54 protein-coding genes and 1 pseudogene (1 of these 55 running past the window's edge) are annotated in these 56501 nt (G+C 62.2%); 37 read left to right on the top strand and 18 right to left on the bottom strand.

Going from position 1 to position 56501, the window contains the following annotated elements:
• Positions 1–237, top strand: the end of a protein-coding gene (locus VGH41_RS05845; protein ID WP_331596400.1) for a tetratricopeptide repeat protein. 528 nt of this gene lie to the left of the window's left edge; the window shows 237 of its 765 coding nt (coding positions 529–765); its start codon lies beyond the left edge, outside the window; it ends in the stop codon at positions 235–237.
• 392 nt (positions 238–629) lie between these two features.
• Here VGH41_RS05845 and VGH41_RS05840 read toward each other — a convergent pair whose 3' ends face one another.
• Positions 630–1124 (bottom strand): DNA starvation/stationary phase protection protein, encoded by a 495-nt coding sequence (locus VGH41_RS05840; protein WP_331596399.1) that lies wholly within the window; start codon positions 1122–1124, stop codon positions 630–632.
• A 292-nt stretch (positions 1125–1416) separates the two neighbouring features.
• Between VGH41_RS05840 and VGH41_RS05835 the strand changes: the two genes are divergently transcribed.
• The 8 genes from VGH41_RS05835 to VGH41_RS05800 all read left to right on the top strand — a co-directional run bounded on the left by VGH41_RS05835 (position 1417) and on the right by VGH41_RS05800 (position 10153).
• Positions 1417–2040 carry an ABC transporter substrate-binding protein gene (locus tag VGH41_RS05835; RefSeq protein ID WP_331596410.1) on the top strand — a complete coding sequence of 208 codons (624 nt, stop codon included), beginning with the start codon at positions 1417–1419 and terminating at the stop codon, positions 2038–2040.
• Positions 2041–2370: 330 nt separating this feature from the next.
• Positions 2371–2838 carry a FecR family protein gene (locus VGH41_RS05830; RefSeq protein ID WP_331596398.1) on the top strand — a complete coding sequence of 156 codons (468 nt, stop codon included), beginning with the start codon at positions 2371–2373 and terminating at the stop codon, positions 2836–2838.
• Complete coding sequence (locus tag VGH41_RS05825; RefSeq protein ID WP_331596397.1) at positions 2835–3452, top strand: OmpA family protein; 618 nt, start codon at positions 2835–2837, stop codon at positions 3450–3452. The genes VGH41_RS05830 and VGH41_RS05825 overlap by 4 nt, the downstream gene beginning before the upstream one ends.
• 22 nt (positions 3453–3474) lie before the next feature.
• Positions 3475–4974: a CHASE2 domain-containing protein gene (locus VGH41_RS05820; protein ID WP_331596396.1), complete on the top strand. Its 1500-nt coding sequence runs from the start codon at positions 3475–3477 to the stop codon at positions 4972–4974.
• A gap of 106 nt (positions 4975–5080) precedes the next feature.
• Positions 5081–5971 (top strand): PTS sugar transporter subunit IIA, encoded by an 891-nt coding sequence (locus VGH41_RS05815; RefSeq protein WP_331596395.1) that lies wholly within the window; start codon positions 5081–5083, stop codon positions 5969–5971.
• A 258-nt stretch (positions 5972–6229) separates the two neighbouring features.
• The gene (locus tag VGH41_RS05810) at positions 6230–8689 is read left to right on the top strand and encodes a putative bifunctional diguanylate cyclase/phosphodiesterase (protein WP_331596394.1); all 2460 of its coding nucleotides are present in this window, start codon (positions 6230–6232) and stop codon (positions 8687–8689) included.
• Positions 8690–8896: 207 nt separating this feature from the next.
• The gene (locus tag VGH41_RS05805) at positions 8897–9700 is read left to right on the top strand and encodes an anti-sigma factor (RefSeq protein WP_331596393.1); all 804 of its coding nucleotides are present in this window, start codon (positions 8897–8899) and stop codon (positions 9698–9700) included.
• A 147-nt stretch (positions 9701–9847) separates the two neighbouring features.
• The gene (locus tag VGH41_RS05800) at positions 9848–10153 is read left to right on the top strand and encodes a hypothetical protein (protein ID WP_331596391.1); all 306 of its coding nucleotides are present in this window, start codon (positions 9848–9850) and stop codon (positions 10151–10153) included.
• Positions 10154–10221: 68 nt separating this feature from the next.
• On the opposite strand, the gene VGH41_RS05795 is transcribed toward VGH41_RS05800, so the two are convergent.
• Entirely contained in the window at positions 10222–11631 is a 1410-nt protein-coding gene (locus VGH41_RS05795; RefSeq protein WP_331596390.1) for a dihydrolipoyl dehydrogenase, read from the bottom strand.
• Positions 11632–11799: 168 nt separating this feature from the next.
• Between VGH41_RS05795 and VGH41_RS05790 the strand changes: the two genes are divergently transcribed.
• The 6 genes from VGH41_RS05790 (at position 11800) to VGH41_RS05765 (ending at position 14808) form a co-directional block, all read left to right on the top strand.
• On the top strand, positions 11800–12771 hold the full coding sequence (locus VGH41_RS05790) for an AraC family transcriptional regulator (protein ID WP_331596389.1): 972 nt from the start codon (positions 11800–11802) through the stop codon (positions 12769–12771).
• Positions 12772–12967: 196 nt separating this feature from the next.
• The gene (grxC, locus tag VGH41_RS05785; RefSeq protein ID WP_331596388.1) at positions 12968–13237 is read left to right on the top strand and encodes a glutaredoxin 3; all 270 of its coding nucleotides are present in this window, start codon (positions 12968–12970) and stop codon (positions 13235–13237) included.
• A 343-nt stretch (positions 13238–13580) separates the two neighbouring features.
• A complete protein-coding gene (locus tag VGH41_RS05780) occupies positions 13581–13814 on the top strand; it encodes a hypothetical protein (protein WP_331596387.1) in 234 nt (77 codons plus the stop codon).
• 96 nt (positions 13815–13910) lie between these two features.
• Positions 13911–14144 (top strand): hypothetical protein, encoded by a 234-nt coding sequence (locus VGH41_RS05775; protein ID WP_331596386.1) that lies wholly within the window; start codon positions 13911–13913, stop codon positions 14142–14144.
• 96 nt (positions 14145–14240) lie between these two features.
• The gene (locus VGH41_RS05770) at positions 14241–14474 is read left to right on the top strand and encodes a hypothetical protein (protein ID WP_331596385.1); all 234 of its coding nucleotides are present in this window, start codon (positions 14241–14243) and stop codon (positions 14472–14474) included.
• Positions 14475–14574: 100 nt separating this feature from the next.
• Positions 14575–14808 (top strand): hypothetical protein, encoded by a 234-nt coding sequence (locus VGH41_RS05765; protein ID WP_331596384.1) that lies wholly within the window; start codon positions 14575–14577, stop codon positions 14806–14808.
• Positions 14809–15054: 246 nt separating this feature from the next.
• On the opposite strand, the gene VGH41_RS05760 is transcribed toward VGH41_RS05765, so the two are convergent.
• The gene (locus VGH41_RS05760) at positions 15055–15258 is read right to left on the bottom strand and encodes a hypothetical protein (protein WP_331596383.1); all 204 of its coding nucleotides are present in this window, start codon (positions 15256–15258) and stop codon (positions 15055–15057) included.
• Between the two features lie 488 nt (positions 15259–15746).
• Between VGH41_RS05760 and VGH41_RS05755 the strand changes: the two genes are divergently transcribed.
• Positions 15747–17870, top strand: a complete 2124-nt coding sequence (locus tag VGH41_RS05755) for a serine/threonine protein kinase (protein WP_331596382.1) — start codon at positions 15747–15749, stop codon at positions 17868–17870.
• 51 nt (positions 17871–17921) lie between these two features.
• On the opposite strand, the gene VGH41_RS05750 is transcribed toward VGH41_RS05755, so the two are convergent.
• Positions 17922–19856 carry an SUMF1/EgtB/PvdO family nonheme iron enzyme gene (locus VGH41_RS05750; protein WP_331596381.1) on the bottom strand — a complete coding sequence of 645 codons (1935 nt, stop codon included), beginning with the start codon at positions 19854–19856 and terminating at the stop codon, positions 17922–17924.
• Between the two features lie 337 nt (positions 19857–20193).
• Between VGH41_RS05750 and VGH41_RS05745 the strand changes: the two genes are divergently transcribed.
• The 9 genes from VGH41_RS05745 (at position 20194) to VGH41_RS05705 (ending at position 32616) form a co-directional block, all read left to right on the top strand.
• Positions 20194–20619: a DUF4399 domain-containing protein gene (locus tag VGH41_RS05745; protein WP_331596380.1), complete on the top strand. Its 426-nt coding sequence runs from the start codon at positions 20194–20196 to the stop codon at positions 20617–20619.
• A 74-nt stretch (positions 20620–20693) separates the two neighbouring features.
• Positions 20694–21119: a DUF4399 domain-containing protein gene (locus tag VGH41_RS05740; RefSeq protein WP_331596379.1), complete on the top strand. Its 426-nt coding sequence runs from the start codon at positions 20694–20696 to the stop codon at positions 21117–21119.
• Positions 21120–21397: 278 nt separating this feature from the next.
• Positions 21398–21664, top strand: coding sequence for a hypothetical protein (locus tag VGH41_RS05735; protein ID WP_331596378.1), 267 nt, complete (start codon positions 21398–21400; stop codon positions 21662–21664).
• 319 nt (positions 21665–21983) lie between these two features.
• On the top strand, positions 21984–23384 hold the full coding sequence (locus tag VGH41_RS05730) for an efflux transporter outer membrane subunit (protein ID WP_331596409.1): 1401 nt from the start codon (positions 21984–21986) through the stop codon (positions 23382–23384).
• 198 nt (positions 23385–23582) lie between these two features.
• Positions 23583–26093, top strand: coding sequence for an FHA domain-containing protein (locus VGH41_RS05725; protein WP_331596377.1), 2511 nt, complete (start codon positions 23583–23585; stop codon positions 26091–26093).
• Positions 26071–27444 (top strand): HlyD family efflux transporter periplasmic adaptor subunit, encoded by a 1374-nt coding sequence (locus VGH41_RS05720; RefSeq protein ID WP_331596376.1) that lies wholly within the window; start codon positions 26071–26073, stop codon positions 27442–27444. The genes VGH41_RS05725 and VGH41_RS05720 overlap by 23 nt, the downstream gene beginning before the upstream one ends.
• Before the next feature lie 55 nt (positions 27445–27499).
• On the top strand, positions 27500–28252 hold the full coding sequence (locus tag VGH41_RS05715; protein WP_331596375.1) for a peptidylprolyl isomerase: 753 nt from the start codon (positions 27500–27502) through the stop codon (positions 28250–28252).
• Positions 28253–28255: 3 nt separating this feature from the next.
• Entirely contained in the window at positions 28256–31315 is a 3060-nt protein-coding gene (locus tag VGH41_RS05710) for a peptidase domain-containing ABC transporter (RefSeq protein WP_331596374.1), read from the top strand.
• On the top strand, positions 31312–32616 hold the full coding sequence (locus VGH41_RS05705; protein ID WP_331596373.1) for a sigma-54 dependent transcriptional regulator: 1305 nt from the start codon (positions 31312–31314) through the stop codon (positions 32614–32616). The genes VGH41_RS05710 and VGH41_RS05705 overlap by 4 nt, the downstream gene beginning before the upstream one ends.
• A 22-nt stretch (positions 32617–32638) precedes the next feature.
• On the opposite strand, the gene VGH41_RS05700 is transcribed toward VGH41_RS05705, so the two are convergent.
• Both VGH41_RS05700 and VGH41_RS05695 read right to left on the bottom strand, forming a co-directional pair.
• Complete coding sequence (locus VGH41_RS05700; protein WP_331596372.1) at positions 32639–33409, bottom strand: PP2C family protein-serine/threonine phosphatase; 771 nt, start codon at positions 33407–33409, stop codon at positions 32639–32641.
• A 5-nt stretch (positions 33410–33414) separates the two neighbouring features.
• Entirely contained in the window at positions 33415–33702 is a 288-nt protein-coding gene (locus VGH41_RS05695) for a hypothetical protein (RefSeq protein ID WP_331596371.1), read from the bottom strand.
• A 515-nt stretch (positions 33703–34217) separates the two neighbouring features.
• On the opposite strand from VGH41_RS05695, the gene VGH41_RS05690 reads away from it, so the two are divergent.
• The 3 genes from VGH41_RS05690 to VGH41_RS05680 all read left to right on the top strand — a co-directional run bounded on the left by VGH41_RS05690 (position 34218) and on the right by VGH41_RS05680 (position 35598).
• Positions 34218–34697, top strand: coding sequence for a lecithin retinol acyltransferase family protein (locus tag VGH41_RS05690; RefSeq protein ID WP_331596408.1), 480 nt, complete (start codon positions 34218–34220; stop codon positions 34695–34697).
• A 37-nt stretch (positions 34698–34734) separates the two neighbouring features.
• Positions 34735–34989 carry a hypothetical protein gene (locus tag VGH41_RS05685; protein ID WP_331596370.1) on the top strand — a complete coding sequence of 85 codons (255 nt, stop codon included), beginning with the start codon at positions 34735–34737 and terminating at the stop codon, positions 34987–34989.
• 144 nt (positions 34990–35133) lie between these two features.
• Positions 35134–35598, top strand: coding sequence for a hypothetical protein (locus VGH41_RS05680; RefSeq protein ID WP_331596369.1), 465 nt, complete (start codon positions 35134–35136; stop codon positions 35596–35598).
• 24 nt (positions 35599–35622) lie between these two features.
• On the opposite strand, the gene VGH41_RS05675 is transcribed toward VGH41_RS05680, so the two are convergent.
• The 4 genes and pseudogenes from VGH41_RS05675 to VGH41_RS05660 all read right to left on the bottom strand — a co-directional run bounded on the left by VGH41_RS05675 (position 35623) and on the right by VGH41_RS05660 (position 38296).
• On the bottom strand, positions 35623–36099 hold the full coding sequence (locus VGH41_RS05675; protein WP_331596368.1) for an OsmC family protein: 477 nt from the start codon (positions 36097–36099) through the stop codon (positions 35623–35625).
• A gap of 147 nt (positions 36100–36246) precedes the next feature.
• Positions 36247–36378, bottom strand: a pseudogene (locus tag VGH41_RS05670) (epoxide hydrolase); the annotation flags it as partial.
• Between the two features lie 93 nt (positions 36379–36471).
• A complete protein-coding gene (locus tag VGH41_RS05665; RefSeq protein ID WP_331596367.1) occupies positions 36472–36759 on the bottom strand; it encodes a DUF1488 domain-containing protein in 288 nt (95 codons plus the stop codon).
• A gap of 223 nt (positions 36760–36982) precedes the next feature.
• Positions 36983–38296: a replication-associated recombination protein A gene (locus VGH41_RS05660; RefSeq protein WP_331596366.1), complete on the bottom strand. Its 1314-nt coding sequence runs from the start codon at positions 38294–38296 to the stop codon at positions 36983–36985.
• A gap of 391 nt (positions 38297–38687) precedes the next feature.
• Here VGH41_RS05660 and VGH41_RS05655 point away from each other — a divergent pair, with 391 nt between their 5' ends.
• The gene (locus tag VGH41_RS05655) at positions 38688–39722 is read left to right on the top strand and encodes a LuxR C-terminal-related transcriptional regulator (RefSeq protein ID WP_331596365.1); all 1035 of its coding nucleotides are present in this window, start codon (positions 38688–38690) and stop codon (positions 39720–39722) included.
• Between the two features lie 33 nt (positions 39723–39755).
• Here the strand turns inward: VGH41_RS05655 and VGH41_RS05650 are convergent, their stop codons facing one another.
• Together VGH41_RS05650 and VGH41_RS05645 are read right to left on the bottom strand one after the other, a co-directional pair.
• Entirely contained in the window at positions 39756–40025 is a 270-nt protein-coding gene (locus VGH41_RS05650; RefSeq protein WP_331596364.1) for a hypothetical protein, read from the bottom strand.
• Between the two features lie 338 nt (positions 40026–40363).
• Positions 40364–41188, bottom strand: a complete 825-nt coding sequence (locus tag VGH41_RS05645) for an isocitrate lyase/phosphoenolpyruvate mutase family protein (RefSeq protein WP_331596363.1) — start codon at positions 41186–41188, stop codon at positions 40364–40366.
• Positions 41189–41450: 262 nt separating this feature from the next.
• Here VGH41_RS05645 and VGH41_RS05640 point away from each other — a divergent pair, with 262 nt between their 5' ends.
• Together VGH41_RS05640 and VGH41_RS05635 are read left to right on the top strand one after the other, a co-directional pair.
• Positions 41451–42158, top strand: coding sequence for an HD domain-containing protein (locus tag VGH41_RS05640; RefSeq protein WP_331596362.1), 708 nt, complete (start codon positions 41451–41453; stop codon positions 42156–42158).
• Between the two features lie 40 nt (positions 42159–42198).
• On the top strand, positions 42199–43644 hold the full coding sequence (locus VGH41_RS05635) for a catalase (RefSeq protein WP_331596361.1): 1446 nt from the start codon (positions 42199–42201) through the stop codon (positions 43642–43644).
• Between the two features lie 148 nt (positions 43645–43792).
• Here the strand turns inward: VGH41_RS05635 and VGH41_RS05630 are convergent, their stop codons facing one another.
• Positions 43793–44866 (bottom strand): alpha/beta hydrolase, encoded by a 1074-nt coding sequence (locus tag VGH41_RS05630; RefSeq protein ID WP_331596360.1) that lies wholly within the window; start codon positions 44864–44866, stop codon positions 43793–43795.
• Between the two features lie 359 nt (positions 44867–45225).
• Between VGH41_RS05630 and VGH41_RS05625 the strand changes: the two genes are divergently transcribed.
• The 4 genes from VGH41_RS05625 to VGH41_RS05610 are packed head-to-tail and all read left to right on the top strand — an operon-like array spanning position 45226 to position 47780.
• Positions 45226–45597, top strand: coding sequence for a GFA family protein (locus VGH41_RS05625; protein ID WP_331596359.1), 372 nt, complete (start codon positions 45226–45228; stop codon positions 45595–45597).
• Positions 45594–45716, top strand: a complete 123-nt coding sequence (locus tag VGH41_RS05620) for a hypothetical protein (protein ID WP_331596358.1) — start codon at positions 45594–45596, stop codon at positions 45714–45716. The genes VGH41_RS05625 and VGH41_RS05620 overlap by 4 nt, the downstream gene beginning before the upstream one ends.
• Before the next feature lie 7 nt (positions 45717–45723).
• Positions 45724–46464 (top strand): response regulator, encoded by a 741-nt coding sequence (locus VGH41_RS05615; protein WP_331596357.1) that lies wholly within the window; start codon positions 45724–45726, stop codon positions 46462–46464.
• The gene (locus VGH41_RS05610) at positions 46461–47780 is read left to right on the top strand and encodes a HAMP domain-containing sensor histidine kinase (protein WP_331596356.1); all 1320 of its coding nucleotides are present in this window, start codon (positions 46461–46463) and stop codon (positions 47778–47780) included. The genes VGH41_RS05615 and VGH41_RS05610 overlap by 4 nt, the downstream gene beginning before the upstream one ends.
• Positions 47781–47833: 53 nt before the next feature.
• Here VGH41_RS05610 and tatB read toward each other — a convergent pair whose 3' ends face one another.
• Positions 47834–48439: a Sec-independent protein translocase protein TatB gene (gene tatB / locus VGH41_RS05605; RefSeq protein WP_331596355.1), complete on the bottom strand. Its 606-nt coding sequence runs from the start codon at positions 48437–48439 to the stop codon at positions 47834–47836.
• Positions 48440–48485: 46 nt separating this feature from the next.
• Entirely contained in the window at positions 48486–48713 is a 228-nt protein-coding gene (gene tatA, locus VGH41_RS05600) for a Sec-independent protein translocase subunit TatA (RefSeq protein ID WP_414696609.1), read from the bottom strand.
• A gap of 336 nt (positions 48714–49049) precedes the next feature.
• Here tatA and VGH41_RS05595 point away from each other — a divergent pair, with 336 nt between their 5' ends.
• A complete protein-coding gene (locus tag VGH41_RS05595) occupies positions 49050–50306 on the top strand; it encodes a cupin domain-containing protein (RefSeq protein ID WP_331596354.1) in 1257 nt (418 codons plus the stop codon).
• 162 nt (positions 50307–50468) lie between these two features.
• The gene (locus tag VGH41_RS05590; protein WP_331596353.1) at positions 50469–51773 is read left to right on the top strand and encodes an Nramp family divalent metal transporter; all 1305 of its coding nucleotides are present in this window, start codon (positions 50469–50471) and stop codon (positions 51771–51773) included.
• Here VGH41_RS05590 and VGH41_RS05585 read toward each other — a convergent pair.
• The 3 genes from VGH41_RS05585 to VGH41_RS05575 form a co-directional block, all read right to left on the bottom strand.
• Positions 51660–52991 carry a LysR substrate-binding domain-containing protein gene (locus tag VGH41_RS05585; RefSeq protein WP_331596352.1) on the bottom strand — a complete coding sequence of 444 codons (1332 nt, stop codon included), beginning with the start codon at positions 52989–52991 and terminating at the stop codon, positions 51660–51662. The genes VGH41_RS05590 and VGH41_RS05585 overlap by 114 nt on opposite strands.
• A 44-nt stretch (positions 52992–53035) precedes the next feature.
• Complete coding sequence (locus VGH41_RS05580) at positions 53036–54103, bottom strand: SDR family oxidoreductase (RefSeq protein ID WP_331596351.1); 1068 nt, start codon at positions 54101–54103, stop codon at positions 53036–53038.
• A 269-nt stretch (positions 54104–54372) separates the two neighbouring features.
• On the bottom strand, positions 54373–56501 hold a 2129-nt coding region (locus VGH41_RS05575), incomplete at its 5' end, for a S46 family peptidase (RefSeq protein WP_331596350.1).

Raw genomic sequence — 56501 nt, 5'->3', positions numbered from 1 at the left:
TCCGACACGCGCGCGGCGTTCGAGCAGGCGCTTGCCTGCGCAAGCGACGCGGCTCCCCGTTGCCTCTACGCCGACTGGCTGGCCGGGCAATCAGACGCGGCGGATCGCGAGCGGGCTCGCAGCCTGTATGGAGAGATCGTCCAGGACGCGAGGCACTGGCCGCGCCACGCGAGGGAGCACAACCGCGAATGGCTGCAGCGTGCGCAGGCAGCGCTGACTACGACATCGTCGCAATGACGGGAGGTCGTGCCGCCCGCGTGCAGGTTGTCGACGCGCACGGGCGGCGTCAGGCCGGATCATGTGCTCCTTGTGCCGGGTCGGGCCGCAGCAGAGCCGGCGGGACGACCGTCTCGACAATGCGTCAATGACGAGTTCCTGTGGCGTCATGCGCGGTTCGGGCAGCTTCGCGCCCATACCCATCTCTCGACTAACGACACCGCGGGCGCGCTTGCTGCCCGACTGGAAAATGGCCGAGCATGCCCGTGCATGCTTATTTCCCGATGGGGCGCACCACCCGGATGGCCGGTCGCGCATTTGTCGATTTTATTGCGGCCGAACTGAAGAAAGAGCCGTTCGACGCTGTTGCCGGACCCTGGTCGAGGCGATCGCCGCTTGCACCCGGCACCCGTTCAGGCGGCACGTGCAGTTTCGGTCAGGAACCAGACGCGTTCGTCGGCTTCATCGATCCAGTCTTCCAGCAGGCTCGCCGTGGCGATATCGCCGTTCTCATCGCACACGTCGTGAAGCTCGTGCATATGTCCGATCAGCGCCAGATTATCGTCACGTAACTCGTCTAGCATGTTCACCGGGCGCACGAAATCCTGCTCGTTTTCGGCGATCCGCTTAAGCGATGCAAGTTGTCCGATTGAGCGCAGCGTGGTCGCGCCGAGCTTGCGTGCCCGCTCGGCAATCGGGTCGGTGATCGCAAACAGCGCTGCGGCCTGTTCGTCGAGGAGCAGGTGATAGTCGCGAAAGTGCGCGCCGCTCACGTGCCAATGGAAGTTTTTGGTTTTGATAAAAACGGTGAACACATCAGCGAGAAGTGTCGTGAGTCCGACCGCGATCTCTTCGCGAGCCTGGTCCGTCAGTCTCGCAGGGGTCTTCAATTTTGAGCTATCGCTCATATAGGTTCTCCAAATGGGCTGGGTTTAAAACACGGTAGCGCCGCTCGTGCGAAGCCCCAGTATAAAAATTATGGGCGCGCGGGATGGCAAATTCTTTCTATGGGGGTCTTAGTGTTTTCGCAAATCTTTGATGGCTTTTACGGTTTTGTGGCACCTGATGGCCTGTTTTGTAAGCCGAAGTAGAGGTTCCAGGCACGGCAAGGCTACGCCCGTCTGCGTACGCGACACGTTCGGGCCAGATGGAGGATACTTGCCGGGCGTCACGCCCATGCAATCAGCCAGGATTCTGCAGATGAAAACCTTTTTTCTAGTGACTCTTTGCGCAGCATTGTTCTCGTTCGGTGCGCCCGCGTCTGCGGCAGTGGACCAATCGGACCCGCAGGTTCTGATCAAGACTGCGACGCAGCAGATACTCGACGAGGTGCGCGCCAAGGCGATCGAGCCGGACGATATTCCCCGCATCATGGATATCGTGGACCGGGACATTCTTCCTTACACCGATTTCCACCGCACCACGTCGCTCGCGATGGGGCGCTACTGGCGCACGGCAACGCCGGCGCAGCAACAGCAACTGGTCGAACAGTTCAAGATGCTGCTGATCCATACCTATTCGGGCGCGATCGGTCAGCTCCGTCCGGACCAGCAGATCGAATACCCGCCGATCCACGTTGCGCCGTCCGATACCGACGTGGTGGTGCGCACCATTGCCATGAGGAACGGCGAGCCGGCCGAGATCGACTACCGGTTGTACAGCACGCCACAGGGCTGGCGCCTGTATGACCTGAATGTGCTTGGGGTCTGGCTGATCCAGACCTATCGGCAACAGTTCAGCGACAAGATCCAGCAAAGCGGCGTGGACGGGCTGATCCAGTTCCTCTCCGAGCGCAACCAGCAACTCGCGGCGGGCAAGCAGTAGGCGAGCCTTTCTCCACGATTGCATCGCCCCTCCTGCAAGGCACGCGGAGTCATATGAGGCCGCCGCCCGACAGGATCGGGCGCTGGGGAAGTCGACCGACTGCCGGCGAAATGCGGGGAAACGCACAGAGTCATCTGCGGCGCGGCAATATTCTGCTGAATACCGCAGAAGCGCCTCCAGCGTGCTTCTGAGAGTAATATTCCTGCAGATCCTTCGCACGCCCCAGCTCCCCGAGCAGTCGGGGAATGACCACGTGTAACAACACCAGGCCGGCCTCGCCGAGCCGCGCTACCCGGCGCAACGCAGCGTTTACGCAAGCAGGTGCCACCGATGCGTCTTCAAGCCATCAGCTATGCCTTGATTCTTGCGTGCGGGAGCACGGCTGTCGCCGACGAGCGAGCCACCGACGCCGCCGGTGTCGTCAAGACCGTCAAGGGTTCGGTGCAGATCGAGCGGGCTGCGGGAAATTCGGGCGCGGCCATCGGCAGCGAGGTGTACGGCAACGATCGTATCGTGACCGGTCCGCAGTCTTCCGTGGGAATCACGCTGCGTGACAGCACGCAACTCTCGGCCGGCGCCAATACGATCCTCGAGCTGAACAAATTCGCGTTCAATACCACGACCCATGACGGCGTGCTCGACGCCAGTGTCAAACGCGGTTCGCTGGCGGTGATTTCCGGCAAGCTGGCGAAGGCGAATCCGGATGCCGTCCGTTTCAGCACACCGACCACGACGCTGGGCGTGCGCGGTACCGAGTTCATCATCGAGGTCGGCGATAAAGAAGGGGGCGCACGTTGAAGTCTGCACTCGGAAGCCGCGGGCTGGCACCGGCAGCGGCCTTCGTCATGCTGGCTTTGCTGTGCGGGTGCAGCACACCCCCGGACAGAGTGATCCTGTTGCCGGACCCGGAGGGCAAGGTCGGCGCGGTCATCGTCCACAGCGCCACGAGCGAGCAGACCATCGACAAGGCTTACGCCGGCGTCGACGTCAGCCAAAGTGGCGCCATCGAAACAACCATGGATAGCCAGACCGCCGTACAGGCCCGCTATGGCGAGCTACTCGCGGCACGGCCACCGCGCCCCGTGACATTCACGATTTTCTTTCTGTTCGACTCCGCAACCGACCTGGCCCCGGGGTCGGCCGACACGGTCAAAAAGCTCAAAGCCGTGCTGGCAAGCTGGCCTGCGCCCGAGGTGGTGGTGGTCGGTCACACCGATCTGGCCGGCTCGCAGGAGTTCGACGACCGGCTGTCGATGCAGCGGGCGCAGACGGTCGCCTCGTTCCTGATCAAACAGGGCGTTCCGGCGCGCCAGATAGAGACCGCTGGCCGGGGCAAGCGCGAGCCCCTGGTGCCGACGGCAGACGGCGTTCCCAATCGCATGAACCGGCGCGCAGTCATCACCATCCAATGACGGCGCGGTCCAGCGATGCGGCATGGCCTTTCCCTTGATGAAACGCTATTACGACCTGTGGGTTGCCCGGATCAGGAATCTGCTGAGGACAGCCCAGGGGCGTCCGGTGGCGCTGGCGGTGCTGCTCGGCCTGAGCCTGCTCAACCTGTCCAGCGAATGGCCGAGCGACATTCCCCGGCCGGCCTTCGTGGACGCGCTGAACGAGGCGCTCCCCGACTCCTTTAGAAGCGCCCGGCAACTTCTGTTCGACCAGTATCAGCGGCGCTTTCCACGCAAGCCGACGGCTCAGCCCGTCACCATTGTCGAGATTGATGAGGAGACGCTGGCGACGGTCGGTCAATGGCCCTGGCCGCGCAACCGGCTCGCGGGCCTGATCGATGCCATTGCAGCACTGAAGCCACTGGCAATCGGTCTCGACATCTACATGCCGGAACCGGATCAGACCTCGCCCGACAAGGTCGCCGCCAATCTGCCGAAAACGGCGGCGGATCTCGCCGCCGGCTTACGCGAGCTGCCTAGTCACGAAGCCATTCTCGCCAGATCGCTGCGCGCCGCGCCGACGATCCTGGGTGCCGCGGCGCTCGATCATGACACCTTCGCCGCCAGTACCGATCTGCGCAGCGCGCCAATCCTCGTGCATGGCACCGACCCGCTGGACCACGTGCAACGCTTCGAGTTCGTGCTCGCGAGCCTGCCGGAATTGCAGGCGGCGGCGCACGGACAGGCCATGCTGAGCGTCTCTCTGGAACAGGGCGTGGTCCGGCACATTCCCCTCATCCTGGGCTTGCGGGACAAACTGGTGCCCAGTCTGCCAATGGAAATGCTGCGCCTCGCCACGGAATCATCGGCGATCGACGTCTATGCGGACACAGCGGGCGTAGAAGCGGTGGGGGTCGCCGATGTGCAGGTGCCGACGCAACCCGGCGGCGACATCTGGTTGCACTTCGCGTCCATACGTTCGACGCTGAACCGCTACGTGTCGGCACGCGACATCCTGCAAGGCACGGTCGATCCGGAACGGATCCGGGGCAAGCTGGTGCTGGTCGGCCTGACCGGCACGGGCGTGACCGACATGCGCACGACCGCGCTGGGGGAACTGGTGCCGGGTATCGAGATTCAGGCGCAAGTCATCGAGACGATTGTCGAGGGACGCTTTCTGCGCCGACCCACGTGGCTGAAATGGGCGGAAAGCGCCTTCATCATGACGTTCGGATTGCTGATCATCTGGTATGTACCCCGTACCCGATCGCGCTTTGCGACATTCATCCGGGCTGTCCCCAAGGCTTCCACGGTGCTCGGCGTGTTCCTGCATCTGCTCAATGTCGTGTGCTGCTTCTTCATTTTTGTGCGCCTCGGCCTGCTGGTTGACGCGGCCGCGATTTTCATCATCCTGTCCGCGGTCATGGGTTGCTTCTTTACGCGTACGTTGCTCCTCGTTGCCGAACAATCCAGAACGGAGGCCGCGCAGGCGCGGGCGCGTGAAGAGGACAAGGGCCACGCTGGCAACGCGCCGGGACCTTGAGGTCGCGCTTGCACGGGTGCTGTTGCACACAATTGCCCGTGATTTTTACCCCGCTTTAACGCGGGATTGTGTAGCCTGACGGTAAGAAATTTAATCCGGTGGTGATATGACACACCCGATGGCGAGCGTACGAGCGCTCTTCGCCGCACGCAAAGCCCCGCTTCAACGCGCATCGCGTCCCACGGCGGGGCGCAACGTGATCATGCACGTCACGCTCGACGAGCAACATGCCACGCCATTGCGCCAGGCACTGATCCGCGACTGTGGCGATCAACCGTGGACGATCCGCATCGCGCCGCTGCCCGGCACCGGCCGGGTGCGGCTCTCGCTCTATCTGCCGAAAGCGGCGCTGAACGGCGCGCTGCAGCGCGTCGCGCATCTGGCTCCGGCGGCTGAAGTGGGGCAATTGTTCGAAGTCCCCGAAGCACCGACGGACGTCTGGCGCGGACTGATGCATGCCGAGCCGGCGCCGCGTGCCGACCTTTCCGGTCAGCCGGAGGAAACCCCTGCGGAAGCCGGCGACGCTCTCGCACAGCTGATTTCCCCGGAGCATGTGCTGCTCGGCGTGCACGCCGGGAACCGGCAGGCGCTGTTCGACGAACTGGGCCGCTTCTTCGAGCAACACCACGGGTTGTCGGCGGCGACCGTGACGGCGGGTCTCGCGGCGCGCGAAGCGCTGGGCTCGACTGGGCTGGGCCAAGGCGTGGCGGTTCCGCACGGGCAAATCAAGGGGTTGCGCCAGGCATTGGCGTTATATGTGCGGCCGGCCGCGCCGATTCCCTTCGACGCGCCGGATGGCAGGCCGGTAAGTGACCTGGTCGTGCTGCTGGTGCCGCAATGGGCCAACAGTACGCACCTGCGCCTGCTGGCCGACGTCGCGCAGCGCTTCTGCGATCATCATTTCCGTGAGCAGCTGCACGCCTGTGCCGATGCGCAGGCCGTGCGCCAGCTGTTCGTCGGCTATGACGTGATGGGCGCCGCCGCGCATATCGGCTAGGCCCTTTCCGCCGCACGGCGGCCGGTGGCCGCCACTCACACACCTGCCTTCACAAACTCCCCCGTCTTGACGCCTGGGCATGGGTATGGCTTACCCGTAGGCTCTTGCGGGGCGACGCACCACCCACTGCAATCCACTCACGCGAGCTCTTTAGAAAAACCAGAGCGTGCCGTTAACTAGCGATGATCCGGCAAAGCGTGGTCCGGGCCTGCCCGGACCGATCACGCCGTCGACGTGCCGTTCCAAATCGGAGCAATCGTGACCAGTCAGACAGGTACTCCAACGCGTCGTTATTCGTGGCGAAGCCGCACGGGCGCGGACCAGCCTGGGCAAACCTCGTTGAACGTGCTTCCCGCGCGGCGCACGGCCGTATTGGGACTCGTGGTGGTGCTGCTGAGCGTGCCGCTTCTGGCCTTCTGGGGCGCCTATGAAAGCCTGAGCGCCGGCTTTGCCGCGCAGGCGGCCAACGAGGCGGATAAAGCTTTCGAGGAAGCCCGCTACGACGTTGCATGGGAGGAATCGGCCGAACGCAAGTACTTCCTGGACCCGCGCCCGGAAGTCCTGCGGGAGCACAGCGAGGCCGGCGCGTCACTGGATGCTGCGCTGAAGCAGGCGCTGGCGCTTGAACCCGGCAGCAGCACGATGCTGCTCGGCCTGCTGCAGAAGCACGCGAAGTATCGATCGTTCGCCAGGCCGATGTTCGGCGCCGTCGATGCGCACGACATCGCGAGAGCCAACGCAATCGACGAGGACTCGGCCGATCCGCTCTTCGACGCGATCGAGCACCAGGTGCTCGCCGCGGCTGCGCGGCATCGCGACGACGCGACGCGGCAACTCGACCGGCTCGTCGCCGTGCAGCGGATCGTGCTGATATCGACCCCCGTGGTGCTGGCGATCGGCGTGGGACTCACGCTGCTGTTTCTGCAGATGCTGCGGCGGATTCGCAAGAACGTCGACGCGGCGGCCCAGGACGCCCTGCGCACGAGCGAACAGCGGCTGCAGGCGCTGGTCGCCAATACCTCGGATGCGATCCTCGTCTCCGATGTCAACGGCATCGTGACTTACGAGGCGCCGACCCAAAGACCCGATCCGTTGAACAACATGGGCCGGCTGATCGGCACCAGTCTGTTCGACCCGATCCATCCTTCTGACCGCCCCACGCTGCAGGGCTTGCTGGAAACCGTGTCGGCGACGGCTCGATCCACCCGCTCCATCGAGATCCGTACGCGCGGCGAGAAGGACGCCTGGCGCTATATCCAGCTGACCTTGACGAATCTGCTGGACGAACCGGCGGTCGGCGCGATCGTGGCAACGGCGAGCGACACCACCGAACGAAAGAACTTCGAAGAGCAACTCGCGCGAAGAGCCTTCTACGACACGCTCACCTCGTTACCGAACCGCGCCCTGCTGCTGGATCGGATTAGCCAGGCCGAGGCGCGCGCGCGGCGCCGCAATGCGATGATCGGCGTCGTGTTCATCGACCTGGACAATTTCAAACGCGTGAACGACAGTCTCGGACATCACGCGGGAGACCGGTTGCTGATCGCGGCGGCGAGGCGCCTCGAAGGATGTGTTCGCCCGGCCGACACGGTTGCGCGGCTAGGCGGCGACGAGTTCGTCGTCCTGCTGGAACACCTGGGAAGCGAAGCGACGAGCGAAGGGACCCTGGTGGCGGACAACATCCTCGCGCAGTTCAGCCAGCCGTTCGATCTCGACGACAAACAGTACATCGTCGGCGCGAGTGTCGGACTGGCATTTGCGCACGCCGGCCGTGGCCGCGGCGACGTCGACACGTTATTGCGCGACGCCGACGTTGCCATGTACCGGGCCAAGAATGGCGGCAAGGGCCGTTATGTGGTGTTCGAAGAGAACATGCACGCTGAGGCTGTCAAAAAGCTGGAGATCGAAACGGACCTGCGCTTTGCAATCGAGCATGATGAACTGCGCGTGCACTTCCAGCCGATCATGCAGCTGCAGGCCGAAGGGTTCCGCGAAATGGAAGCCCTGGTGAGATGGCAGCATCCGACTCGTGGCTTGTTGCCGCCCTCCGAGTTCATTGCAATTGCTGAAGAAAGCGGCCTGATCGTTTCGCTGGGGCGCTACGTACTCGAACAGGCTTGCCAGCAGGTGGCCCGCTGGCAGCGGGAGTTTCCGACAGAGCCTCCATTGCAGATCAGCGTCAATCTCTCGCCCGGGCAGTTCGACGACCCCCACCTGGTTGACGACGTGGCGGCGGCATTGCGCAAAGCGCATATCGACGCGGCCTCGCTGAAACTGGAGGTCACGGAAGGTCTCATCATGCGGGATACGGAAAAGAGCATCGAGACGCTGCGCAAACTGAAGGATTTTGGCGTAACGATTGCAATCGATGACTTCGGGACCGGTTACTCATCGCTCAGTTACCTGCGCAAGCTGCCGCTGGATGTGCTGAAGATCGATCGATCCTTCGTGCAGGGCATTGGTACGAGTGCCGAAGACGACGCCATTGTTCGAGCCGTCATCTCCATGGCACAGTCGCTTGGACTGTCCGTGACGGCGGAGGGGATTGAAACGAGTGAGCAGGCACGGCTTCTGCGGGAATGGTCCTGCCAGACCGGACAGGGCTATCTTTTCTCGCGCCCTCTCCCCGCGGAACAGTTCACCGCGCTGTTTCGCGCCCGTTCTCCCGCCTCCAGCCACAGCCATTCCGCTGGGGACGTCGCGATGGAACCGCTCTGACCCACGCGCCAATGCCGCGCTTTCGAACGTTGTGCCGTGGTCGAATTTGGCCCGGCTGGAATAGAGCGGGCCGGCCATACGTTTATTCACGGTGTTGCTACTGCATGCCGTCGCCTGTCGCGTCGGGCGCTGCCGCATGGGGGTGATGGCCGGCGCGCGGCATTGCGCCGTCATGCGGCGGCAGGTCGGGGTAGTCTCAAACAAGCTATGAATGACGATAGTGACCGGAGCAAGCGAGGCCTGGACGGCCCGGATTTGTTGCCGTTATCGGCGTATGCCGACAATGAACTGTCCGCCACGGAGCGTGCGGCCACGCTGATCCGGCTGACCGTCGAGCCCGGCGCGGCCACACGCGTGGCCGATTACCGCGCGCAAAAAGCAGCGCTGACGATATTGTTTGCAGACCAGCGAGACGCGGCGCGCTGTATTGTGGTGCGCCGTCGCCCGTGGCGCTGGCGGCCGGTAGGCGTGGCGGCCTTTTGCATGGCGATGGGCGTGGCGCTCGGCTCGTCTGCCGGTTGGGTGCCGGCGATTTTTGCGGCCGATCCCACCGTATTCGCGGAGCGCGCCGACATCGCATTTGCGGTATATGCGCCGGACCCAAGCCATCCTGTGGAGGTCACGGCGGCGCAACGCGATCAACTGGTCGCCTGGTTGTCGCGGCGCCTCGACCGGCACTTGTCGGTGCCTTCGCTTCGGGAATACGGCTACGTGCTGATCGGCGGACGGCTGTTGCCCGGCGAGTCCGGGCCGGCCGCGCAATTCATGTATCAGGACAGCGCGGGCGCCCGGCTGACGATGTACGTCGCGGCGGTTCCACGGGACGCGACGGCATTCCGGCTGTTCCGTGACGGCAATCGCAGCACGTTTTACTGGGGGAGTCGCGGAATGGGATGCGCGCTGACGGGCCAGGTCGCCGAGGCGCAATTACGATCCATGGCGATCGACGCATGCAGCATGCTCGGCTTGGGCTTTAGAACCCACGAAACGAGCCGCGGCCCGGAACCATGACACGTGGGTGATTTTGCATTGACGATCTTCGGGTTCCACGCCGGTTCAATCTCCACTATGATTGACGCCGAACTTGTAAACGGCTGATGGCGCGTTTTCAGATTGCCATTGTTGATTAAATAAAAACGTCGTCATAGACGCAACGGTATGGACGTATTTGTCCCAAACTACGTGATCCGGGAACAAGAGGCGGTTGGCGCCCTCGTGGTATTCGGTGCGCTACGCGTCATCGCCGGTGCGGTTGCCGTAGAAAAAGACTGGCGCATTTCGCTCGTGGAGAAATGCTTCATTGCGCTAGCGGCGTTGTATTGCGTACCGCCGCTGCTCGAGATGCTCACTCCATTCTTCGGTACGTATAGCGACGGCGTGGCAAAGTTCGAGGGCAGGGCGGGCGGCTGTATCGTCGCGCTGTTCTGTGCGCCCATTCTCAGTCACCGGCTGGGCTTCGAATAGTCAAACCGGCCCGGCGGTAAAAAAGGCGCCCATGCGTAGCCGCATCGGCGCCTTTTGTGCACGTTCTATCAGGCGGCTTGTAGCTCTGCGGCTTGCAAAGCTGCCACCGCATTGCGCAGTGCGGTGCGCAACCCTTCCTCGACCACCGGATGGTAGAACGGCATCTCCAGCATCGTGTCGACCGTCAGCTTCATTTGCAGTGCCCATGCGAGCAGGTGAGCAATATGCTCGGCGTCCGGTCCGATCCACTCCGCGCCTAGAAATTGCCTGCTTTGCCGGTCCACATACACGTGCATCAGGCCGGTGTTCTTCAACATCACACGACTGCGTCCCTGGTCTTCGAAGCTCACTTCGCCAGTTGCAAATGTACCCGGCTTGAGATCGCCATGGCGGGCGCCCACCATCGCGATGCCCGGGTCGGAGAACAGGACGGAGATCGGCGCGCGCCGGATCAACGGTGTGACATGGGGAAAGCGCGCGGCATTCGCGCCTGCCGCACGGCCTTCATCCGCGGCTTCGTGCAGCAGCGGCAGGACGCCGTTTGCATCGCCCGCGATGAAGACGGGATGCTTGCCGGCTTGCAGCGTCAACGGATCGTAGACAGGCACCCCTTGATCATCGAGTACCAGCGAGGTGTTTTCCAGTGCCAGCCGATCGAAATTCGGCTTGCGCCCCGCAGTGACGAGCACATAGTCGAACGTGTCATGAATGAGCGCCCCCGCCTCGTTGCGGAAGCCGATATGCACTTCGTCTCCTTCACGGACCACGCTTTCGACGGTTGCCCGCGCCTCAAAGCGAAACGACTTCCTGAAAGTCTGCTCGGCATACGCCTTGATGACGGGATCTGTGAGCGGACCGACCCGGCCGCGCGCGCCGATCACCGTCACGTCCACCCCGAGATGCGCGAGCGCCTGTCCCAGTTCGATGCCAATCACGCCGGCGCCCACTACGGCGATCTTGCGCGGCAGGTCGGACCATTCGAACACATCGTCGTTCACGATTGCACGGTCGCCCAAAGCGCGATACTGCGGCGGGATCACGGGCGACGATCCGGTCGCGATCACAATGCTGCGCGCCCGCACAAGGGTATGGCCACCCACCTCCAGCAAGCCATTGTCGATAAAGCGCGCATATCCGCTCAGCTTGTCACCAGAGGGGATGGAATTCACGCTATCGATGACGAAGCCGACAAGGCGATCCCGCTCACTCTTGACGCGCTGCATGACTTCGCGCCCGTCGATCCGGATCACACCGTCCACATGCACGCCGAACGGTGCCGTATGCGCTGCGGCGTGTGCCGCTTCGGCGGCTGCGATCAGCAACTTGGAAGGCATACAGCCCACCCGCGCACAGGTCGTGCCGTGCGGTCCACCTTCGATCAGCAGGGCGGACACGCCCGCTGCCTTGGCCGCGCGATACGCGGGTAACCCGGCACTGCCGGCACCGATAATAGCGACATCAGTTTGAATGGTCTGCATGGCTTCCTCGAAAGGACATGTGCTGTAAAGGATCGCGGCCCGGGCATCGACGCCCGGTGCCCGCCGGAGCTCAGGTAGAATCCCGTTGCTCGCGTTACAGCCACTTTAAGTCGCGGCGCGCGGCGCGCGAATCCTCAATCGACGCAAGAATCTGCTCAAACGGCTCAAATGGATCTGCTCAGTCGAGTCCTTGCCCTTATCCCCGTCAGCGGACGTCTGGACGTGCGCTGCCACTTCGGCGCACCGTGGGCGATTGCTCAAGAGAATGCCGCCGTGCGTGAGATTCCCTACCACGTGCTGCTTTCCGGTCAGGCCGTGCTTGAATACGGAAGCGGTGCGCCGGAAAAACTCGTACCGGGCGACATCATCCTGTTTCCCGCCGGTGGCGCGCACCGTATCCACGATGGCAGCGGCGAGTCGGCCTCGCCGATGATCGAACGGCGCAATGTGTCGCTACTCGTGGCGGAAAACGAAGGGACCGGGGCGCAGGCCGACATACTGTGCGGCCGGTTCCTGGTTGGCGCAGTCCCCGACCGTTTGCTGCGCGATCACTTGCCCGGGCGCCTCGTGGTGCGTGGTGCATTCCATCAGCCAGGGCGGGGTGAGATCGACGGCGGCGCATCGCCCGCTGCGTTAGCCGACACCCGGCTTGCGCGGCTGATCGAGCTGATGCGGGAAGAGGCCACGGATGAAGGACCAGGCAGTGCAACGCTGGTCAGCCATCTGTCCGCCGCACTGTTTGCCTTGACGCTGCGCTTTGCGAGTACAGGGCCCGAGGCGCCCCACGGATTGCTGGCGCTCGCCGGCCGGCCGCGCCTGCAACCGGCGGTTTCGGCCATGTTCGAGTCGCCTGCGACGCCGTGGACGCTCGATCAGTTTGCGTCGCTCTGCAATATGTCGCGGGCCACTTTTGTCCGCCAGTTTCAGGAAGCGATTGGCCGCTCCGCGACCGACGTCCTGACGGAGGTGCGTATGACCCTGGCGGGTCGGAAACTCCTTGAGTCGGGTCTTGCCGTAGCGGAGATCGGCGAGATGGTCGGCTACCAGTCCGACGCGGCGTTTCAACGCATCTTCAAGCGTCTCATCGGCGTGACGCCGGCGCGCTACCGGGCCTCGGGCGGCAACGTCGACGCCGCGTAAGCCGGTTCGCTGGCGGCACCTACCGTCGCAATTCCCTTCTTGCCGACCTGCAGGCGGCGTGCACAGGCATGCCGCGTTTGCATCGTCGCTCGCACATTGAGACGAATGAGCATCTTGATGAGCCGCTGCGCCATTCCCGCGAAAAGGGGTGACTTTTATAGTTCGGTCACGCAATTCCCATTGGATGGTGACAATCATGAACACTGTAACGATCTATACCAAGCCCACTTGCCCCTATTGCATGGCTGCAAAAGTCCTGCTGAATGACAAAGGCGTCAAGTTCAACGAGATCAGCATCGAGGGCGACCGTGCCGCGGCGTTGGCGCTTGCTGAGCGAACAGGTCGCCGCACGGTGCCGCAGATCTATATCGGCCTGACCCATGTGGGTGGCTTCGACGATCTGGTGGCGGCTGAGGAATCCGGGCGTCTCGACAGGCTGCTTGGTCAACTGTCACAGAGCGTGTAATAGAAACAGGCGACATGAGCGGGCGAGGCAGGTCCGCTCACACTAGCGTTTATGCGGCTCGGGCGACAGTTCGGGCGGCCAGCATCAATCCAGCGCAGTCCTGTTTGGCCTGAGCAGACACCGGCCGAAAAACTGTTTGCTGCGCTCAGACATCGTTGTTCTCCAGACTTTCTGCCGGCACGTATGAGACGCCGGCGGGAAACTAAAATTCCCTCTAATTTTCAAATACTTAGATCGCTCATTCGACGCGTCGGCAACGCCTGGCACGCCCCGTGCATATGTAGCTGCGAGCGCAACAAAAAGTGCTCCTTCCCAAACAGCCTTTCATGTACGGAGATTTATCATGGCCTCACTGACGATCAAAGACCTTTCGCATACCGAAGAACTTTCTGCAGAAGCACTCTGCGCTGTGCGCGGCGGCAGTAACTACAACGTCGGCAACCTCAACGCGGCGTATGGCGGCGGCTTCGCCAGCCCGTCCATCGTGGTGGCGCCGGTTACGCAGACAGACACGGAAACGAAGGTCGTCATCCCCACCATCCAGAATTTCGGTGGCCTGCAGTTTGCCAAGGCCTGAGCAATCCACGGCATGGAAGAGCTGCGCCTGCTGAGACCTTAAATCCTTCGGCGCGCTCCTCTAGCGAGTAATTCATCTAACTTACGGAGATTTATCATGTCCTCACTGACCATCAAAGACCTTTCGCATACCGAAGAACTTTCCGCAGAAGCGCTCTGCGCTGTGCGCGGCGGCAGCAACTACAACGTGGGTAACGCGAATCTGGCCTACGGCGGCGGCTTCGCCAGCCCGTCCATCGTAGTAGCGCCGGTTACGCAGACCGACACGAACACGAAGGTCGAAATCCCTACCATCCAGAATTTCGGTGGCCTGCAGTTTGCCAAGGCCTGAGCAGTCCGCGGCATGGAAGAGCGGCGCCTGCTGAGACCTTGAATCCTTCGGCGCGCTCTTCGAGCAAGGCATTCATCTAATTTACGGAGATTTATCATGTCCTCAATGATCATCAAAGACATTTCGCATACCGAAGAACTGTCGGAAGAAGAACTCGCTGCTGTACGCGGCGGCAGCAACTACAATGTGGGTAACGCAAATGTTGCCTACGGTGGCGGCTTCGCCAGCCCGTCCATCGTGGTGGCGCCGGTTACGCAGACCGACACGAACACGAAAGTCGAAATCCCCACCATCCAGAATTTCGGTGGCCTGCAGTTCGCCAAGGCCTGAGCAATCCACGGCATGAAAGAGCTGCACCTGCTGAGACCTTGAATCCTTCGGTGCGCTCTTCAAGAAAGCGAGCATTTCATCTAATTTACGGAGCTTTACCATGTCCTCACTGACCATCAAAGACCTTTCGCATACCGAAGAACTTTCCGCAGAAGCGCTCTGTGCTGTGCGCGGCGGCAGCAACTACAACGTCGCCAACCTCAACGCCGGATACGGTGGCGGTTTCGCTAGCCCGGCCATCGTGGTGGCACCGGTCACGCAGACCGACACGAACACGAAGGTCGAACTTCCCACCATTCAGAATTTCGGCGGTCTGCAGTTTGCCAAGGCTTAACAGGGCTGCGGCAACGCAGAGCGGCACCTGCGGGGACGTTCGGTCCCCACTGGTGCCCTCTTCAAGAGAGTTCCACGCCTGGATCTAACCCGCTAGTTCAAGAACCGAACCACGGGACCGGGAAGGGGCGAAGGCATCAACCAACAAAGGGGCTTGCACGTCGTCGGGTCTTGTCCCCGCGACGGGTTTAAGGTCCGCCAGGCTGTTCTTCCCTGGCGGATTTTTTTGGTAGTAGCCAGGCTGGATTCACCGCCGTGCGAGCGCTTCCGCAATCGGTTGCCGCGCGCCAGGAAAACCCGGCGGATAGTCGACCACGCGCACCTGCTTTACCACGGGCTGCGCGACAACGCTAAAGCGAGCGCCGATCCGCGCACCGCCTATGATCGCGGCCATGGCCTGCCTGTCGAGTTCGACGCTGTCCGGTAAATCCTTGATTGAGAGGGTTGCCATGGTTGCTCCAGAAAATGAAGTATCGGCGAGGGCCAGCTTGAACCCGACCGAATGCCGCTGACTTTGCGAGCGGCTCGTGCTATCCCGCGCTTACTGTTCAGTATAGGCAAACCGCTTTCGGTCGCCGCGAGCAGCGCGCGCTGGAAGTCCTGAGCATCGAATCTGCTCGATGCTCACTATGCATAGGTTGTGCCAGTTCGTGGCGCCGGCAGCGGGAAAACGAACAGGGCTTGTCCAGCAAGGAGCATTGAGCGGCGACGCAATTTCTGTTTCGGTGCAACAGGCAAAGCGGGCACTGCAAGTGGTGGTCTGTACCCAACTGTTTGCACCCGATTGTTGGTGCCGATACGACACCGCCGATGCACGAGCGTCACTGGGCAATCGAGAATTGCGCAACACCCGGGCGCGGTCTAGTATCGAATTCGGGCATGTAACTTGTTACGAAAAGGTCCTCTATCAGACCACCGGGAGCTGCTCGCTTTGCACACATGGCTAGCCTTGCGCACGTAATTCGAGAATTCCGGAACGGCGATCTGTCGCACGACGAGTTCTTCGCGTTGCTCGATACCACCTTGACCACGGACAGCGTCAGCTCGGCCCAGTTGCTCGCCATACTGGTAGAGGAACACGCCAGGGCGCCGCTGCCCGCTGATCTGTATGAGGAAGCGCGCCGCAGGATTCAGCGCGTCGCGTCTTCGAACCTCACGGTTGGCGGGGAAGACACCCGTGTGCAGACAATCGCGGAGCAACGCCCGGTGCCGCCCGCAGCACTGGCCGCAGGACCGGCCGGAGTGACGTTGCCTGGAGCCGACCAGGTCAAGGGAACGGGCGACACGCTGAACAACCGCTTTGTACTCGAGGAATGTCTGGGCGTAGGCGGCATGGGTACCGTGTACAAGGCGCTGGACCTGCGCAAGCTGGAGGCGTCGGATCGCAAGCCTTACCTCGCGATCAAGGTTCTCAACGTGCAGTTTCGCGGCAATCCACAGTCGCTGATTGCGTTGCAACGCGAGGCCAAGAAGGCCCAGGTTCTCGCGCACCGAAACATCGTCACGGTGTACGACTTCGATCGCGACGGTCCGGTCGTATACCTGACCATGGAGTATCTGTCCGGTAAGCCGCTCAGCCAGCTACTACGAAGTCCGAACTTTAAAGGCATGCCGTATCGCGAGGCGCTGCCGATTGTCAAAGGCATGTCCAATGCGCTCGCCTATGCGCACGAACATGGTTTCGTGCATTGCGACTTCAAGCCGGGCAATGTTTTCCTGACCGACAAAGGCGAAGTCAAGGTGATCGACTTCGGCATTGCACGTGTTTTCCAGCGTCCCGAAGAAGAAAGCGATGCCACCGTGTTCGATCCGGGTAGCCTCGGCGCGCTGACGCCGGCTTACGCGAGCCCGGAGATGCTGGAACATCGCGAGCCCGACCCACGCGACGATATATACGCACTTGGGTGCATCACGTATGAGCTATTGACGGGACATCACCCGTTCAACCGGCTCTCGGCAACGCAAGCGCGCAGTGCCGACTTCAAGCCGAAACGCCCCGACGATCTGGGCGCGCGGCAGTGGCGCGCGCTACGCGCAGCGCTTTCATTCGACCGTGATACCCGAACGCCGACGGTCACCCGCTTCGTCAATCAGTTCGACACGGCAGCGCGCACCGGCAGCTCCGGAATGCTGGTCAAAGCGGGGTTGGTGCTCGCCGCCGCATGCGTGGCGGCTTTTGGCGTCTACCGGTATCGGGCGTCGTCAGTACCGCCCGACGAGGTTTCGCATACGGCGTCCGCGCCTGTCATTGCTGAGGGATCCCAGGCGGCTTCTTCCGCAGCACTACCTGTCTCTACGCCGACTTCCGCGCCCGTGTCTACAACTGAAACCGTGCCGGTACAAGCCTCCGCTACACCCGCATCCGCTGCGCCGGTCACGCAGCCGCCACTGACGCTTGCCGCCGTCGCGCCGTTGCTCTCTCAGGTGCCTTGTTCCGCGCTGGCTGCCTCGACGCAAGATCATGGTTTGCGCGTGCAAGGCTACGTCTCGCAGCGCTACGATGTCGCGCGGCTTAAGGATCGTCTCAGCGCGCTGCCGGGCGTCAATACGCTAAGCCTGGACGTCACGCCGCTTGCGGACGACAAGTGCGACATCGTCAAGGCGCTCGGACCGTATTGGACCCGCAACTGGCAGACGGGGCACGCTGCCGGGCTACGTGTGGAAGGATCCAGCGGACAGCTAACCGAAGGTGATCCGCTCGTCGTCGACGTGACGACGCCAGGCTACGACTCGTACGTCAATATCGACTATTACGTGCTGGATGGCAGCGTGGTGCACATGGTGCCCAGTCCGCATGTGAAGGACAATCAGGCGCCCCCGCACTATACGGCGAGGGTCGGCGGCGGGGGCGACTGGGTGATTTCCAGACCGTTCGGAACCGAGCTTGTGGTGCTGCTGATTACGCCGACACCCCTGTTCGGCACCTTACGGCCCGAGAGCGAGCCGCGCGCCGATTATTTGCGCGCGCTCGACGCGAGTCTCGTGAAGATGGCAGCCAGATATGGCGAGGACCACATCATCGCCGACCTCGCGCAGATCACGTCGAAACCCGGCAAGCACTGATCATGGGCCGCGGTGTCGCTGCCACACGGTTACGGCCACGCGCGAGCTTCGTCATTTCAGGTCTTTGGCCACGCGCATGCCGTCCTGCGACTGCCGTACGCTGCCGCTGTACTTGAAGCGCGTCGAGGTGAGCATATAGTCCGCGCCTTCGCGCCATGAACCGCCGCGGATCACGCGCATGTCGCAATTCGGTTCGTCCCACGCACGACCGTCGGCCGGCGCGCCTTTGTACGAGCTGTGCCAGCAATCGCTCACCCATTCCCACACGCTGCCGTTCATGTCGTAAAGCCCGTAGGGATTCGCCGCGAACGAGCCGACGTTCTCAGGGCCATCCTGATGCCAGGGTTCGCCGCAGCCCTTGCAATTGGCGTTGCCTTTGCGCATCTGATCACCCCACCAGTATTGCGTGGTGGTGCCGGCCCGATCCGCATATTCCCACTCCGCCTCGGTAGGCAGACGGTACGCCTTGCCGGTGAGCTTGCTGAGCCATTTGACGTACGACTGGGCGTCGTCCCAACTGATATCGCGGGCCGGCGCGCTTTTGCCCGAGTTGTTCTCGCTCGACAAATGCGGACAGGCGTTGGCGGCCACACAGGCATTCCATTGCTCGATGGTGACTTCGTATTTTCCGATTGCGAAGGGCGTGTTGATCGAGACGCGATGCGGTGGACGTTCCGACGGATCGTCGGTACTGCTGCCCATGGTGAACGAGCCGGCGGGTATTGTGATCATCACCGGGCAGCCTGCACAGTCCTTATTCTCGGCCGCTGTGGAGGTGTGCGCGACGGTTTTTTCCGCTGCAGCAGGGGCTGAAGCGACGGGCGCGGGTGCGGCGGCAGGGGTGGGAGCAGGCGTAGGGGCAGGCCGGGACGGTGCAGCGGATGCGGCTGCCGGCGGTCGCTGCGCAGGCGTCGATCTGGCCGGCGCTGCATGCGTGGGCGCGGCGCTCGCCTCGCCTTTGGGCGCAGCGGCCTGCAAGCGTTCGATGCGGGCGCGCGCGAGCGTCGCGAAGCGGCCATTCGGATACGCCTTCAGATAGGCCTCATAGTCGCTCGCATAGTTACTGTCCTTGATCGAATCCCAGAACGTCAGCTCGTATTGTTCGTTGCTGTCCTTTGGCATGATGCCGCGGCTGTGCATCGACAGTATCTCGTTGCTGTCGGGGCCGCTCAACGCGAGACGCGCGACATCGGCGGACGAAAGCGCGGCGAAGCTGAACCCGCCTGCGAGCGACGATTCGACCCACGGCTGTTGTTCACCGCGCGTGTCGCGGCTGACCATGTGGGCGACGCGCCGGAAGATCGCGCTGATGTCACGCTCATGCGCGCTCGCGAGCGTATCCAGCAGCGCCCGCGTGAAAATCCCATGACCGACACTGTCCGCTGCAAATTCCCCCGGCCTCGTTGCGTACGCAATGAAGGTCTGAGCGGGCAGCGCGAATCTCGCGGTATCGGCGACCTCGCCTGGATTGCTCAGACAGGTGTCGAGAATCATCAGATTCAGCCCGTGCGGGCGCGCTGCGGGCATGGCGTCCAGCACGGTGGCAAGATCGATGCCGCTGGCGACGCTTGGCGCGGGAGCGCGCGTGTCCACTGCTGCAGGTACGAGGAGGGTCCGCTCGCCCAACCGCAAGCCGTGGCCCGCAAAATAGAACAGGCCGATGCCGCCGTCACGCAGCCGTTGGCGAAAATCGGCGATTGCCTGGCGCATTTGCAACGGGTTTGCGTCGGTCCGTACGATGACATCGAAGCCCATCGCGGTTAAAGCGGCGCTCATGCCTTGCGCGTCGTTGAGTGGGTTGCCCCTGGTGCTTCGGCCGTCGAGGCTATTACCAATGACGAGCGCGACGCGCCGCTCCTGCATGTGGTTCGCGAGTGGTGCTGACGGGATGGGAACAGCGAGCGGCTCTTGAACTGCCGCGTGGGCGTCGATCCGCAGCGCAACGATCGCCCCGGCGATGCACATGAGCAGGAATTTTCGCCACATATTCAAACCTGAGTGTTCGGAATCGAGAGGCTGTTGCGCCGGCTTATGTCCCGGCGTCGACGTTGCGGTGCGCTATCAGATGAACTCTCGTGCGCGCGCACTCACTGCATCGGGACTGCAATTGTGTAAACAACGATAGCACGCTGCGCACGCGTCACAACGTTAACGAGCCAGGCGTATCTTTTTGACAAGTTACGTCCTAAGCTAAAAGACGAATGACGGGCCAAGGCTTTACATCAATTGCTTGAGTTCGTGCGCCGATGCCGGCAGCAGATGCGCATCAATGTCTGTTGTGCAGCAGCAGCGCCGCGGACCATTGCTCGGGAGGCTTCGCGAAATGCTAAGAGCGATCGTACTGGGCGCCGTGACCGCGACGCTGCTCGCGGCGGCGCCGACATTCGCAGCGCAGACACCGTCTCCACCCAACGCGGAGGAGTACATCATCTGGCCGCCCGACGGCGCGGTGATTCATGGCGGCAAGCTGTGGGTACGCATGGGACTGCGCAACATGGGTGTGTGTCCGAAGGGCTTCAACATTCCAAACACCGGGCATCACCATCTGCTGATCGATACCGATCTTCCACCGCTGGATCAGGGAATACCCTCTGACCGCAATCACCTGCATTTCGGCGCCGGCGAGACGGATGCGCGCATCGAGTTGCCACCGGGCAAGCACACGCTGCAGCTTCTGCTAGGGGACTATAACCACGTGCCTCACGTGCCGCCGGTCTATTCGAAGAAGATCACCATTTACGTGAAATGAGACCGCTGTTGCGGCGCGCACTGCCTGCTGGCGCGCGTCGCCGCACCGATCCAACAGCACGGAGAGCAGTAGCCATGAACAAGATCATCGTGAGCGCGGCGCTTGCAGTTCTACTTGCTTCAGGTTCCGCTTTTGCGCAGCGTACGCCGTCGCCGCCCAATGCGCTGGCGTATATTGGCTATCCGAATGATGGCCAGGTGGTCCCTGCCGGCAAGCCGTTTCGCGTATGGTTCGGACTTCGCAACATGGGCGTGGCGCCGAAGGGCGTCAAGTTTCCCAATACTGGCCACCATCATCTGCTGATCGACACCGACCTGCCGCCGATGGATCAGGGCATTCCAAACGACCGCCAGCATCTGCATTTCGGCGCAGGCGAAACCGAGACGACGCTCGAGTTGCCACCGGGAAAACATACGCTACAGTTGCTGATGGGTGACGACATGCACGTGCCACACGATCCACCGGTTTACTCGAAGAAGATCACGGTCATTGCGAAGTGACATAACGATGGTGAGGCCGTGCGCGCTGCCATGTCGGTGCCGGGCAAACAGATCGCGCGCAGACTGTTGGCGGCGACCCATCAGCGAATTCTGCCGCGGCACCTGCGAGCCCAGGCAAACGCTATAGCGCACCCGAGGTATCGGCGCTGTATCAAGGCGTTACGCACCGTCTTCGATTCGCGCGCTCCATATGGCATGGCCTATGCATTAGTGAGGTTCGAGCAGACAAGATGCTCGATCAGCCGCCAGGCTATTCCGCTTCCCTTTGGAGAACCGCCATGAACACCCTGACCATCAAAGACCTGGTCGTCACCGAAGAACTCGACAGGCGCGCCATGAGCGCCGTGCGTGGCGGGGAGCTGCCGTACTTCCCTGGGTCGAACATGTTCTTGTTCGACAACAGCAAGCCCGTCAACGCGACACAACTGATCAACCAGTACCTGGGCATCTCCAGCGTCAACGGCAACAACGTGGCGTTCGCCAACGACATCCATACGAACATCGCGCCGCATCAAAGCGCGGCCAACAACATCAATATGTTCTAGACGGCGCGGGAGGTCCGCATGGGCGTGATCCGCCTGCGGGCCGCGCTCAAAAACAGTTCGCAGCGAATCGTCCTGTCCTTACAGCCCGCCGCATCACTACCCCGACTTCGCGCCGCATGCCTGCCGCCAGGCTCCGTCCTGGCGCGGCGCAGGCGGTGCTTCGCCTGAATGGCGTTTTGCCCGGGTGCGCTGCAGCCGGCTTTCATCGGAGAAAATCGTGTCGACCTTGTGGAGTCTGTCCCGTCAACGCCATTCGTACGCTTTAACGTCGACCTGGCGCCTGACGGACGCAAGCGCGCGCACCTGCCGTCTTGCTGCCGTGACGCGCGCATTCGCAACGGCGACACTCTGCGCGCTGCTGGTGTGCGGATGCGTCGACGTCAGCATGCCCGCCTACCAGCGCCCTGACACGCCCGCCAAGGATTCGTGGTCGCGTCAAGGTCCGGCGGTGTCGGCTGCCGCGACGATCGAACCCGACTGGTGGAAGGGCTTTCAGGATCCGTATCTGGACCGCCTGATCACGACCGCAATTGCCGGAAATTTCGACATCAAGGTGCTGGCCGCACGAATCCAGGTGGCGGGCACGCAGATCGACGAAGCGAAGGCGGCCGCATTGCCCACCGCCGACGCTGGCGCCGGCGCCAACTTCCAGAAGACCACCGGCGTCGGGTTTTCGCAGCAGTACAACCTGGGTGCCCAGGTCAATTGGGACATCGATATCTGGGGCAAGGTGGAGAAGGGCGTGCAGGCGCAAAAGGCCGAGTTCCACGCCACCGAGGCAGACTGGCGCGCCGGATACCTGGAACTGGTGTCCAACGTATCGAGCACCTATTTTCAGATCCTTCAATTCGACGATCAGATCAGCCAGCAGGAAAAGACGCTGGTGACCAACAAACAGATTCTCGCCATCTACGAAGGCCAAAGCCGCAGCGGCCTGATACCGCAAACGCAGGTGTTGCGCCAGCAAGCGGAGATCAATCGCCTGACGAACGAACTGCTGGAACTGCACCGCTCGCGCGATCTTGCCAACAACGCGCTCTCTACGCTGGTCGGTGTGCCGGCGGGCGAGTTTCAACTGCCGCCCGGACATCTGCAGGAGCGCGTGCAATTGCCACCGGTACCGGCCGGCCTGCCCTCGCAACTACTGGCGCGGCGCCCCGATATCGTCGCGGCGGAATTTCGGGTGCTGGAAGCCTACGACCTCGTGGGTCAGGCGAAACTCGCACAGTTGCCGACCGTCAGTCTCACGGGCCATGGCGGCACCGCCAGTTTTGCGCTCAACACGCTGTTGAAATCGTTCACGTTCGGGCTCATGCCGAGCATCGACTTCCCGCTTTTCGATCCCGGCGTCCGCGCGCATGTGCGGACAACCAAGGCGCAGAGCGAGGTGGCCGAGCAGGAGTACCGGCGCACCGTGATGGGCGCGTTCGAAGAAGTGGAAAACGCACTCGTCAATCTCAATTCGCACAAACAGCAGCGAGTCGAGTTGCAGCAGGAAGTCGAGCGTCTGCGCATCGTGGCGGCTCAGATCGAGGCACAGCTCAGGGAAGGGGTGGTGTCGCAGCTCGAAGTGTTCGAGACCGAGCGAACCTTGCTCGAAGCACAACTCACGCTGCTGGCCAATCATCAGCTGATTCTGTCCGATACTGTGCGGCTTTATAAGGCGCTCGGCGGCGGCTGGACTGCGGTTGACGTGCAGGCGGAAGTAACGGAGCACTGATGTGAAATGCCCTGCGGAAAACGTGACGGTCCCCTCTGATAAAAACGTGTGCAATTGACTACCGCGATGTGTGACTTACAATTCTTGTGTCTCCGCGGTTCAGGCGGCTCGCTGTGCCAGGCGGTATCCGCTGCACCGTCCCCCCGCATTCCTCTGACGCTTGAGCGTCAGCAGACAAATATTTCGTGATGCAGATCAATGACCCCCGGTGAAGCTCCGATCGCAGAGAGACAGGCAACCCAGGAGCGGGAGTTCGATATCGTGCTCTCGCCGGTTTCGCATCCTGAACTCGGTGTGATCCGCATTAGCGACAGCCTGTTTGCGATCGGGCGCAGCGAAGCGCCTTTCGAGAGTTATCCTGGCGAGCGGCTCACGCGGCTGTCGCGCCGGCATGCCCGGATATTCGTCGAACACGACGCGGTGTATGTCGCCGACCTGGATAGCAAGAACGGTACGACGCTAAACGGTGCAAGCGTGCGCCATACGCCGAGCCGTATGCGTGCTGGCGACGAACTGTGCTTCGGCGGCGAACTGACTTACCGCGTGGGTTTGCAGCCTCGCTCGCGCTCCACAACGGCGGACCGGGCGGCGCTGGTGGTCGGCCTGATCTTGCTGCCCGAGCGCGACGACCTGGGACTTCAGCAGATCGAGGTGCACAGCTTCCCGTTCCTGATCAGCAAGGCCGACGAGCTCTTTGCGCGCTACAAGGAGCTTTACCCGCATCAGGTCAACTACATTTCGCGGCGTCACGCGCATGTATTCCTGAAGGGCGACGAGTTGTGGGTCGAAGACCTCGGCAGTACGAATGGCACCTTCGTCGATGGCAAGCGGCTCGCGGAGTCCGCAGTCGCGCTGCACGACGGCGACCGGCTTGCATTCGGCGGAGACCATTTCGTCTACAAGGTGCAACTGCGCAAAGCACTCGAAGTCGAGCCCACAGTGACCCAGTTATTTTCCGCCAATGCTCCTCCCGATCTGGCCGATCCAGACAAGACGACGTTTGTCGGCGCCGCGAATTCGTTCCTCGATATTTTCTGCGTCGACCAGGCGCTCAAGCGCGAGGACGAAGTCAACGAAGCCTTGCCGTCCAGCGCGGACGACGCGAAAGACGCGAAAGACGAGGCCAGTCGTCGGCATGGGCAAGCCCGGTGGCGCATATTCGCAGCCGAATTGCTGGGCGCTTTTGCCGGTGCCGAGGGGCCCGCCATGCGGCGCAAGCTGTGCTGGGGACTTGCGGTACTCGCAGTGTTGTTGATGGCCGGCTCGGCACTCTATATGCGGGGCGCGTCGCAGCGCGAGCTGAAAACGCTGCTCGCCACCGGCCAATATGAACGTGCGATCGGTATGGCGAATCAGTACCTCGAACGGCATCCGGCCGACACCGAAATGGAGGCCCTCGCGAGCGAAGTGTTGTTGAAGGCGAGGGTCCCCGGATGGTTGGCTGCCTTGCAGCAGCACGACTTCGATCGGGCCGCCGCACTGATCGCGCAGATGCAGAGCCTGAGCAAGTCCAATGCCGACGCTGCGGTACTCGTCGGTGAACTGGCGTGGGTGGGTGAGCTCGAACGTTTCCTTGGCAGCCGGGGCGGCGCGGATGCACCGATCCGCCTCTACGCCGACGAGGACCAGATGAGCGGGCTGCTCGCTCGCTGGAACGACGACCCGCAGGGCCATCAACGCTTGCTCGACCGGATTTCGTCATACGTGCCGGCATTTGCGGAACCGTATGCGCGCGCCATGAGCGATTTGCGCAAGCTGCAGAGCGACGTGTCGGTCTATTTGCCGGCAATCGGCCGTCTGAATGCGACGATCGATACGCAACTGAGCCGGGGTAATCCCGATGCGTTGCAGGCTGTGTTCAACGACACCGCTGAAAAATATCCGCGGCTCGCGGGTCTCGATCGGCTTCGCGGCGATTTGCAGAAGTACACCGCCGTGCTGAATGAAATGCGCGCGAGACGACTCGGTGCGTTGCTCACGCTGATGAAGGGACTGCAGTTTTCCACTCCGCCTTTCCAGGCCCAATACGGACGTTTAGCGGCCAACGGCTTGCCCTCCACAGAGCTTGTCCGGCAGTACGATGCGGTCGCGGCGGCGTGGCAACGCGGCGATGGGCAGCAGGCGCTTGCCGGCTTGCAGTCGATGCCGGCCTCGCCGTGGTCCGACGCGCTGGTAACGGAACAGGAGCACAAGAAGGCTGTATTCGACCAGTTCGGCGCGCTGCAGAAAGCGCGCGGCAGCAAGGACTACGACGCGCAACTGTTGAGCTTCTATGGCGGACTGGACCCCGTCGAAGACGCATGGTTCGTGCACGCCATCCAGGGCGACGTGGCAGCGATGCGCGACAAGGCACTGGCGCGCGCGCAGGATTGGCTGACCCATGCGCAGGCACTCTGGCGTGAATACCGCAGCAACGGTGCGATCGGCGGCACCCAGCGGCTCGAATCGGGTATATCGGAGCAATTCCGCAGCCAGGCACGGCGCCTGTCCGAGGCGCAGTCGAACGCGCAACAGGGTATGCGAATCTTCGCCCAGTTGAAGGCCAACCATCCGGCCGACTGGGATCATCTGCGCGACGACATCGACGCGGAAGTGCAATTACAGCGGCGTTCGCTGCAAGAGTTGCGTATGGTGCTGGAGCCGGGTTTGTTGCAGGCGAAACTCGCATTGATCGGAGGCGCACAAGGTGAAGCGAGACAATCACCTTAGACCCTTGTCCGAGGCGCTCGAAGATCACAGCGCCGAGGGCATTGCGATTCTGACGGCCGAACCCGTCAGGTTGGCGCGTGTGCTGGTGCTGACCATGGTTGCGCTGGTGGTCGCGGGACTTCTGTGGTCGTTCGTCGGCCGCGCCGATGTGATCGTGAGCGCGCAGGGTGCGCTCGCACCGGAATCGGAGGTGCGGCGTTTTTATGCGCCGATCGACGGCGAACTGGCCGATCTCTACGTCGCGGAAGGGCAGCCGGTGTCGAAGGGCGATGTGCTCGCGCGGCTCAACGCAAGGGGCGCAATCGAGGCGGCGAGTAACGCGCTTCAGTCGCAGCTGAAACTCGAAGATGCCGAGCGCGAATGGAAGGAATTCCCGGACAAGAAGCTGTTGATGCAGCGCCGGGCCGACGCGCTGAAGGAGCAGATGGAGGTCGAGGCGCGCCAGCACGAGAACCGCATTTCAGAGGGGACCACGAAGCTCGCGGAAGGACAGAAGGCGCAGCTCGAAGAAGCGCGCAGCGTGCTGGATAACGCACGTCGTGCGCGCGACGACGCCCGCGCGGAGCAGGACAAATATGCGCGCCTCTTTGCGGAGCCGGGCGGCGGCGGAGTGGCGCAGCTACAGGTCGAAGCGAAGAAGAGCGCTTATCTGGAGGCGGAAAATGCCTACCGGGTCGCGCAATCGAAGCTGGCAGAGCTGGATTTCCAGCTCAGTCACGAGTATGCACAAGCAAACGCGCAACTCGAAACAAGCGGCCAGCAAGCGACCAATCTGCAGATTCAATACGACTCGGCGATCCGCGACATCAGCACGACCGAGGACAAGTTGAGGCTGCAATTGCAGACCGCGCGCCTCGTCGCCGATGCAGCTGCGCGGATTCGCTTCGAGAACATCGACAAGGACAATTTTCTGCTGATCCTTGCGCCGGTTTCCGGCGTCGTCACAGATGTGACTTCCACGCAAACCGGCGACAAGATTCAGGCCAACACGCCGCTCGGAGCGATCGCACCGAAGGACGCCCGGCCCATCCTGAAGATTGAGATTGCCGAGCGCGATCGCGCATTTTTGCGCGAGGGTCTGCCGGTCAAGCTGAAGTTCAACGCGTTTCCCTATCAACGGTATGGGCTCATCGACGGCACGCTCGAATACATTTCACCCGCTACCAAACCGTCTGCACAGGACAAGCAGCCGGTCTACGAGGGGCGCGTCGCACTGAAACAGAATTATTACCAGGTGGCGGAGACCCGCTATCCGTTGCGCTACGGCATGACCGCGAGCGCGGAGATCGTGGTGCGCAAGCGGCGCCTGATCGATCTCGGACTGGACCCATTCAGGGAACTGGCCGGGTAATGCGCGAGCCGGTAGTCGCGCGTGCGGACAAACACTTACTTAAGGAGCGGATGAGATGACCGCGATAGTACGAATCGATGATGAAGTCGTGGAAGTCGCCGAGTTCATACGTCTACTGAAGCTAACGGGACAGTTCGACGGTCTGATCGAGCAACTGGTGCGCGACAAGCTCACGGTTCACGCTGCGATCAAGCAAGGCATCCGCGTGTCGGAGGAGGACATTCAGGAGCGCGCGGATCAGTTCCGCCGGGTCCGGGGCCTGCATCGCGCCACCGACATGAATCACTACCTCGATGCGCTCGGCGTGAGTCTCGACGAATTCGAGCACTTCATTACCGACAGCCTGTACCAGGAGAAGATGCTCGAAACGGTCGGCGCTCCGGCTGCAATTGAAGAATACTTCGCGCTGAATTCGCCGCGCTTCGATGCGATCGAAGTCAGCCATATCGTGCTGGACGACGAGGGCAAGGCGAAGGAAATGATTTCGGTGCTGCAAGACGATCCGGACAGCTTCGCCGAAATGGCGCGCGAGCATTCGATTGCGGATACCCGCGAGGCGGGCGGCGTGATCGGCAAAGTGCTGCGCGGTTCGCTCAAGCCCGATATCGAAGCGAAGATCTTCAACGCTGCGGTTGGCGATATGCTCGGACCATTCGCGTCGCCCGATCACTCGTGCTTCGAGATCTTCGCGGTCACCGGCAAGTATCCCGCGGTGCTCGACGACGACGTGTCCTCCGAAATCAGGCGGGTGCTGCGCGAGCAATGGCTGATGGCGCGCGCGCAGGATCACGTCATCGAGGCGCGTTAGCACATGGATGCGCCACAGACATCGCCGTCCGCTGCCGAATTTTTGTCGTCGGTCGAGATTCTCGCGCCATTCACGCGGGACGAACTCGAACGTTTGACGGAACACGCGCAGTCACGCTTCTATTCGTTTGGCGAGACGGTGTGCAAGGCGGGCGAACCCGCGGACGGGCTGTTCGTGGTCAAGTCGGGATCGGTGCGGATCTTTACCGAGGAGCACGGCAAGGAGGTGAGCCTCGGGGTGCGCAAGGACCGCGAGATTTTCGCGGATATCGCCATGCTGCGCGCTTATCTGCACGAGTCCTCAGTGCGGGCGTCGGCGAAGACGGAGTTGCTGTTCATCCCGCGTAGCGCGATCGAGCCAGTCATTGCCGGCAACCCGGCCGCGCTCGCTTTCGTTACCAGCTATGTCGCCATCAGTTCGGCCGGCGGCTTCGTCGCGCAACTGTTCGATTTGCGCGGCAAGCTCAACAAGGCGGAGCTGGAGGAATACGTACGCAGTGTCGGCGTAAAACGGGTCGGCGAGGGCAAGGAAATACTCAGGCAGGACAGCCGCGAGGATCGCCGGCTCTATGTGGTGCGGCAGGGCGAAGTGCGGATCGTGCGGCACGAGGACGGCAACGACTATCAACTGGCAACCTTGCAACGAGGCGAGATTTTCGGCGAGAAAGCCTGTTTGCAACGCCAGGAGCAGATCGCCTCGGTCATCGCGACAACCGATACGCGCTTGCTGGTCATTCCCGAGAAGACGGTCCACTTTATCCTCGAGCGCAATCCTAAGCTGCGCGAAGTGCTCGATGAGCGGATCCGCTATACCGAACGCGAGCTGGAGCGTCAGAAGCGGCTCGAACAAAGACGCAGGCGGCCGGTCATACTCGACCTTCATTCGAAACCCGAATTCGGCGAGAAGATCATCCGCCGTTTTGCGCTGGTCGAACAGGCCGAGGAAATGGATTGCGGCGCGGCGTGCCTCGCGATGATCTGCAAGCACTACGGCATCGGCATGACGCTCGGCAAGTTGCGCGAGCTGGCCAACGTCACCACCGAGGGCGCTACGCTCGACAGCCTCGCGCGGGCAGGCGAATCGCTCGGCTTCACCGCGCGCGGCGTGCAGTGCATCTACGAATCGCTGCGCGGCTTCGATTTGCCGTTCATCGTGCACTGGGAGGGCTATCACTACGTCGTGGTGTACGGCATCTCGAAGGAATGGGTCTGGGTGGCCGATCCGGCACTCGGCTTCCGCAAAATGACGGTGGAAGAATTCGAGCGCGGCTGGAGCGGCACCTGCCTGCTGTTCACCGCCAACCCGGACCTCGTGCAACAGGTCGCGTCGCGCTCGCCGTGGGTCCGCTTCGTGGGCTATCTCACGCCCTACAAGAAGATTCTCGCGCACCTGTTTCTGGCGACCTTCGTGATTCAGGTGCTGGGGGTGATTCCGCCGCTCATCATCCAGAACATTCTCGACGGCGTGATCGTGCATCAAAACGTGAGCCTGCTGCATCTTCTGATCGCCGGGCTCATCATCGCCAATCTCTTCACCCACCTGATGTCGACGGTCAGGGCGTATCTGGCGAACTTCAGGGTGCGCAACATGGACTTCGCGATGATGTCGCAGTTTTTCAGGCACACGATGTCCTTGCCGTTCTCGTTCTTTGCGAAACGCAAGACCGGTGACATCTTCGCGCGCTTTCAGGAAAACCAGACGATTCGCGCGTTCCTGACCGAATCGACGGTGACCACGGCGCTGAACCTGTTGATGGTGTTCATCTACTTCACGATCATGTTCGTCTACAACGTGAAGATGACACTGGTGCTGATCGCCTTCGTGATTCCGATCCTTGCGCTCACCGCGCTCGCCACACCGAAAATCAAGGCCTATGCGCGCGAAGTGTTTTCCGCGTCGACGGATTCGAAAGCGTATTTGATGGAGGCGCTCGCCGGTGTCGAGACGATCAAGGGAATGGGCATCGAGCGTCCGGTGCGCCTGAAATGGGAGAAGAAATACGCCAGGGCGCTCGAAGTGCAGTACCGTGCGCAGGCCTTCAACATCCTGGTCGGGTTCGGCTGTCAGTTGCTCAATGCGGCAACCACGATCGCGATTCTATGGGTGGGCGCCAATCTCGTGCTGGCGCGCGAATTGACCGTCGGCCAGCTGATTGCGTTCAACGCGTTCATGGGTAGCGTGCTGAGTCCGTTGATGGGTCTGGTCGGCCTCTGGAGCATGCTCAACGACGCCGGGGTGGCAATGGAGCGGCTTGGCGACGTGCTCGACATCGAACCCGAACAGAAACCCGGGGAGCTCGCCTCGCGCGTGACGCTGCCGGACCTGAAAGGCGAAATCAGCCTGAATGGCGTCTATTTCGGCTATGGCGGCAGCGACACGTCGTACGTGCTCGAAAATATCAGCTTCGATATCAAGCCCGGAGAGCTGATTGCGATCGTCGGGCGCAGCGGATCGGGCAAGACCACGCTTGCCAAGCTGCTGGTCGGCTTCTATGCGCCGACCGAGGGCACCATGGTGGTCGACGGCTACGACCTGAACGTGATCGACAAGTCGTTTTATCGCGCGCAGATCGGTTATGTGATGCAGAGCAATCTGCTGTTTTCGGGCACCATTGCCGAGAATATCGCGAGCGGCGACGACGCGCCGGACCGGCGGCGCATCGAAGACGTGGCCAAGGCGGCCGACGCGCATGGCTTCATCAGCAAGATGCCGCTGGGCTACGAACAGATCGTCGGCGAGCGCGGTGTCGGCTTGTCCGGCGGTCAGATCCAGCGGCTGTGCATCGCGCGGGCGCTTTATCACGACCCGCGCCTGCTGGTATTCGACGAAGCAACCTCTGCGCTCGATACGCAGTCGGAGAGCAACATTCTCGGCAACATGCACGCCATCCTCAAAGGACGCACCGCGATCATCATTGCGCACCGGCTCAGCACGATCATGCGCGCCGACAAGATCCTGGTGTTGTACGAGGGGGCGCTGGTCGAGCAGGGACGCCACGAGGAATTGCTGGAGAGGAAAGGCATGTACTACCAGCTGGTTCAGAAACAGTTGAGTTCGGCATGAAAATACTCGATCAGAGCGAAGAGAGCAGCCCCGCAGTCTCGTATGCCGGATTGATCGAGAAGATCGAAATCCTGCGCTCGATGCTGCGCTGGTCGTCGCGACTCGAGCGTGCGGACATCGAAAAGGTGCTCAGGCAGGCAAGCGCGTTGCGCGACGAAGTCATGCAGCTGTCGCACAAGGAGCGCTTCGTGCAGGCGGTCGCGGAACCCGCGCGCGTCGAGCTGTCGCGTGGGCAGCGGCGCCAGGCCTTGCTCGAGCGCAGCTTTATTTTCGAAGGCACGTTCGGCGACAACCCGAAACTGCTCGAGGCGCTGGAGATTGCCGAGAAGGCGGCGCCGACCGACCTGCCGGTGCTGATCGACGGAGAAAGCGGCACCGGCAAGGAATTGATGGCGAAGGTGATTCACGCAAACGGCAGCCGCGCCGACAAACCCTATATCTCCGTCAATTGCGGAGCGATTCCGGAAAACCTGCTGGAGTCCGAACTGTTCGGCCATAAGAAGGGCGCTTTTACGGGTGCGTCGAACGACCGCAAAGGCAAGTTCGAGAGTGCCCACACCGGTACCATTTTTCTCGACGAAATTGGCGAGTTGCCATTGGCAGGTCAGGTGAAGCTGCTGCGCGTGCTGGAATCGCATGAGATCCAGCGGGTGGGCTCGGACGAAACCATTGCGGTCGATACGCGCATCGTTGCCGCAACCAACCGGAATCTGCGGCAGCAGAGCGAGGAAGGCAAGTTTCGCGAGGATCTGTTTTATCGGCTCAGCGTGATTCATTTGACCTTGCCGCCGCTGCGCGAGCGTCGCGACGAAATACCGCTGCTGTTCGCCTATTTCGGTGACGAAGCCGCAGGCGTGCTCAAGCGCCGGCCCGTCAGGATGACGCCGCGCCTGCGCGACTTTCTGCTTCGCTATCCGTATCCGGGCAACATCCGCGAACTGCGCAACCTGATGTATCGCCTTTCCTGTCTCGCGGCGGACACGGCGGATATCGAGCATCTGCCGGTCGACACGCGGCCGGCGACGGCGAGCGCGTCGGCGGGGTTGAGCGCGGGTAGCGAAGGCAACGTGACGGATCTGACCTCGCTTGCCGACGCCAAACGCGCGGCAAGCGACGAAGCGGAGAAGGCCTTTCTCGAACGCGGCCTGCACGAAGTGGGCGGGACGGTCGCCGAACTGGCGCGGCGCGTCGACATGAACCGCTCGCACCTGCAGATGCTGCTGAAGAAGCATGGGCTGCACTCGAAAGACTTCCGCCACGCCGGCGCGCCGCGCGAGGAGAAGGAGTCCGGCAGCGGTTGACGCGCGGCCGGGCGGTCCGTGTTCAGGCGGTCGGGTTGAGCAGGGTCTTGTCGGACGCTTCCGCGTCCTCGGCATGCGCCACGACCGCAGTGATGTTGTCGCGGCCACCGCGCGCCAGCGCAAGATCGACCAGCACCTCGCAGGCCCGGCGGCAATCGACCGTGGCTAGCGCGGACGCCATCTCCTCGTCGCCGACCTGATTGCTCAAACCGTCGCTGCACAACAGGAACATGTCGCCGTCGGCGACGGCGAGGGTGTTTTCGTCGAGATCGAGCAGATCGGTTGCGCCGACCGCACGGGTGATCATGTGCTGGGCGGGGTGGTGCAACGCCTCTTCATCCGTCAGATGGCCCGCCGCCTTGAGCGCCTCGATCTGGCTATGATCGCGCGTCAGCAGGTTCAGCTGGCCGTGGCGGTACAGATAGAGGCGGCTGTCGCCGGCCCACAGATAGCCGCAATAGCAATCCCGCGCGAGCAGCACGACGACCGTGCTGCCGATGCGCTGCACCTGGCGGCGCGCGGCCTCTTCCCTGAGCTGACGGTTCGCGCTCAACAGGCTCGTGCGCGCGTCGGCGAGCAGGCGCCCGATGCCATGCGAGGGCGGCAACCGGCTCAACTCGTCGATCACCACACGGCTCGCCAGATCGCCTACTGCATGGCCGCCCATGCCGTCGGCGACGGCCCAGCAGCCGCGTTCGGGTTGTGCGAGGCAGGCGTCTTCATTGATTTCGCGCACCCGGCCTGTATCGGAGCGCGTCGACGACTCCCATCGAAACTGGCTGGCAGAGGTCACGGCATCTATCCCGCCCGGTTTTTGCTAACCGCGTTAGGGGTTACGTTGATGTTCGAATTGGCGCCGGTGTTGTTGACGTCCACCGCCTGGAACTGATTGATCATCTGTCCAGCATAGAAGGTGTTGTTCGTCTGGTACAGGTTGACGACGGGACCGAACCCCGACGAGCTCGGCACATAAGGCTGAATCCAGCCGAACACCCAGGCGGCGCCGTCGCCGCCGCGGATGGCCGTCATTGCCTTGCGATCTAGTGCGACGCTATGTGCAAGGTCGCGCACGGTAATGGAACTCATGTTGGATCTCCGAAACCGCCGTCAAGCAGCGGCGCTGCGTCAAAAGGAAGCGTGTGCCATGTAGTGCAAGCGCCATGCCAATCTGGCGGCGCTGCGGGGCGCTGCGTGTAACGCGTTGATTGCGTGGCGATTCGCCGGGTCAACGCGAATGCGATCTGCGCGTCCATACCTGTCAAACGTCGGTTGATCGCCAACAGATGGGTCCATTGGCCCACGTCAAACCCAACACTTCGAAGCGAGCCTCGCACCGCTCGCCGCGCATCCGGATGGATGGTCCCGAACCAACACTTTGAGCCGCGAGCTGTTGCGGCGATGCGAACACTCGTCTGCGTCCGCGACCCGCCAGATGCGCTGGGATGCCGCTAAAACAAGGCTTTCCGCCTGCTGGCCCGATTGATGCAAAAGAGGGGCAACAGTGTTGGCCATCGATGCAAGCGCCGCTTGCAGCAACCAGGAAACCGGGGCGAGCCATGAACAGCATGCAGCAACCAGCGACAGTCGGGCAACGCCAGGCGATGCACCTCGGCACCGGCCTAGCAGCAGACCTTCCGCTCGAAGCCGAACCGGCGCCTGGTGCTCATCTCGTCACGCAGCGCCGCGGCTATGCGCATCACGGCGTCTATGTCGGCAATGGCAAGGTTGTTCACTACGCAGGCTTTTGCGGATCGGCACACCGCGGCCCGGTTGAGGAAGTCAGCCTCGCGCGCTTCGGCGCCGGCCATGCGATTGCGGTGCGCCCGCATCCGTGCCCGCGCTATGCAAGCGACGAGGTCGTACGGCGCGCCTGCTCCAGGCTCGGAGAAGACAACTATCGGCTGCTGACCAACAACTGTGAACACCTCTGCACATGGTGTCTGTTTGGCGAAAGCCGCAGCGAACAGGTTGAAACGTGCCTGACGCATCCCCGCATGGCGCTTCACGCACTTGTCTGCCTGTTCAAGGCATTTGTCGAAGCGGAATTGAAAGGCGGACATTTCGCCGCACGCGCTGCCTGATCGACGCATGCGTTGCAACTGGATCGAGGAGAACGACATGATCACGACAGAGAAATCCCTGCACTGGGCGGTCGACAAGTGGCTTGCCCCCACCCCGGCGATGCCGGCGCGCGTCAAGTGCTTTTGCCGCAATGCGTTGTCTCGCCAGCGCTTTGTCTGCATCGAAACATTGCGGCCCGACGGCGTGCTGGCGATTTTCTTCTTCCGCCACGGCGACGGTTCATGGAACGTCTTCCCACCCGCCGCGGAACGGCCGGCCATGAACGGCTACCGGCGGGCCGCCCAGGCGTGATGCGCTGCGCCGGGCGCCTCGCCGGAACGGGCGCACGGTGGACCAGCCAGTCATTTAAAGCATTTATCACGCGAAACGGTAGAAAGGACTTAACCTTTTCGTTGTCGCGCCGTTATCGCAAGTGCTACTCATCCACTTGCTGATATGGCCAAGACAATACCGTTTGCTCGTAATACCCAGGCTGCCCGCGCACGTGCCGCGAAGGCGATGCTCTTGCCGCTGCCGCGCGCGACTGCGGACGAACTCGTGCTTCAGGTACATCTTGCGCTCGATGCCTTGGGCCGGGCGAAAGGCCATATCGGCGCGGCGCAGACCCTCACGCAGGCCATGCTCCTCGTGGCCTTCATCGCTGAAGCGGGATACGGGCATGTGGCGGCGGAAACCCTTCGAATCGCTGACACACAGATTGCTGCGTGCTTCGAGCGCGGCCGGACCTCGGGCGAATGGATGCTGGACGAAGCAGGGCACGAAGCCTTTGCGACGATCGTAACGATCTACGACCAGCAACTGCAACGCGCGCCGCTCGGTGCGATCACCGAAGCCAGCGACCGGCTGGACCGCTTTAGCGCAGGCGAGTCGATGCAGATGGCAGTCCGCAAGCGCGCATAAGTACCGCTTGCGGGCCGCGCTGCGTCAGTTTGAAGCGAATTCGATGACGGCCTCGCAGACAATCGGAAAGTTGACCGAGTTGGCGATGTAGCACTGCTCATGTGCTGCATGATGCAGACGCTGCGCCAGCTCACGGTCGTCGCCTGCGCGAATCCTCACTTGCGGTCGCAGCACGATTTGCGTGATCTTGCCGCCGTGAGGGCTGTCGGCCATCGTCCCCTCCGCATGGTCGAGGTATTCCATCACTGCGATGCCGGCGTCGGAGCACAGGTGCAGGTACCAAAGCTTGTGACACGCCGACGCAGAGGCGACGAGCAGATCTTCGGGATTCCAGCGTGCTGCGTCGCCGAGGAATGCCGCATCCGACGAGCCCGGAATGTCGGGTTTGCTGCCCGCACGAATCGTATGGTCTCGTCCATATTCGCGGTAGCCTGAGGTGCCCGTGCCACGGTTACCGGTCCACAGCACTGAGACCTGGTATCGATGTTCGCCATATGCCATGCCATTCCCCTTTAGATCGACCACGATGTGTCATGGTTGAACGTCCCGATTGATTGATAGCCACGCTGCGTAGCGCAGCTGAATTATTACATCGGGACGACCCGGGTGGACTGCGGTGCAGAAGGCAATAGCATTTGCGCCGCTCCGCTATGGGCGCTGCCACCTTAGGCCTGGGCGAACATTCTCGTCAAACAGTAACGGTTGTTCCCACGCCGCGAAGTGGCCGCCTTTATCCAGCCGCTTGTAATGGGTCAGGTTGTGATACGCCCGTTCTGTCGTTGCCGTATCGCGGCTAGGGTCCGCGCGAGGCGAACGCCACCACGAGCTGTTCGCGAGCCGGCCTTCAAGGCGCGCAATCGCTCACGAATTTGCTCACGAAATCGAATAGCGATTCTGGGGGCCGCTCACATAGCGGCTTCTTGCCATTTCGAGGAGCTTCTCGCGGGACTGGTCGAACGCGCTCAGGATGGAAGTCTCGTCCGAACCGGCATCAGGTTGCAGCGTTCTGAGCATCGCGTCGTCCACCTGAAAGGTGATTTCGCGCGAATTGTCGTACCCCCAGAAACACACGCAGTGCCTGGAAGCGTCGTAACTACGACAGGGGTTGGGAAATTGAATTGCCACGATCAACCTTTCACGTTTAGCGCTGCGTAACGCCATTGACTGGCATTCGAATCGATAAACGCGTCACTGACGCGTCGCTGTCTGGCACGCAAGGGCAACGCCGTTTCGAATGGTGCGAGGAATTGGGCGCGCGTGCTGCGTGCTCTTGCCACTGTATACCCTTCGTGTAGCCGCGCGTGCCTTTTATTGCGCGGCCAGGCTCTGGCGTTCGTCGTCGACATCCGCCGCGACCGGCCGACGAGGCGCGTCATGCGAATCGCTAAGCCTTGTCCGCATTGCGCGCCTGCTCATTGAGATTGCGCAGGTGTTCGAGCTTGTCGCCAATCCTGCTTTCGAGCCCGCGCGGCACCGGCTGGTAAAAACGCTGCTCGGGGACATCTTCCGGAAAGTAGTTCTCCCCCGCGGCGAATGCATCTGGTTCGTCGTGCGCGTAGCGATAGTCCTTCTTGTAGCCGAGATCTTTCATGAGCTGCGTGGGCGCATTGCGCAGATGCAGCGGCACCGCACGCGTGCGGTCGCTGCGCACGAATGACAGCGCCTGATGCCATGCCATGCTGACGGCATTCGATTTAGGCGCGACCGCGACATACACGAGCGCCTGTGCCAGTGCCAGTTCGCCTTCGGGTGAGCCGAGCCGTTCATAGGCTTCAGCGGCGTTCAGGGCAAGCTGCAATGCTCGCGGATCCGCGTTGCCGACTTCCTCGCTTGCCAGGATGATGATGCGGCGCGCCAGATAGCGAACGTCGACGCCTCCGTCGATCATGCGAGCCATCCAGTACAGCGCCGCATCCGGGTCCGAGCCGCGCGCCGACTTGATGAGGGCCGAGATCTGGTCGTAGAACGCTTCGCCGCCTTTGTCGAAGCGCCGCATGGTCGCTGCCGACGCGGTGCCGACGAAGCCGCTGTCAACTCGCGTGACCCCGGCCGCGGCCGCGGCACTGGCGAGCTGCTCAACGAGATTCAGAAACTTTCGACCATCGCCGTCGGCAAACCCGATGAGTGCATCAAGCGCGTCATCCTCGAATGCGAGGTCGTCCAGCAGAGGTCTGGCGCGCTCAAACAGTTGCCGCAGTTCCTCGTCGGACAGGGGCTTGAGCACGTACACCTGGGCGCGCGACAACAGCGCGCTATTGACCTCGAAACTCGGATTTTCCGTCGTTGCACCAATCAGGGTTAGCCGGCCGACCTCCACGTGCGGCAGCAATGCATCCTGCTGGCCCTTGTTGAGGCGATGGATCTCGTCGAGGAACAGGACAGTTGAACGACCATGCTGGTCGAGCACCTGTTGGGCGCGCGTGGCGGCCTCCCTCAGCTCCTTGACGCCGGCAGCGACGGCCGACTCGGCGATGAATTCATAGTCGAACGCCTTCGCCGCAAGCCGCGCAATGGTCGTCTTGCCGACCCCGGGCGGTCCCCAAAGGATGAACGAGTGCAACTTTCTGGAATCGAGCGCAAGCCGAAGCGGCATGCCTCGGCCAAGCAGATGGGACTGGCCGACGACGTCGTCGAGCGAGTCGGGGCGCAATTTTTCGGCAAGCGGCGCGCGGGGCTGGGTCGTAAAGAGGTCGGTCATGTCACGTAGAGCGTGCGGTCCTGGTCTCCGAGGCGGATGTGCCCACGGGTTCGTTCGCCGCAACAGGACGCCCCGGCACGCACCGGGGCATTGAAAACGGGTGAGTCAGGTCGATCGCGACCGGCAATTCGCCAGTTGCTGAATTCTACGCGTACGCGCCGTGCGCTGTTTTGTCGGCGCGAAACAGCGAAGTGGTTTGTTGCAATAGGCCCACGGCACAGGCCCGTCTGGCGGCGCAACTGATGCGAGCGCCTTAAGTGTGATCTATAACGAGTAGCAACAGGCTCATTGCTATCACTACGCGTCGCGCCTTGGTTCATACGAATACGTGTGCCGCACGGTCGTGCTGAAACATGGGGCGTGGTCGACCGCTAAGGAATCCCGGACGCTCATGTTGATCATCTTCGTCGCACCGGCCGGCTTGTTCCGCGACGGTGTCGCGCGCCTTCTCGGCGATCTGGACGTTCGCGTCGAGGTGGCCTGCGCGGATTACCGGGCAAGCGCTTTCGAAAGCGGAGCGAGCGCCGATCTGCTGGTACTGGACGGCGATCGCGAAAGCGAAGCGCTGGATACGGCCGCCGCTTTGCGTCGCCTCGTGCCGCGCTTGCCGACCCTCGTGCTGCTGACCCGGATCGATCAGCCGACGGTCGACACCTTCATCGCCGTCGGCGTGACCGGTTGTCTCGACAAGGCAGAATCCGCCGGTTCGTTATTGGGCGCGCTGCGGCTCGTGCTGGGCGGGGTGACGTATCTGCCGCCGGCCTTGCTCGGGTTCGCACCGAATGCCACGGCGCCGCCCGCTGCGCCCACTCAGCCGCCCGCCAGTGCGACGCCGGGCGCCAATACCTGTGTGCTCACGCCGCGCCAGATCGAGGTGCTGGCGCTCGCGGCCCGCGGCGAGTCGAACAAGTCGATCGCGCGGCAGCTCAACATTGCGGAAGGGACCGTGAAAGTGCACCTGTACACGGTGTATAAGGCGCTGAAAGTCGGGAGCCGGGGCCAGGCGAGCATCGCGGCGGCGCGGCTGGAAAAGGTCGGTGATGCGCAGTTGCATCAGGCGCTGGACGGCCAGCTCACCATCAAGCGGCTGCTCGCTCATATGTTGCCCAGCCGTTGCAGAGCGGGCGAAGTGCTATTTCGCAAGGACGCGCCAAGCGATGCGCTCTACTACCTGGTGCGCGGGACCATCAGCCTCCAGGAGATCGGAGTCGAAGTGGGGCCGGGCACGATACTCGGCGAAATCGGGCTGTTTTCGCCCGATCATCGCCGCACGTGCACCGCTTATTGCAAAAGCGACTGTGAATTGTTGTCCGTTTCTGCCACCGACGCCATGCGCCTGTACTATCAGGACCCCGAGTTTGCGACTTACCTGATCCATCTCATCACCCGCCGGCTGGAGGCCGACAAGACGCGCTCGAAGCAGTAGGTCAGACTGCTTCAAGGCGGTGCTACGCGAAGCTCAGTTGCCGCGATACAGTTCCTGGATTCGCGCCGCCTCGCCGTCGTGCTGTGAGCGCACCAGCTCCTGATAGACCTCCTCGCGGGTCTTTGCATGAAGCGCGGCGGGGCCGCCGGACATGGAATTCGCCCCAGTAGTCGGGCCTTCCGAGTTGATCGCGGTTTCCTGGGCGGTGGGCGTGGGATTGGCGTTGGTGTCGTCTGCGTTGGCATTGGCTTGCCAGGCGCACATGCAGAGTAAGCCGCCCATGGCGAGCAGTGCAGTTTTCATGAGAATCTCCTTTCGATAATATCGGCGCAATCTCCCGTTGCGCAGACCCTGGGAAAAGCGTGCGAGCACACATCCGCGTGCCAGAACGCGAAAATAAAAACAAGGTAGTTAGTTTGTATAACGAATTAAATGACTCACCGCGAACGCCTGACTTCGATGCTCTGGTCAGGCTGCTCCAGCAGAACCCGGCAGCCGGGCGGCGGGTTGAAGCCAGTATGGCTTTGGCGCGCGGCCTAGCCTATATGCCTTAGGTGATAGAAGGACTTGAGCCGGCAGAACATGAGAGAAAAGCGCGCAACGGGGCCTGTGGTCCTGCGTTGCGCGTCGTGCGTCACGCCTTATGCGTGATCGCGAAACAGTTCATTGAGCTGCGAGCCAGGCGCGGCGCCTGTGAAGCCATCAAAGCGCCCATCGGCCAGCGCTTGCGCGGCGTGCATGAAGCCACCCCATGCGGTGCGGGCGAGTGCGCCACCCACACTGATGCGCCGCACGCCGAGCGCGGCGACGTCTTGCAGCGTCAGCGTCGAAGTGGATCCGATCAGCAGATTGACGGGCTTTGGCGCGACCGCGGCGACGACCGCTTCGATCTGTTCGCGCGTTTGTATGCCGGGCGCATACAGGCAGTCGGCACCCGCCGCCGCATAGGCCTTGAGGCGGGCGATCGCGTCATCCAGGACGGGCACGCCCGCCACGAAATTCTCGGCGCGGCCGACCAGCAGGGTATCGCCGCCACTTGCGTCGATTGCGCGGCGCGCCGCTTTCATGCGTTCCACGGCGAGCTCGATGGGAAACAGCGGCGCGGCCGCATTGCCCGTGGAGTCCTCGATCGACAAACCGGCCACGCCGGTCCCGACCGCCAGCCCGACGCTTTCGGCGACGCCGTCTGGATCGTCTCCGAAGCCACTCTCGAAGTCCGCGTTGACCGGCAGGTCGGTTGCCTCGACGAGAGCACGCAGATGAGCCAGGATCGCCTCGCGCGGCAGGGTGTTGTCGGCGTGTGCCACAGACCAGGCGAAGCCCGAACTGGTCGTCGCCAGGGCCTTGAAGCCGAGCGTCTGCAGATAGCGGGCGCTGCCGGCATCCCATGGATTGGGCAATACGAAGCAACCCGAAGCGTGCAGCGCGCGAAAGGCGGCGCGTTTTTCGGCGATGGTGCGTGGCATGGCATGTCTCCTGGTGATTAGGGCAGCGAAAACCCTTGAGTCGTCGTCTGACGATTACGCAAGATCAATCGCAACAGTACACGGAAAAGCCCACGGCGCGGGCGTGGCCGCAAATCGCGCGCGGTTGGCAGGATTGAACGTTTCATACCGGTTGTTCAACCTCGGCTGCCAAACAATACTCGTTGCCATCGACACTCGTTCTTAAAGCGGCCAACCGGTTGCGCCGACAGGGCGTCGTCTACCAACCCAGTGAGGAATCGAAATGAGCACGACAATCGCAGGCATCAAGATACCCGACAGCGCAATTGCACGCGCGGCCACCCAGCTGGTACGCGATACCGAAACCGACCTGCTGTACAACCACTCGCGGCGGGTTTTCCTGTTCGGCGCGCTGAGCGGCGAACGCAAGGGCCTGAAGTACGACCCGGAACTGCTGTACCTCGGCGCCATGTTCCATGACATGGGCCTGATGCCGGCGTATAGCAGCGAAGGTTTCCGCTTCGAAGTGGACGGCGCCAACGCCGCGCGTGATTTCATGACCCAGCACGGCATGAACGACTACGACATCGAACAGGTGTGGTTGTCGATTGCGCTGCATACGACGCCGGGCGTGCCTGAACATCTGAAGCCGGTGGTTGCGCTCGTGACCGCCGGGGTCGAGATGGACGTGCTCGGCATGGCCTACCACGAGTTCAGCGACGAACAGCGGATTCAGGTGGTGGCGGCACATCCGCGTGAAGAGACGTTCAAGAACGGCATCATCGACGCCTTCGCGCAAGGCACGATCAAAAAGCCCGAAACGACCTTCGGCAACGTCAAGGCGGACGTGCTCGAACTGCGCGACCCGTCGTACAAGCGCCTGAACTTCTGTCAGATCATCCTGGGTTCCGCCTGGGACGACAGCAAGGCCGGCCATACCGACCATGCGGGCTGCGGCTGCGGCACGGATGCGGCGGCCAAGAGCAACTGAACGACCGCCATTGCGGTATTGCGTACCTAGAGGATCTTTCATGAAAAAGCTGACTACCGTTTTCGGCGCACCCGTCGTCGACAACCAGAACATTCGCACAGCCGGCCCACGAGGCCCGGCACTGCTCGAAGACGTATGGTTTCTCGAGAAAATGGCCCACTTCGACCGTGAAGTGATTCCTGAACGTCGCATGCACGCGAAAGGTTCCGGCGCATTCGGCACCTTCACGGTTACGCACGACATCACGCAATACACGCGTGCCGCGATCTTTTCCGAGGTCGGCAAGAAGACCGAGATGTTCGCGCGCTTTTCGACCGTGGCAGGCGAGCGCGGCGCGGCGGACGCCGAGCGCGACATCCGCGGCTTTGCATTGAAGTTCTATACGGATGAAGGCAACTGGGATCTGGTGGGCAACAACACGCCGGTGTTTTTCCTGCGTGACCCGCTCAAGTTTCCGGACCTGAATCACGCGATCAAGCGCGATCCGCGCACGGGCCTGCGCAGTGCGGAGAGCAACTGGGACTTCTGGACGCAGCTTCCCGAAGCGCTGCATCAGGTCACGATTGTCATGAGCGATCGCGGGATTCCGAGGACGTTCCGCCACATGCACGGCTTCGGCAGCCACACTTTCAGCTTCATCAATGCCGCCAACGAACGTTTCTGGGTGAAGTTCCATTTCCGCTCGCAACAGGGCATTGAAAACCTGACGGATGCGGAAGCCGAAGCACTGGTTGGGCGTGATCGCGAGACGCATCATCGCGACCTGTACGAAGCCATCGAACGCAACGAGTTTCCGCGCTGGACCCTGTACGTGCAGGTCATGCCCGAGAAGGAAGCGGGCAGCTATCCGATCAATCCGTTCGATCTGACCAAGGTTTGGCCGAAGCGCGACTACCCGCTGATCGAAGTCGGCGTCGTGGAACTGAACCGCAACGCGGACAATCATTTCGCCGACGTCGAGCAGGCCGCTTTCGCGCCCGCCAACGTGGTGCCGGGCATCAGCTTCTCGCCCGACAAGATGTTGCAAGGCCGGCTGTTCTCGTATGGCGACGCGCAGCGCTATCGCCTGAGCGTCAACTTCCACCAGATTCCGGTGAATTCGCCGCGCGGTGCGAAGTACGTGCACAGCTATCACCGTGACGGGCTGATGCGCGTCGACGCCAATATGGGTGGCGCGACGCCGTATGAGCCGAATACGCGGGGCGAATGGCAGGAGCAGCCCGACTTCCGCGAGCCGCCTTTGTCGATTGACGGCTCGGCGGATCACTGGAATCACCGTGTCGACGACGACTACTACTCGCAGCCGGGCGAGTTGTTCCGCCTGATGACGCCGGCGCAGCAACAGACTCTGTTCGACAACACGGCGCGCGCCCTGAACGGGGTGTCGAAGCCGGTCCAGCAATTGCACATCGAACACTGCACGAAGGCGGATCCCGCTTACGGTGCGGGCGTTGCCACGGCAATCGAGCAACTGGAAGCAAAGTAAGCACGGTAAGCACGGCCGGCGCAATACGGTCCGGCGGCACTCGAGAAGCCGGGCCGTGTCGGAGTTCATCGCAAGTCAAAAGGCCTTCCATCTGGAAGGCCTTTTTATTGCCCGATTGCATTTCACGTCACAGCGTGAAAATCGTCAATCAAGCGGCTGCCGCCGATCCTTTAGCCGTCGAAGCGAGCTCCCACACTGCATCGGCAAACGCGTCCGGGGCTTCCTGCGGCAGATTGTGACCCGCTCCGCGCACGATCCGGTGCTGACGGTGTGTGAAATGGGCTGCGCTCGATTTGCCGTCGGTGGCCGGCACGACGCCGTCGGCATCGCCGTCGAGCGTGATGGTCGGCACGTCGATCACGGGTAGCGCAGCAAGGCGCCGCTCGATCTCGGCATAGCGCGGAAAACCGTCTGCGAGACCCATGCGGTGCCGGTACGAATGGATCACCACGTCGACGTAGTCCGGATTATCGAAGGCGGCGGCGCTGCGCTCGAAGGTGGTGTCGTCGAAGGCCCAGGTCGGCGAGTTGTTCTTCCACAGGATGTGGGCAAGATCGCGCCGGTTGGCGCGCAAGCCGGCCCGGCCGCGCTCGGTCTGGAAGTAGTGCTGATACCACAGACCCCATTCGACCTTGGCCGGCAACGGCAAGTCCGCATGAGCGATGTCCTGGATCAGATAGCTGTTCACCGACACGAGGCCGTTGCAGCGCTCCGGCCACAGCGCTGCGGCGACGCAGGCGGCGCGGCCGCCCCAGTCATAACCGGCGAGCGTGGCGCGGGGCAGCTTGAGCGCGTCCAGCAGGGCGATCACGTCGGCACCGATCGCGCCCTGCTGACCCGAGCGGGGTTCGTCGTTGTTAAGAAAGCGCGTGGTGCCGTGGCCGCGCAGATACGGCACGATCACGTGGCAGCCGCGTGCGGCGAGCAACGGCGCGACTTCGACATAGCTATGCACGTCGTAGGGGAAGCCGTGCAGCAGCAGGACCGCGGGCCCGTTGGCCGGGCCCAGCTCGAAATAGCCGACATCGAGCTGGCCGGCGTGGATCTGCTTGAGCTGTTCGAAGGACGCCTTACCCACGCCGCGTGCCGGCGCAGTGTCCTGGGTGGCGGCGCCGGCGCTCGTGTCGAGCAGTGCCGCGCCGGCGGCGACGCCTGCCATGGCGAGCGTGGCAGCGACACTGCCGGTAAATTTGCGGCGGCTTTGATCGATGCGATCGACCATATTTTTATCTCCAGATTATCGAAGGATGTTCGTGATTTGAGCGGCTAACTCCGGAATCAAGGCCAGCCGCGTCTCAGACCACCTTGATCGTGACGTGGATATTGCCACGGGTGGCCCAGCATCAGCGCAAACAACGCGACGCTCGGGGCAAAGCCTGTGAACCTTCGAGGCCGGCTGCGCCTGCTGGCGTCCGGTTGCCCGGTGTGACGCTATTGGAACGCCTGCCGGTATCTGGTTTGTGTCGTCCGGACCGCGTGGGTGCAATGTTTTGTGTCGGGACGAAGCCCGGATACATTGGGATACAAACGGCCAGGCGGGCTGGGCTATAAAGCAGCTATTCCACCATCGCGGAGCGCTGCATGAACACCGAACTGCTGCAAGGATCCTGTCACTGCGGGACCGTCAAATTCGAAGTCCGTACCGCCGTTACCCCGGCTACGCGCTGCAACTGCAGCTTGTGCCGCCGCAAGGGCGCGCTGATGAGTCCGACATTCACTGCCGGGGACCTGAAAATCCAGCAAGGCGAGCAGGCGTTGACGCTCTATCAGTTCAACACGCGCACGGCGAAACACTATTTCTGCAAGCATTGCGGGATCTATCCGTTTCACCAGACGCGCAAGGATCCGCAGCTCTGGCGGGTCAACATCGGTTGCCTGGAAGGCATCGATCCGTATACGCTGGAGGCCGGTGTGGCCAACGGCGCCAGCCTGTCGGTCGTGGAGGACGCATGAGACAGCTCCTGGCGATTCTCGTCTTCCTGACGGGCGGACTGGCTGCGGAAATGGCGCATCCCGTGCACTGTGAGCTGGTCAACGTGTCACGCGTGCGCGTTAAACCCCGGAAGGATTGATCTCTTGATGGAAAGCACCGACCACGTTCTCATCGTCGACGACGACCGCGGCATTCGCGAACTGCTCGCCACGTATCTGGAGAAGAACGGCATGCGCGTTTCGCTGGCCGCCAACGGCCGGCAGATGCGCGCCGCTCTGGAGCAGGGCGTACCCGATCTGATCGTGCTGGATCTGATGATGCCCGGCGAAGACGGCCTCGTGTTGTGCCGCGAACTGCGCGCCGGCAAGCACCGCACGGTGCCGGTGCTGATGCTGACTGCGCGCAGCGAGGAGGCGGACCGGATTGTCGGGCTGGAAATGGGCGCCGACGACTACCTCGCCAAGCCGTTCGCGGTGCGCGAGCTGCTGGCGCGGATTCGCTCCGTGTTGCGCCGTGCCCGCATGCTGCCCCCCGGCATGCAGGTGACGGAAACCGCGCAGATGCTCGCCTTCGGCGACTGGCGGCTCGACACCACAGCGCGGCATCTGCTCGACGCCGAAGGGACGATGGTGGCGCTGAGCGGCGCGGAATACCGGCTACTGCGCGTATTCCTCGATCATCCGCAACGCGTGCTCACGCGCGATCAACTGCTCAATCTGACCCAGGGGCGCCAGGCCGATGCGTTCGACCGCTCGATCGACCTGCTGGTGAGCCGCCTGCGTCAGCGCCTGCAGGACACCGCGCGCGAACCGCGTTACATCAAGACGCTGCGCAGCGAAGGTTATGTGTTCTCGGCAGCGGTGAGCGTCATCGAAGGCGACCAATGAAGCTGAATGCACTGCTGCGCGGGCCGCGCACGCTGTACGCCAGGCTCGCGCTGGTCTTTATCGTCGGGCTTGCGGTGGCGCAGACCTTGTCGGTCTGGCTCACCATGACCGAGCGCGATCAGACCATGAACAACGTGATGATGGGCTACATCGAACGCGAGGTGACGAGCTCCGTTGCGCTGCTCGATCATCTGCCGGCGGCGGAGCGCGCTGCATGGTTGCCGCGCCTCGCCCGGCGTACCTATACCTTCACGCTGGGCCCGGGCGTCACCGGCGCGCCACCGGATGTCGAACTCTCGGCGCGGGTGGCACGCTCCATCGCCGCCGGCATCGGCAAGCGCTATCCGCTGACGGCGAATGCCGTGCCCGGCGAGCCGGACCGCCTGCAGGTCCATTTGCAGCTGAGCGACGGCACACCGCTCACGATCGACTATCGCCCGATGCCGGGCGCGCCGCTGTCGCGCTGGCTGCCCGTGGTGCTGCTGTTGCAACTGGCCGTGCTCGCCGCCTGCTGCTGGCTTGCCGTGCGGCTGGCGACGCGGCCGTTGAGTCAACTGGCGCGTGCAGCCGATACGCTGGGTCCCGATCTGCGGGCCGAGCGTCTGCCGGAGGACGGCCCGGACGAAGTGGCCCGCGCGGCACGCGCCTTCAACGCGATGCAGGACCGCATCAAGATGTACATGACCGAGCGTCTGCAGATTCTCGCGGCGATTTCGCACGATCTGCAAACGCCGATTACCCGCATGCGTTTACGCATCGACGTGATGGACGATAGCGCGCAGGGCGCCAAACTGCAGCAGGATCTGCGGGAAATGGAAACGATGGTCAAGGAGGGCGTCACGTACGCGCGCACCATGCACGGCGCCACGGAAGTGCCGTGCCGGATCGATCCGGACGCATTGCTCGATAGCCTCGTGTTCGATTACGTCGATGCCGGCAAAGAGATCGCGCTGCAGGGCCGTATCGGCGCGGCGCTGGTGACGCGTCCCCAGGCGCTGCGCCGGATCGTCGGCAATCTGGTCGACAACGCGCTGAAGTTCAGCGGCGCGGCCGAGATTGCGGTTGCCGCGTCGCCGGCCGGGCAGGTGACGATCTCGGTGCTCGACCGCGGACCGGGCATTCCCGCGGAGTCTCTGGAAGCGGTCTTCGAGCCGTTCTACCGGCTCGAAGGCTCACGCAACCGTCACACCGGCGGCACCGGCCTGGGGCTCGCCATTGCGCGGCAACTCGCGCTTGCAATGGATGCTGCGCTGTCGCTGCATAACCGGCCCGAAGGCGGCCTGGAAGCGCGGCTCGTGTTGAAGGGTCTTGCCTGACCCGTTACACGTTACACGTCACATGCCACACGTCACCGGTCATGCTTCGCACCTCACGCAAGGCGGCCCGCATCGCGCCCCAGCGCCTTGCTGGCCGCCATCGAAACAATGCGGCTGCGTTTGAGCGGGCCACGCCGGCCCGCTGATGCGTTACCGCGCCAATTCGCCCTGGTGCGTGCCTGACCCGCAACGCCGGATGCCATGGGGGCGACCACATCCCCATCCAGGCGAGGCGAAGCGAGCGCGGCACTCGCCTGCGTGGAAGCCTGCAACGGCGCAGGCCGTACCTTGAACAATTCCGTCTGCAAATCACCCGCGCTTTCGTGGATAGAAGGCAGATAAGTGGCGGGCAACACCTCTCTCACGCTGGCCGCCGCGGCATCCACACCCGCTTGCAATTCACCCGCCTGCTGGCGCACGGTACGGTCGATGCTGCGCTGCACATCAGCAGCGGCCTGTTCGACTCCGTCCTTGATCTTGCGCAGGTCGTCCATTCTGATCTGCTGGTCGACTTCCGCCTGCACGTTGCTGATGTAACGCTGTGCGCGCCCCAACAGGGTGCCTGCGGTACGCGCGACACGCGGAAGCCGCTCGGGTCCGAGCACCACGAGCGCGACCGTGCCGATGACGGCCATTTTGGAAATGTCGAAGTCAAACATGGCAGCTGAGTCTCCGGATTGTTGCTCTGAAAGCGGCGTGTACGGCTTATTGCTGTGAAACGGGACGGCGGGTTTGTGCGTCGACCGTCGCGTTAGCGGAAACCGGTTGCGCGGTGGCCTCGGGTGCAGCCGCCTCGCTTTCCTGCATGCCTTCCTTGAAGCCCTTGATGGCGCCACCCAGGTCTGATCCGAGGTTGCGGATCTTCTTCGTGCCGAACACCAGCGCGACGATTACCAGAACGATCAGCCAGTGAGTAATGCTAAGGCTACCCATGGTCACACTCCTTTCGTATGTTTTGAATTCAGCCACCGATTCGGCGAACCAGCGCGTGCGCAGATCGTAAGTGCATTTGCTCTGACGATGTATCAAACGTGCTTATGACTTCTTCAATAAATCCTGATTGTTAATTTGGGGCGCGGGTTCTTAGTATTTGCGGCACGGAGCGGCTGGCGATGTCCCGATCCTGCAGTGAGCCGTTCAGACGTTCACGTTGAGCGACGGCTCACTGCAGCACAGAACCTCGCCGGTTCCGACCTACATCCTGCGTTGTACAGATGTTCACGCTGACTGCCAGGAAATCGTCAACAAATATAGTTAGGAGAAGAAAGCATGACCGATATGAAACGTCGCAGTGTGCTGGCCGGCGCGGCTGCAGGTGCTGTGGCTCTAGGCGCGGCGGCGGCGGCCAAGGCTGCCGAGTTCGGCAACCCGGATAGTCCTGCGCAAGGCGCCATCAATTCGACGCCTGCTGCGATTTCCGAACCGGGTCCGCAGAATCCGCAACTGCGTGACGTGCTGCCGTCGTTCAACAATCCGCCCGCGACCGACGTGGGCGGCATGCCGATTCCGTGGGCTTCGTTCAATGAAGCGCACAAGCGCATTCAGGCAGGCGGCTGGGCGCGTGAGGTCACCACCAAGGCGTTCCCGGTGTCGAAGGACATCGCCGGTGTGAACATGCGCCTCGGACCGGGCGGTGTGCGCGAACTGCACTGGCACCAGCAGGCCGAGTGGGCCATCATGGTCAGCGGCGAAGTGCGTATCACGACCATCGACACCAAGGGCCGCGCTGAAGTGGCTGATGTGCAGACCGGCGACATCTGGTATTTCCCGCCGGGTCTGCCGCACTCGCTGCAAGGTCTGGGCGACAACGGCGGCGAATTCGTGCTGGCTTTCGACAACGGCGCGGCCGGCGAATTCAACACGCTGATGGTGTCGGACTGGCTGGCGCATACGCCGCCTGAAATCCTGGCGCAGAACTTCGGTGTACCGGCTGAAAAGTTCAAGGAAATCCCGCTCGAACAGCTGTGGATCTATCAGGGCGCCAAGGCGGGCCCGCTGGCTGCAGACCAGGCATACTGCGCGTCGCCGGAAGGCCGTCCGGATCATCCGTTCATCTTCCGTATGGGTTCGATGGCGCCGACCATCTCCAGCGCGGGCGGCGAAGTGCGCATTGTCGATAGCCGTAATTTCCCGATTTCGAAGACCGTGGCAGCGGCACTCGTGACGGTGAAGCCGGGTGGTCTGCGTGAGTTGCACTGGCACCCGGACAACGATGAATGGCAGTACTTCATCAAGGGCACGGGCCGCATGACGGTGTTCAACACGGGACCGGCGGCGCAAACCGTCGACTTCAACCCGGGTGATGTGGGCTACGTCGAGAAGAACCTCGGCCACTACATCAAGAACACCGGTAAGGACGACCTCGTGTTCCTCGAGATTTTCAAGTCGGACCACTTCTCGGAAGTGACCCTGTCGCAGTGGCTGGCCAACGTGCCGCGCCAACTGCTCAGGGAGCATCTGCGGGTCGACGACGAAACCCTCGACGCGATCCACAACCTGAAGCAGCGCCGCGACGTGCTCGCCTAAGCGCAGTGGTCGTGCAGTAAGCGTGGCGCCGCGTGCACGCAGGTTCGGCCTGAACCTGCTGCACGGCGCCCGATCAGGATGCAATGCTGTTCCGCAGTGATGGCGGGGCGGCAGCAGTCGAGCCGTATCGACATCCCGCAGCATTGAGAAGAGGCGCTCATCATGTTGATGGCAATTAAACGAACCGCCAGCTACGCCCTGTCCGGCGAGTCCACGACCGACACCGTGACGGCCATGCGCGATGCCCTCGACAACAAGCGTCGTGGCCTGCGCGCGCTGCTGCCGTTCGCGGGGCCCGCGGTGATCGCCTCGGTGGGCTACATGGACCCGGGCAACTTCGCCACCAACATCCAGGCCGGTTCTACCTACGGTTATGAATTGCTGTGGGTGGTGTTGCTGTCGTCTTTAGTGGCGATGCTGTTTCAGGCGATGTCAGCCAAGCTCGGCATCGTCACGGGCCGCAGTCTCGCAGAAGTCTGCCGCGATGAGTTTTCGAAGCCGCTTGTGATCGGCATGTGGATCGCCTCGGAACTCGCCGCGATGGCCACTGATCTGGCCGAGTTCATGGGTGCCGCGATGGGCATCTCGCTGCTGTTTCATCTGGCCATAGGCTGGGGGTTGCTGATCACCGGGATCATCACCATTGGCATTCTGTCGCTCGACAAAAAGGGCTTCCGTCCGCTTGAAATCGTGATTGCCGCGCTCATCACCGTCATCGGCCTGAGCTATCTGTGCGAACTCTTCATTGCGCCGCCGGACTGGCACGCTGCGATTTTCCACACCTTCGTGCCGCATCTGCATGGCAACGACGCGCTGATGCTCGCCGTGGGCATTGTCGGCGCAACCATCATGCCGCACACCATTTATCTGCACTCCGGTCTGACGCAAAATCGCGCACCGGCGCGCAACGATTATCAGCGGCGCAAGCTGGTGCGGTTTTCGAATCGCGAAGTGATGATTGCGCTGGGTTTTGCGGGCTTCGTGAATCTTGCGATGGTGGCCATGTCCGCTTCTGTATTCAGCAAGAATGCGCCTGGCATCGCCGATATCACGGCCGCCTATCACACACTGACCCCCGTGCTGGGTACCGGTGCGGCCGCGCTGTTTCTCGTTTCGCTGCTCGCCTCGGGTATCTCCAGCTCGGTGGTCGGCACGATGGCAGGTCAATCGATCATGCAGGGCTTCGTCGGTTTCAAGACGCCGGTGATGGTCCGGCGCCTGATTACGATGGTGCCCGCCGTGATCGTCTGTATGACGTGCAATCCGATGAGCGCAATGGTGGACAGTCAGATCGTGCTGAGCATCATCCTGCCGATCCCGCTGGTTGCGCTCGTGGTGTTGTCGTCGCGCCGTTCAGTGATGGGTCGATTTACCGCGTGCCGGAAGCTGATCGGCACGGCCGTCGTCGCCACCACCGTGATTCTGGCCCTGAACGTGATGCTCATCTGGCAGGCCATCGTCTCGTAACAGCGCGCGCGTGCGCAGCGCGGCCTCGAGGCTCGCGCTATTGGCGGTAATCGTCCGTGTTTCCAGAGCAGCGTGTTCGCTACGCTGAAGACCCATGCCCGTATGTACCTTGTCGATACCCGTGAAGTGCTCGAGCCGCGCACCACCCTCGGCGAGAAGGAACTGCCGGAAATCGAGGGCCGCCGGCGGCAGATGCCGGTCCGCGCGATGGACCACGCACCAGTGGCGCCTGAGCGGAAAGCCCTGTACGTCCAATACTTTTAGCAAGCCGGCGCGTACTTCCGACTGAACGGTCTGCGCGGAAAGAAAGCTGATACCCATGCCGGCCATCACCGACTGCTTGATCGCTTCGGCGCAGCCGATCTCCATGAAACGGGGCATGGAGTCGTGATTGCTGAAGGTTTCATTGGCGGCACTGCGGGTGTCGGTGCCGCTCTCTCTTACGATCAGACATTCGTGCGCAATGCGTGAATACGGAATGTCGTGTTCGTAGGCAAGCGGGTGAGTCGGCGAGGATACGAGCACGAAAGGATGAGGCGCGAACGCTTCGGCGACGATCGCGGGATCGTTTGGTGCCTGCACCATGACCGCGAGATCGATCTGGTCGCTGCGCAGCAAGGTAATCAGCTGATCGCGGCTGCGCACCGTCATATCCAGATCGAGTCCCGTTTTTCCCTGCATGAACGCACTGATCAGATGCGGAAAAAAATAACTGCCTGATGTAATGAGGCCCACGCGCAGACGCTGGGCAGTGCCGGTCCTGAGGGTGGCGAAGGATTGCTCGGCAGCTTTCAGATCCGCAAGAATCACCATGCTGTGACGCAACATCAGCTTGCCCGCTTCGGTCAGCGCAATGCGCTTGCCGACATGACTGAACAACGGCAGGCCCGCCTGGTCTTCCATCTGCTTGATTTGCATGGAGACAGCAGGCTGAGTCAGATGCAGATCTTCAGCCGCGCGAGAAAAGCTCAAATTTCGCGCAACACTTTCGAAAGTCTTTAGTTGGCGAATTGTTATGTTCTTCATGTGAGACCGGGTCTCCTGTGGGGAATATATCAATGCCTCCTTGAATGAATCCAGGCGGCTTCCCTGCAGTTTAGCCGCGGTGACAAAATGACGCACGAGGCACAGCAGGGCGGAAGCTTTGCCCTGTATGCCTCGTGCAGTGGGGAAATTGAAAGAAATGAGGGTGGCGGGCGCTCGGAAAGGTTTATCCATGCCCGTCACCCGTGTCCGATTGATGACGCGAACGCCGCGTCACGTCATTGCGGAATGATCTGCTCTGCCTTGAGCCGCTCGAACAATTCGACGAATGCGTCGGGCGTGCTTTGATAATCGAGGAAGCCCGCCTTGCGGCTCTTCGTCATGTCCGTAAGCACTTCCATGGGGCGCCCGAGATCGGCATCCGTATGCCACCATGACGCGAGTTTGCCGAGATCGTTTTCCTTGAGACTGAAGCGCGCTGCAATTTCACGCCATGCGACGTCGGCGTGTTGCATGCGGCCTTCCAGAGGACGCGTGTCGCTATCGAAGGGCACCGCTTCAACATTGAAGTATTCGGCGAGTTTCGACCACATCCACTTCCAGCGAAACACATCGCCATTCACTGTGTTGAACGCTTCATTGCGGCCGCCAGGGGAGGTTGCAGCCCATTCGAGTTGTCGCGCCAATAGCCGCGCGTCGGTCATATCCGTGAGGCTTTCCCATTGCGCCCGCGAACCGGGGAAGATGAACGGCTGGCCGGTATGTTTGCACAGGGTTGCGTAGACGGCGAGCGTCAGGCCCATGTTCATTGCATTGCCGATCGCGAAGCCAATGATGGTATGCGGCCGGTGCACGCTCCAGCTGAAGCCATAGCGTTGTGCGGCTTCAAATAGCCGGTCTTCCTGCTCGTAATAGAAGTTCTCGACAACCAGGCGGCCCTGTTCCTCGCGAAACGGCGTGACGGGTACTTCTCCCTTTGCGTACGCTTCGAACGGTCCGAGGTAGTGCTTCAGTCCCGTGACGAGGGCGGTATGCGCCACGGTGCCGGAGGGGCCGACCGCGTCCAGCACGTGGCGCACCATGCCGCCATTGACGCGAATGTTCTCTTGCTCCGTGGCCTGGCGTGCCCACGCGGTGACGAACACATGGCTGAATGACTTGCCGCTCAGCGCGGCGTTGACCGATTGCGCGGAAGTGAGGTCCGCGGTAATCGATTCGATGCCAGGCGTCACTGCCGTGCGTCCGCGTGACACTCCGGTGACGCTCCATCCGGTAGAGAGCAACCGATCTGCGAGATTGCTGCCGACAATGCCGCTGGCGCCAATGATAAGAGCCCGTTTTTCCATGTATGAAATAGCCAAAAAAGTGAATGTCGGCCGCTATAGAGGGCGCGTCTGTCTGCAGCGCCCTCTATGATCGGCCACAGGTGCAGCGATGTCGCGCACGTTCTGCCTAACGGTTCAATGTGGCATGAATGGAGTGCGGCATCTGGCAATTGATATTACTAGTATTGGCGATAACAGGGCGGGGCGGTTGAGGCGGCGTGCGCGCAAGAGACGTGTGTAAAGCCGGTGCATCGTGTTCAGGCGATGCACCGGATTCAACCTCAGGACGATTACTGCGCGATCTGTACCTGCATTTCCTTCAGCAGATTATCCGCGTGGTCGAGGTGATGCATGACCCACAGCATGTAACGCACGTCGAGCTGGATCGAGCGCGTTTCGTCGGGATTGAACAGCCAGCCCGAGCTCACGCCTTCCCAGTTGCCGTCGAACGCGAGGCCAACCAGTTTGCCGTTGCGGTCCATGGCCGGCGAGCCGGAGTTGCCGCCGGTGATATCGAGGTTCGCAAGGAAGTCGACCGGCAGCGTGCCGCTGACCGGCGAGGCAATACCGTCGAATGCCTTGGCGCGAATCGCGGCCAGCTCGGCGGTCGGAGCATTGAACGGCTCGACGCCGGTGTTCTTCTCGAGGATACCGTTGACGGTCGTGAACGGCGTGTACTCGACTGCATCACGCGGCTTATAGCCCTGCACCGTGCCGAACGTGACACGCAGCGAGCTGTTCGCGTCGTGATAGACCGGCAGACCGCGTGCAGCGTTGTACGCCACCAGCGCCGACATGTAACCCGCACGCGCGGCTGATTCGTCGCCGTCATACGCCTTTTGCTGGTGCTCGTAAGCGATCAGATCCGGCATCAGGTTGCGCATCAGGACGATCCACGCATCCTTGCTCGCGTCGAGCTGTGCAGGTGTGGCCGATAGCAACGCAACGCGTGCCTTGCTGTCGGTGAGCGTGGTGCCGGCATAAAGCGTCGCCGCTTTCTGCGTCAGTGCGGCCTCGTCGTTCGCGCCGTCGAGCCAATGATCGAGCGCGGGCAGGCGCTGATCGGACGGCAGCTTCACGTAGCGCTGCAGCATATAGACGAGCATCTGCTGGTCGACGCCGGCATCGAACGAGCGATCGAGCGCCTGTTGCTGGCCGAGCAGGCGGATTTCATCGCGCTGCTGGAAGCCTTCTTCACGTTCCAGATCGGGCTTCTGCTTTTCCTGTGCAAGACGCACGATCTGATAAGACGTCTTGAAGAGACCGCCTTGTTGCAGCATCTGCAGTACGAGGATGCGTTCACGCTGTTTCAGATGGGTATCGACGAGCTGGCGCAATTTCGTGACCTGTGCCGTCAATGCCGGGCCATCGATCGCGCCGCCTGGCTTTTGTTGCGCGAGCCATTGGTCGAGCGCGGCTTCCTCGGCGCGTTTGGTTGCAAGGGCGTTGCTGTGCGTGAGGCCGTCGAGGTTGCCCTGATAGAACTTCATCGCATTGTTCAGGCCCGCCACGAGGTTGGCGTATTTCACGCCGACTTCCGGGTTCTTCCTGCTCGCGGTGTCGACCATCGCCAGCAGGTCCTTGAACACGGCAATCTGGGTGGGATATTGCCAGTCGATGGCATTTTGCATTTCGTCGGCCGTGCGGTGACGATCGGTGCGACCCGGATAGCCTGCGACCATCACGAAGTCGCCGGCGCGCACACCTTCGGGATTGATCGTGAGCCAATGCGTGGGACGATAGGGCACGTTGTCCTTCGAATACGAGGCCGAGCTGCCGTCCTTCGCCACGTAAGCGCGCAGGAAACTGAAGTCGCCGGTGTGACGCGGCCACATCCAGTTGTCGATATCACCGCCGTATTTGCCGATTGAAAGCGGCGGCGCGTATACGAGACGCACGTCGCGCAGTTCTTTCTGCCGGATCAGCTGGTAATCGTAGCCGCCGCTAAAGGTGTACACGTCGCAACGATAACCAGGCTGCTCGCAGCCTTGTACGAGGCGTTTCTTCGCCTCGTCAATGGCGACAAAGCGCGCATAGCCGTCCATGCCCGGCTTGAGTGCGGCGTTGATCTGGTCCGTGACGTCGCTGATCTGCTCGGTTACATAGACGCGTTGCGACGGCGTGGCCGGCAGTTCTTCGCTTTGCGTATGCGCCAGAAAACCGTCGTTGATCAGGTTCTTCTTCGGCGTGGAGTTGTATTGCAGTGCGCCGTATCCGCAGTGATGGTTCGTGACGATCAAGCCATCTGGCGAAACGAATGATGCCGTACAGAAGCCAAGGCTCACCACCGCATCGAGCGGCCATGATTTCAGGGTAGCGAGTTGTTTGGGATCGAGCGCCAGTCCGCGTTGTTGAAGTTGAGGCGCGAGGCTGGGAAGTTGCGGCGGCTGCCACATGCCTTCATCGGCGGACGCGTTAA

The sequence above is a fragment of the Paraburkholderia sp. genome (assembly GCF_036488795.1).
In the GTDB taxonomy this organism is placed as follows: Bacteria; Pseudomonadota; Gammaproteobacteria; order Burkholderiales; family Burkholderiaceae; genus Paraburkholderia.
This window is presented reverse-complemented; position numbering and strand designations above follow the sequence as displayed.

Excerpts from the sequence above, each read along its gene's own strand:
- VGH41_RS05840 (WP_331596399.1), bottom strand. The coding sequence starts at position 1,124 with ATGAGCGATAGCTCAAAATTGAAGACCCCTGCGAGACTGACGGACCAG.
- VGH41_RS05835 (WP_331596410.1), top strand. The coding sequence starts at position 1,417 with ATGAAAACCTTTTTTCTAGTGACTCTTTGCGCAGCATTGTTCTCGTTC.
- VGH41_RS05830 (WP_331596398.1), top strand. The coding sequence starts at position 2,371 with ATGCGTCTTCAAGCCATCAGCTATGCCTTGATTCTTGCGTGCGGGAGC.
- VGH41_RS05820 (WP_331596396.1), top strand. The coding sequence starts at position 3,475 with ATGGCCTTTCCCTTGATGAAACGCTATTACGACCTGTGGGTTGCCCGG.
- VGH41_RS05815 (WP_331596395.1), top strand. The coding sequence starts at position 5,081 with ATGACACACCCGATGGCGAGCGTACGAGCGCTCTTCGCCGCACGCAAA.
- VGH41_RS05805 (WP_331596393.1), top strand. The coding sequence starts at position 8,897 with ATGAATGACGATAGTGACCGGAGCAAGCGAGGCCTGGACGGCCCGGAT.
- VGH41_RS05800 (WP_331596391.1), top strand. The coding sequence starts at position 9,848 with ATGGACGTATTTGTCCCAAACTACGTGATCCGGGAACAAGAGGCGGTT.
- VGH41_RS05795 (WP_331596390.1), bottom strand. The coding sequence starts at position 11,631 with ATGCAGACCATTCAAACTGATGTCGCTATTATCGGTGCCGGCAGTGCC.
- VGH41_RS05790 (WP_331596389.1), top strand. The coding sequence starts at position 11,800 with ATGGATCTGCTCAGTCGAGTCCTTGCCCTTATCCCCGTCAGCGGACGT.
- grxC (WP_331596388.1), top strand. The coding sequence starts at position 12,968 with ATGAACACTGTAACGATCTATACCAAGCCCACTTGCCCCTATTGCATG.
- VGH41_RS05780 (WP_331596387.1), top strand. The coding sequence starts at position 13,581 with ATGGCCTCACTGACGATCAAAGACCTTTCGCATACCGAAGAACTTTCT.
- VGH41_RS05775 (WP_331596386.1), top strand. The coding sequence starts at position 13,911 with ATGTCCTCACTGACCATCAAAGACCTTTCGCATACCGAAGAACTTTCC.
- VGH41_RS05770 (WP_331596385.1), top strand. The coding sequence starts at position 14,241 with ATGTCCTCAATGATCATCAAAGACATTTCGCATACCGAAGAACTGTCG.
- VGH41_RS05765 (WP_331596384.1), top strand. The coding sequence starts at position 14,575 with ATGTCCTCACTGACCATCAAAGACCTTTCGCATACCGAAGAACTTTCC.
- VGH41_RS05760 (WP_331596383.1), bottom strand. The coding sequence starts at position 15,258 with ATGGCAACCCTCTCAATCAAGGATTTACCGGACAGCGTCGAACTCGAC.
- VGH41_RS05755 (WP_331596382.1), top strand. The coding sequence starts at position 15,747 with ATGGCTAGCCTTGCGCACGTAATTCGAGAATTCCGGAACGGCGATCTG.
- VGH41_RS05750 (WP_331596381.1), bottom strand. The coding sequence starts at position 19,856 with ATGTGGCGAAAATTCCTGCTCATGTGCATCGCCGGGGCGATCGTTGCG.
- VGH41_RS05745 (WP_331596380.1), top strand. The coding sequence starts at position 20,194 with ATGCTAAGAGCGATCGTACTGGGCGCCGTGACCGCGACGCTGCTCGCG.
- VGH41_RS05740 (WP_331596379.1), top strand. The coding sequence starts at position 20,694 with ATGAACAAGATCATCGTGAGCGCGGCGCTTGCAGTTCTACTTGCTTCA.
- VGH41_RS05735 (WP_331596378.1), top strand. The coding sequence starts at position 21,398 with ATGAACACCCTGACCATCAAAGACCTGGTCGTCACCGAAGAACTCGAC.
- VGH41_RS05725 (WP_331596377.1), top strand. The coding sequence starts at position 23,583 with ATGACCCCCGGTGAAGCTCCGATCGCAGAGAGACAGGCAACCCAGGAG.
- VGH41_RS05715 (WP_331596375.1), top strand. The coding sequence starts at position 27,500 with ATGACCGCGATAGTACGAATCGATGATGAAGTCGTGGAAGTCGCCGAG.
- VGH41_RS05710 (WP_331596374.1), top strand. The coding sequence starts at position 28,256 with ATGGATGCGCCACAGACATCGCCGTCCGCTGCCGAATTTTTGTCGTCG.
- VGH41_RS05705 (WP_331596373.1), top strand. The coding sequence starts at position 31,312 with ATGAAAATACTCGATCAGAGCGAAGAGAGCAGCCCCGCAGTCTCGTAT.
- VGH41_RS05695 (WP_331596371.1), bottom strand. The coding sequence starts at position 33,702 with ATGAGTTCCATTACCGTGCGCGACCTTGCACATAGCGTCGCACTAGAT.
- VGH41_RS05690 (WP_331596408.1), top strand. The coding sequence starts at position 34,218 with ATGCACCTCGGCACCGGCCTAGCAGCAGACCTTCCGCTCGAAGCCGAA.
- VGH41_RS05685 (WP_331596370.1), top strand. The coding sequence starts at position 34,735 with ATGATCACGACAGAGAAATCCCTGCACTGGGCGGTCGACAAGTGGCTT.
- VGH41_RS05680 (WP_331596369.1), top strand. The coding sequence starts at position 35,134 with ATGGCCAAGACAATACCGTTTGCTCGTAATACCCAGGCTGCCCGCGCA.
- VGH41_RS05675 (WP_331596368.1), bottom strand. The coding sequence starts at position 36,099 with ATGGCATATGGCGAACATCGATACCAGGTCTCAGTGCTGTGGACCGGT.
- VGH41_RS05665 (WP_331596367.1), bottom strand. The coding sequence starts at position 36,759 with ATGGCGTTACGCAGCGCTAAACGTGAAAGGTTGATCGTGGCAATTCAA.
- VGH41_RS05660 (WP_331596366.1), bottom strand. The coding sequence starts at position 38,296 with ATGACCGACCTCTTTACGACCCAGCCCCGCGCGCCGCTTGCCGAAAAA.
- VGH41_RS05655 (WP_331596365.1), top strand. The coding sequence starts at position 38,688 with ATGTTGATCATCTTCGTCGCACCGGCCGGCTTGTTCCGCGACGGTGTC.
- VGH41_RS05650 (WP_331596364.1), bottom strand. The coding sequence starts at position 40,025 with ATGAAAACTGCACTGCTCGCCATGGGCGGCTTACTCTGCATGTGCGCC.
- VGH41_RS05645 (WP_331596363.1), bottom strand. The coding sequence starts at position 41,188 with ATGCCACGCACCATCGCCGAAAAACGCGCCGCCTTTCGCGCGCTGCAC.
- VGH41_RS05640 (WP_331596362.1), top strand. The coding sequence starts at position 41,451 with ATGAGCACGACAATCGCAGGCATCAAGATACCCGACAGCGCAATTGCA.
- VGH41_RS05635 (WP_331596361.1), top strand. The coding sequence starts at position 42,199 with ATGAAAAAGCTGACTACCGTTTTCGGCGCACCCGTCGTCGACAACCAG.
- VGH41_RS05630 (WP_331596360.1), bottom strand. The coding sequence starts at position 44,866 with ATGGTCGATCGCATCGATCAAAGCCGCCGCAAATTTACCGGCAGTGTC.
- VGH41_RS05625 (WP_331596359.1), top strand. The coding sequence starts at position 45,226 with ATGAACACCGAACTGCTGCAAGGATCCTGTCACTGCGGGACCGTCAAA.
- VGH41_RS05620 (WP_331596358.1), top strand. The coding sequence starts at position 45,594 with ATGAGACAGCTCCTGGCGATTCTCGTCTTCCTGACGGGCGGACTGGCT.
- VGH41_RS05615 (WP_331596357.1), top strand. The coding sequence starts at position 45,724 with ATGGAAAGCACCGACCACGTTCTCATCGTCGACGACGACCGCGGCATT.
- VGH41_RS05610 (WP_331596356.1), top strand. The coding sequence starts at position 46,461 with ATGAAGCTGAATGCACTGCTGCGCGGGCCGCGCACGCTGTACGCCAGG.
- tatB (WP_331596355.1), bottom strand. The coding sequence starts at position 48,439 with ATGTTTGACTTCGACATTTCCAAAATGGCCGTCATCGGCACGGTCGCG.
- tatA (WP_414696609.1), bottom strand. The coding sequence starts at position 48,713 with ATGGGTAGCCTTAGCATTACTCACTGGCTGATCGTTCTGGTAATCGTC.
- VGH41_RS05595 (WP_331596354.1), top strand. The coding sequence starts at position 49,050 with ATGACCGATATGAAACGTCGCAGTGTGCTGGCCGGCGCGGCTGCAGGT.
- VGH41_RS05590 (WP_331596353.1), top strand. The coding sequence starts at position 50,469 with ATGTTGATGGCAATTAAACGAACCGCCAGCTACGCCCTGTCCGGCGAG.
- VGH41_RS05585 (WP_331596352.1), bottom strand. The coding sequence starts at position 52,991 with ATGGATAAACCTTTCCGAGCGCCCGCCACCCTCATTTCTTTCAATTTC.
- VGH41_RS05580 (WP_331596351.1), bottom strand. The coding sequence starts at position 54,103 with ATGGAAAAACGGGCTCTTATCATTGGCGCCAGCGGCATTGTCGGCAGC.